This is a genomic window from Sphingobacterium sp. JUb56 (genome assembly GCF_014191365.1).
GTDB lineage: Bacteria > Bacteroidota > Bacteroidia > Sphingobacteriales > Sphingobacteriaceae > Sphingobacterium > Sphingobacterium anhuiense.
This window is the reverse complement of record NZ_JACHWL010000004.1, coordinates 1-57,671: the sequence shown is the minus strand read 5'-3', so window position 1 is coordinate 57,671 and position 57,671 is coordinate 1. Positions and strand designations below refer to the sequence as shown.

General features: G+C 35.6%; 52 protein-coding genes and 1 pseudogene (1 of these 53 running past the window's edge). 33 read left to right on the top strand and 20 right to left on the bottom strand.

Annotated elements, in window-relative coordinates:
• Positions 1–49, top strand: the end of a protein-coding gene (locus FHR29_RS25580) for an efflux RND transporter permease subunit (RefSeq protein WP_183918223.1). It extends 3,029 nt beyond the left edge of the window; only the last 49 of its 3,078 coding nucleotides appear in the window; its start codon lies beyond the left edge, outside the window; it ends in the stop codon at positions 47–49.
• A 1-nt stretch (position 50) separates the two neighbouring features.
• Positions 51–1,355: a TolC family protein gene (locus FHR29_RS25575; protein WP_206368580.1), complete on the top strand. Its 1,305-nt coding sequence runs from the start codon at positions 51–53 to the stop codon at positions 1,353–1,355.
• A gap of 37 nt (positions 1,356–1,392) precedes the next feature.
• On the opposite strand, the gene FHR29_RS25570 is transcribed toward FHR29_RS25575, so the two are convergent.
• From FHR29_RS25570 to FHR29_RS25555, 4 genes are all read right to left on the bottom strand, one after another.
• Positions 1,393–1,782, bottom strand: coding sequence for an SRPBCC domain-containing protein (locus FHR29_RS25570; RefSeq protein WP_021190742.1), 390 nt, complete (start codon positions 1,780–1,782; stop codon positions 1,393–1,395).
• A 223-nt stretch (positions 1,783–2,005) separates the two neighbouring features.
• On the bottom strand, positions 2,006–3,217 hold the full coding sequence (gene coaBC / locus FHR29_RS25565) for a bifunctional phosphopantothenoylcysteine decarboxylase/phosphopantothenate--cysteine ligase CoaBC (protein ID WP_132844414.1): 1,212 nt from the start codon (positions 3,215–3,217) through the stop codon (positions 2,006–2,008).
• Positions 3,218–3,237: 20 nt separating this feature from the next.
• Complete coding sequence (locus tag FHR29_RS25560) at positions 3,238–3,567, bottom strand: DNA-directed RNA polymerase subunit omega (protein ID WP_132770029.1); 330 nt, start codon at positions 3,565–3,567, stop codon at positions 3,238–3,240.
• Positions 3,551–4,492, bottom strand: a complete 942-nt coding sequence (locus tag FHR29_RS25555; protein WP_132770027.1) for an outer membrane protein assembly factor BamD — start codon at positions 4,490–4,492, stop codon at positions 3,551–3,553. Before FHR29_RS25555 ends, FHR29_RS25560 begins: the two co-directional genes overlap by 17 nt.
• Positions 4,493–4,721: 229 nt before the next feature.
• Here FHR29_RS25555 and FHR29_RS25550 point away from each other — a divergent pair, with 229 nt between their 5' ends.
• Entirely contained in the window at positions 4,722–5,003 is a 282-nt protein-coding gene (locus FHR29_RS25550) for a NifU family protein (RefSeq protein WP_021190738.1), read from the top strand.
• Positions 5,004–5,065: 62 nt separating this feature from the next.
• Complete coding sequence (locus FHR29_RS25545) at positions 5,066–5,698, top strand: hypothetical protein (protein ID WP_183918221.1); 633 nt, start codon at positions 5,066–5,068, stop codon at positions 5,696–5,698.
• 7 nt (positions 5,699–5,705) lie between these two features.
• On the opposite strand, the gene FHR29_RS25540 is transcribed toward FHR29_RS25545, so the two are convergent.
• The 11 genes from FHR29_RS25540 to polA all read right to left on the bottom strand — a co-directional run bounded on the left by FHR29_RS25540 (position 5,706) and on the right by polA (position 19,107).
• The gene (locus FHR29_RS25540; RefSeq protein ID WP_183918219.1) at positions 5,706–6,935 is read right to left on the bottom strand and encodes an FtsX-like permease family protein; all 1,230 of its coding nucleotides are present in this window, start codon (positions 6,933–6,935) and stop codon (positions 5,706–5,708) included.
• Positions 6,936–6,940: 5 nt separating this feature from the next.
• On the bottom strand, positions 6,941–7,582 hold the full coding sequence (locus FHR29_RS25535; RefSeq protein WP_132844408.1) for an MBL fold metallo-hydrolase: 642 nt from the start codon (positions 7,580–7,582) through the stop codon (positions 6,941–6,943).
• Positions 7,583–7,664: 82 nt separating this feature from the next.
• Positions 7,665–8,408, bottom strand: a complete 744-nt coding sequence (locus FHR29_RS25530) for a shikimate dehydrogenase (RefSeq protein ID WP_183918217.1) — start codon at positions 8,406–8,408, stop codon at positions 7,665–7,667.
• On the bottom strand, positions 8,409–9,815 hold the full coding sequence (locus FHR29_RS25525) for a tetratricopeptide repeat protein (RefSeq protein ID WP_132844442.1): 1,407 nt from the start codon (positions 9,813–9,815) through the stop codon (positions 8,409–8,411).
• Positions 9,816–9,993: 178 nt separating this feature from the next.
• Positions 9,994–11,373 carry an OmpA family protein gene (locus FHR29_RS25520; protein WP_132844404.1) on the bottom strand — a complete coding sequence of 460 codons (1,380 nt, stop codon included), beginning with the start codon at positions 11,371–11,373 and terminating at the stop codon, positions 9,994–9,996.
• A gap of 248 nt (positions 11,374–11,621) precedes the next feature.
• Complete coding sequence (locus FHR29_RS25515) at positions 11,622–12,632, bottom strand: inorganic phosphate transporter (RefSeq protein WP_132770020.1); 1,011 nt, start codon at positions 12,630–12,632, stop codon at positions 11,622–11,624.
• Between the two features lie 32 nt (positions 12,633–12,664).
• Positions 12,665–13,312 carry a DUF47 domain-containing protein gene (locus FHR29_RS25510; RefSeq protein ID WP_021190730.1) on the bottom strand — a complete coding sequence of 216 codons (648 nt, stop codon included), beginning with the start codon at positions 13,310–13,312 and terminating at the stop codon, positions 12,665–12,667.
• An 89-nt stretch (positions 13,313–13,401) separates the two neighbouring features.
• Positions 13,402–14,436: a cell wall metabolism sensor histidine kinase WalK gene (locus tag FHR29_RS25505; protein WP_132844402.1), complete on the bottom strand. Its 1,035-nt coding sequence runs from the start codon at positions 14,434–14,436 to the stop codon at positions 13,402–13,404.
• Between the two features lie 69 nt (positions 14,437–14,505).
• Positions 14,506–15,159: a phosphatidylserine decarboxylase family protein gene (locus FHR29_RS25500; protein ID WP_132844400.1), complete on the bottom strand. Its 654-nt coding sequence runs from the start codon at positions 15,157–15,159 to the stop codon at positions 14,506–14,508.
• Between the two features lie 35 nt (positions 15,160–15,194).
• Positions 15,195–16,298: a toxin-antitoxin system YwqK family antitoxin gene (locus FHR29_RS25495; protein WP_183918215.1), complete on the bottom strand. Its 1,104-nt coding sequence runs from the start codon at positions 16,296–16,298 to the stop codon at positions 15,195–15,197.
• A 22-nt stretch (positions 16,299–16,320) separates the two neighbouring features.
• On the bottom strand, positions 16,321–19,107 hold the full coding sequence (polA, locus tag FHR29_RS25490; protein WP_183918213.1) for a DNA polymerase I: 2,787 nt from the start codon (positions 19,105–19,107) through the stop codon (positions 16,321–16,323).
• Positions 19,108–19,216: 109 nt separating this feature from the next.
• Between polA and rsgA the strand changes: the two genes are divergently transcribed.
• The gene (gene rsgA, locus FHR29_RS25485) at positions 19,217–20,137 is read left to right on the top strand and encodes a ribosome small subunit-dependent GTPase A (RefSeq protein ID WP_132844394.1); all 921 of its coding nucleotides are present in this window, start codon (positions 19,217–19,219) and stop codon (positions 20,135–20,137) included.
• 5 nt (positions 20,138–20,142) lie between these two features.
• On the opposite strand, the gene FHR29_RS25480 is transcribed toward rsgA, so the two are convergent.
• Together FHR29_RS25480 and FHR29_RS25475 are read right to left on the bottom strand one after the other, a co-directional pair.
• Positions 20,143–22,554 carry a hypothetical protein gene (locus FHR29_RS25480; RefSeq protein WP_183918211.1) on the bottom strand — a complete coding sequence of 804 codons (2,412 nt, stop codon included), beginning with the start codon at positions 22,552–22,554 and terminating at the stop codon, positions 20,143–20,145.
• Positions 22,520–23,419, bottom strand: coding sequence for a hypothetical protein (locus FHR29_RS25475; protein WP_260293047.1), 900 nt, complete (start codon positions 23,417–23,419; stop codon positions 22,520–22,522). Before FHR29_RS25475 ends, FHR29_RS25480 begins: the two co-directional genes overlap by 35 nt.
• A gap of 268 nt (positions 23,420–23,687) precedes the next feature.
• Between FHR29_RS25475 and FHR29_RS25470 the strand changes: the two genes are divergently transcribed.
• The 4 genes from FHR29_RS25470 (at position 23,688) to FHR29_RS25455 (ending at position 30,625) form a co-directional block, all read left to right on the top strand.
• Entirely contained in the window at positions 23,688–25,493 is a 1,806-nt protein-coding gene (locus FHR29_RS25470) for a hypothetical protein (protein WP_132844389.1), read from the top strand.
• A 79-nt stretch (positions 25,494–25,572) separates the two neighbouring features.
• The gene (locus FHR29_RS25465) at positions 25,573–27,360 is read left to right on the top strand and encodes a TrkH family potassium uptake protein (protein WP_221197952.1); all 1,788 of its coding nucleotides are present in this window, start codon (positions 25,573–25,575) and stop codon (positions 27,358–27,360) included.
• A 10-nt stretch (positions 27,361–27,370) separates the two neighbouring features.
• Positions 27,371–28,057, top strand: a complete 687-nt coding sequence (locus FHR29_RS25460; RefSeq protein ID WP_183918207.1) for a TrkA family potassium uptake protein — start codon at positions 27,371–27,373, stop codon at positions 28,055–28,057.
• A gap of 93 nt (positions 28,058–28,150) precedes the next feature.
• Positions 28,151–30,625, top strand: coding sequence for a YfhO family protein (locus tag FHR29_RS25455; protein WP_183918205.1), 2,475 nt, complete (start codon positions 28,151–28,153; stop codon positions 30,623–30,625).
• A 34-nt stretch (positions 30,626–30,659) separates the two neighbouring features.
• On the opposite strand, the gene FHR29_RS25450 is transcribed toward FHR29_RS25455, so the two are convergent.
• The gene (locus FHR29_RS25450; protein WP_183918203.1) at positions 30,660–31,256 is read right to left on the bottom strand and encodes a ribonuclease HII; all 597 of its coding nucleotides are present in this window, start codon (positions 31,254–31,256) and stop codon (positions 30,660–30,662) included.
• Between the two features lie 432 nt (positions 31,257–31,688).
• Between FHR29_RS25450 and FHR29_RS25445 the strand changes: the two genes are divergently transcribed.
• The 4 genes from FHR29_RS25445 to fabD all read left to right on the top strand — a co-directional run bounded on the left by FHR29_RS25445 (position 31,689) and on the right by fabD (position 37,433).
• Positions 31,689–34,493: an outer membrane beta-barrel protein gene (locus tag FHR29_RS25445; protein ID WP_260293043.1), complete on the top strand. Its 2,805-nt coding sequence runs from the start codon at positions 31,689–31,691 to the stop codon at positions 34,491–34,493.
• A gap of 161 nt (positions 34,494–34,654) precedes the next feature.
• Positions 34,655–35,107 carry a GNAT family N-acetyltransferase gene (locus FHR29_RS25440; protein ID WP_132844382.1) on the top strand — a complete coding sequence of 151 codons (453 nt, stop codon included), beginning with the start codon at positions 34,655–34,657 and terminating at the stop codon, positions 35,105–35,107.
• A gap of 21 nt (positions 35,108–35,128) precedes the next feature.
• Positions 35,129–36,358: a pitrilysin family protein gene (locus FHR29_RS25435; protein ID WP_132844380.1), complete on the top strand. Its 1,230-nt coding sequence runs from the start codon at positions 35,129–35,131 to the stop codon at positions 36,356–36,358.
• Positions 36,359–36,542: 184 nt separating this feature from the next.
• Positions 36,543–37,433: an ACP S-malonyltransferase gene (gene fabD / locus FHR29_RS25430; protein ID WP_132770002.1), complete on the top strand. Its 891-nt coding sequence runs from the start codon at positions 36,543–36,545 to the stop codon at positions 37,431–37,433.
• A gap of 45 nt (positions 37,434–37,478) precedes the next feature.
• On the opposite strand, the gene FHR29_RS25425 is transcribed toward fabD, so the two are convergent.
• Positions 37,479–38,204 (bottom strand): RDD family protein, encoded by a 726-nt coding sequence (locus FHR29_RS25425; RefSeq protein ID WP_183918199.1) that lies wholly within the window; start codon positions 38,202–38,204, stop codon positions 37,479–37,481.
• A gap of 33 nt (positions 38,205–38,237) precedes the next feature.
• Here FHR29_RS25425 and FHR29_RS25420 point away from each other — a divergent pair, with 33 nt between their 5' ends.
• From FHR29_RS25420 to FHR29_RS25395, 6 genes are read left to right on the top strand one after another with little or no spacing between them, the layout of a single operon-like run.
• On the top strand, positions 38,238–39,200 hold the full coding sequence (locus tag FHR29_RS25420) for a stage II sporulation protein M (protein WP_183918197.1): 963 nt from the start codon (positions 38,238–38,240) through the stop codon (positions 39,198–39,200).
• Positions 39,191–40,105 carry an ABC transporter permease gene (locus FHR29_RS25415; protein WP_183918195.1) on the top strand — a complete coding sequence of 305 codons (915 nt, stop codon included), beginning with the start codon at positions 39,191–39,193 and terminating at the stop codon, positions 40,103–40,105. Before FHR29_RS25420 ends, FHR29_RS25415 begins: the two co-directional genes overlap by 10 nt.
• Positions 40,095–40,889 (top strand): DUF4129 domain-containing protein, encoded by a 795-nt coding sequence (locus FHR29_RS25410; protein WP_183918193.1) that lies wholly within the window; start codon positions 40,095–40,097, stop codon positions 40,887–40,889. Before FHR29_RS25415 ends, FHR29_RS25410 begins: the two co-directional genes overlap by 11 nt.
• Positions 40,886–42,085: a DUF4350 domain-containing protein gene (locus FHR29_RS25405; protein ID WP_183918191.1), complete on the top strand. Its 1,200-nt coding sequence runs from the start codon at positions 40,886–40,888 to the stop codon at positions 42,083–42,085. Before FHR29_RS25410 ends, FHR29_RS25405 begins: the two co-directional genes overlap by 4 nt.
• Positions 42,085–43,074 carry a MoxR family ATPase gene (locus tag FHR29_RS25400; protein ID WP_183918189.1) on the top strand — a complete coding sequence of 330 codons (990 nt, stop codon included), beginning with the start codon at positions 42,085–42,087 and terminating at the stop codon, positions 43,072–43,074. The genes FHR29_RS25405 and FHR29_RS25400 overlap by 1 nt, the downstream gene beginning before the upstream one ends.
• Positions 43,074–44,402 carry a DUF58 domain-containing protein gene (locus FHR29_RS25395; RefSeq protein WP_183918187.1) on the top strand — a complete coding sequence of 443 codons (1,329 nt, stop codon included), beginning with the start codon at positions 43,074–43,076 and terminating at the stop codon, positions 44,400–44,402. The genes FHR29_RS25400 and FHR29_RS25395 overlap by 1 nt, the downstream gene beginning before the upstream one ends.
• Positions 44,403–44,502: 100 nt before the next feature.
• Here FHR29_RS25395 and metK read toward each other — a convergent pair whose 3' ends face one another.
• A complete protein-coding gene (metK, locus tag FHR29_RS25390) occupies positions 44,503–45,756 on the bottom strand; it encodes a methionine adenosyltransferase (protein WP_021190713.1) in 1,254 nt (417 codons plus the stop codon).
• A gap of 312 nt (positions 45,757–46,068) precedes the next feature.
• Here metK and FHR29_RS25385 point away from each other — a divergent pair, with 312 nt between their 5' ends.
• From FHR29_RS25385 to FHR29_RS25320, 14 genes and pseudogenes are all read left to right on the top strand, one after another.
• Complete coding sequence (locus FHR29_RS25385) at positions 46,069–46,947, top strand: diacylglycerol kinase family protein (protein WP_132769988.1); 879 nt, start codon at positions 46,069–46,071, stop codon at positions 46,945–46,947.
• Positions 46,948–46,955: 8 nt separating this feature from the next.
• Positions 46,956–47,306: a translation initiation factor gene (locus FHR29_RS25380; RefSeq protein ID WP_183918185.1), complete on the top strand. Its 351-nt coding sequence runs from the start codon at positions 46,956–46,958 to the stop codon at positions 47,304–47,306.
• Positions 47,307–47,774: 468 nt separating this feature from the next.
• Positions 47,775–48,605: a MotA/TolQ/ExbB proton channel family protein gene (locus FHR29_RS25375; RefSeq protein ID WP_132769984.1), complete on the top strand. Its 831-nt coding sequence runs from the start codon at positions 47,775–47,777 to the stop codon at positions 48,603–48,605.
• 98 nt (positions 48,606–48,703) lie between these two features.
• A complete protein-coding gene (locus FHR29_RS25370; protein WP_021190709.1) occupies positions 48,704–49,363 on the top strand; it encodes a biopolymer transporter ExbD in 660 nt (219 codons plus the stop codon).
• A 24-nt stretch (positions 49,364–49,387) separates the two neighbouring features.
• On the top strand, positions 49,388–49,942 hold the full coding sequence (locus tag FHR29_RS25365; protein WP_021190708.1) for a biopolymer transporter ExbD: 555 nt from the start codon (positions 49,388–49,390) through the stop codon (positions 49,940–49,942).
• Between the two features lie 36 nt (positions 49,943–49,978).
• The gene (locus FHR29_RS25360; RefSeq protein ID WP_021190707.1) at positions 49,979–50,866 is read left to right on the top strand and encodes an energy transducer TonB; all 888 of its coding nucleotides are present in this window, start codon (positions 49,979–49,981) and stop codon (positions 50,864–50,866) included.
• A 300-nt stretch (positions 50,867–51,166) separates the two neighbouring features.
• The gene (locus FHR29_RS25355) at positions 51,167–52,102 is read left to right on the top strand and encodes a PstS family phosphate ABC transporter substrate-binding protein (RefSeq protein WP_183917870.1); all 936 of its coding nucleotides are present in this window, start codon (positions 51,167–51,169) and stop codon (positions 52,100–52,102) included.
• Between the two features lie 26 nt (positions 52,103–52,128).
• Entirely contained in the window at positions 52,129–53,847 is a 1,719-nt protein-coding gene (locus tag FHR29_RS25350) for a tetratricopeptide repeat protein (protein WP_132769978.1), read from the top strand.
• A 103-nt stretch (positions 53,848–53,950) separates the two neighbouring features.
• Positions 53,951–54,328, top strand: coding sequence for an NADH-quinone oxidoreductase subunit A (locus tag FHR29_RS25345; protein WP_183917872.1), 378 nt, complete (start codon positions 53,951–53,953; stop codon positions 54,326–54,328).
• Between the two features lie 102 nt (positions 54,329–54,430).
• Complete coding sequence (locus FHR29_RS25340; RefSeq protein WP_132769974.1) at positions 54,431–54,982, top strand: NADH-quinone oxidoreductase subunit B; 552 nt, start codon at positions 54,431–54,433, stop codon at positions 54,980–54,982.
• On the top strand, positions 54,975–55,478 hold the full coding sequence (locus tag FHR29_RS25335; RefSeq protein ID WP_183917874.1) for an NADH-quinone oxidoreductase subunit C: 504 nt from the start codon (positions 54,975–54,977) through the stop codon (positions 55,476–55,478). Before FHR29_RS25340 ends, FHR29_RS25335 begins: the two co-directional genes overlap by 8 nt.
• 20 nt (positions 55,479–55,498) lie before the next feature.
• Positions 55,499–56,734, top strand: a complete 1,236-nt coding sequence (locus tag FHR29_RS25330) for an NADH-quinone oxidoreductase subunit D (RefSeq protein ID WP_021190702.1) — start codon at positions 55,499–55,501, stop codon at positions 56,732–56,734.
• On the top strand, positions 56,727–57,245 hold the full coding sequence (nuoE, locus tag FHR29_RS25325; RefSeq protein WP_132844363.1) for an NAD(P)H-dependent oxidoreductase subunit E: 519 nt from the start codon (positions 56,727–56,729) through the stop codon (positions 57,243–57,245). The genes FHR29_RS25330 and nuoE overlap by 8 nt, the downstream gene beginning before the upstream one ends.
• A gap of 1 nt (position 57,246) precedes the next feature.
• Positions 57,247–57,671: pseudogene (locus tag FHR29_RS25320) on the top strand (NADH-quinone oxidoreductase subunit F); the annotation flags it as partial.

Here is a 57,671-nt window from a genome sequence, read left to right as displayed (position 1 = left end):
GTCTAGAATAAAGAAACACAATCCTGAACTGACGAATATTGAAGATTAATATGAATAAGATTTTTTATCTACTAGCCTTGCTTTTTATTCCTGTAGGCAGTGCTTTCTCACAAAATGTGCTTACTGCTCACGATGCAGTTGCTATAGCTATGGAAAATAACTTTGATGTATTGCTGACAAAGAAGGATGTGATCATCGCTAAGGAAAATGCAACATATGGGAATGCTGGAATCTTACCAAATCTTACTGCAAATTTTAGCCAGAGCAACAGTAATCAGAATTCCAAGCAAACACAAAGTACAGGTGAGGTGAGAGAGTTGGAAAACGCAAAAAATAACAGCATGAATTATGGTGTTAGTTTAGGCTGGACCATTTTTGATGGCTTTGGTATGTTTGCGCGGTACGAGAAATTGAATCAACTGAAAGCAAGGGGTGACCTCGAGTTGAAATCGATCATTTTAACAACTGTTGGCGATGTGCTGAATATGTATTATACAATTGTTCTGGAAGAGAATCTTTTGCACACCATAGATTCTTCAATAGTTATTTCCACTGATCGTTTAAAAACGGCAGAAAATCGTTTTCAAATTGGAAAAGCTTCTAAATTGGAAGTTCTCAATGTACAGGTGAACTTAAATGCGGACCAATCCTTGCGATTAAAAAAATTGGAAACTATTGCCAATTTGAAAACGGAGTTAAATAGATTGATGGCTCGGGATTTAACGATAGATTTTGAGGTTCAATATGAGTTTCAATTCAATGAGAATTTGGAAATTAATGCTTTATTAGAACAGGCTACTAATCAAAACATCGAGCTTCAATTAATCAAATTGGATAAACGTTTGGCCGAGCTGGAGCAAAAGGATGTCCGCTCGAAACGCTTACCTGTTGTTCGACTTAATTCTGGCTATAACTTTTCGTCATCAGAATCTAGTTTGGGATTTGTTTCTCAATCTAATGCAAGAGGTTTGACTTATGGTGTAACGGCATCGATGAATATTTTTGACGGTTTTAATCAACGGAGGAGTGAGCGAGTGGCTAAACAAATGGTGGAAAAAGCCTCGATTCAAATTGAGAGATCCAAAGAACTCATTAATGCCACTATTTTGAAAGCATATCAAAGCTATGTGACAAATATCAGCTTAGCTAAACTGGAAGAGCGAAATGAAAAAATCGCAAAGCAAAATTTAAATATAACTTTAGACAAGTATAAGATAGGTACGATAAGTGCAGTTGAATTTAGAGATGCTCAAGAAAACTATGTAAATGCTATGAGCAGGCTTAAAGAGGCTAGCTATCAGGCTAAGCTGTCTGAGATAGGTTTAAAAGAATTAGTCGGTAACTTGGACCTCTAACTCTTTTATAAATAAGCTAAGAGCCTTAAAAGGGCTCTTAACGTCCATCTTCTGTATAGAAGTCTAATAAAGAGCTCATGTATGGATCATCCCATCCATCAACAATATCATCATAAGCTTCATCAGGTATATTGACGTGGTTTATCTCGACTGAAGTTCCTTTTTTGTGTTCATGTAGTTTGATGGTAACAATGGAATCAGCCTCTTCTTCTCCAAAATACCATTGCTGAACAATCGTTTTATTGGGAACCAAATCGATAAATTTTCCTGTGATAGCACCATCCCACATCGAGAACTCACCACCGATAACAGGATCGATTTCTACTAAATCACCTGTCCAAAGACGTATGGTAATGTCCGTCGTCAGTGCTAGGTATATTTCTTCTGGCTCTGCAGGTATTATATAATATTTTTTGAAATCTTTCATAGCACAAAAATACGTTAATTATGAAAGAGTGCCTTCATCTATTTTAATCTTTTCTTGAATGAAAAAGGCTCTTGGAAAATATTTAGAAAACTGTTATTTGTTTTATGATGGGGTGATCTAACAGGGAACAGCTTGGTAAGAGATCGTGCAATATCTGATCAGTTTTAATTATGATGGAATAGTATCTTGTTCAGCTTTTGAGGAGAAGCTATAGTTAATAGTACTATTTTTGAGTTAAAATAGGGTGTTGTACGATCAGTTGACAAATATCTTTTGCAACATCTTCTTTTGATTTTAATGTAAATTCTTGAATATGCTGAAAACGGTCAATTACAGTTACTTTATTGGTATCTGTTGCAAAACCTGCTCCTTTATCCTGCATTGAATTTAAGACAATGAAATCCAGGTTTTTACGCATTAATTTATCTTTTGCATGCTCAACTTCGTTATTTGTTTCTAAAGCAAAGCCGATTAAGAGCTGTTTTTCTGTTTTCTTAGTTCCGATAGATGCTAGAATATCTGTCGTTTTCTTGAGTGCAATGGAGAATTGATCTTCTTTCTTTTTTATTTTCTGCGAAGCAACTTCGATCGGAGTATAATCCGCAACAGCAGCACTCATAACAATAATGTCTGATTGTGAAAAATGTTGTACGACAGCTTCAAGCATTTCATGTGCAGAAGTAACTTGAATACGATCTACGTTTTGCGGGGCATCTAAAGCGGTAGGTCCACTGATTAAGGTTACCTTAGCACCAAGAGCTACAAGCTGTTTTGCTAAAGCATAGCCCATTTTTCCACTAGAATGATTCCCAATAAATCGTACAGGGTCTATCGCTTCATATGTAGGTCCAGCAGTGACTAATGCATTCCTTCCGCTTAAAGGGAGTTGAGGAGAAAAGCTTTGCGTAATAAAATCTAAAATTTCTTCAGGTTCTGCAAGTCTTCCTTCTCCAATTAAGCCGCTAGCTAGTTCTCCATTACCGGGATGAATTATTCTGTTTCCATAGGATTGGACTAAGCGGATATTGTTTTGAGTCGAGGGATGTTTCCACATGTCTAGATCCATCGCAGGAGCTATAAACACAGGACATTTTGCAGATAGGTAGACCGCAGTTAACAAGCTATCACAGATTCCATTTGCGAGTTTTCCAATAGTATTGGCAGTTGCTGGTGCAACCAGTATCAGATCAGCTTGTAATCCGATATGGACATGATTATTCCATTCCCCTGTTTTAGGATCGAAATAATCGATTAAAACGGGGTTATTTGAAAGGGTTGACAACGTGAGTGGCGTAATAAATTCAGCCGCTTCTTTTGTCATAATGATCTGAACATTCGCTTTTTCTTTAACTAGCAGTCTAGTCAAATGTGCAATTTTGTATGCGGCAATACTACCGCATACAGCAATCACAATATTTTTTTTAGCTAAGCTCATATCAACTGAGATAAAGCAAATTATTCTTGCTCTTTAGCGGGATTTCTGAAATAAACCTTATCGTGTAAGAATTCATCAATCGCAATAAGTGTAGCTTTTGGCATACGCTCATAGTGTTTTGAGATTTCAATTTGCTCACGGTTTTCGAATACCTCTTCTAAGTTATCATTGTTAGTAGCAAATTCTGCAAGTTTGCTATTCAACTCCTCTTTGATGTCAACAGAAATTTGATTAGCACGTTTGCTGATCACTACGATTGACTCATAAATATTGTCGGTAACGGTGTCTAATTGTCTTAAATCACGAGTTACAGTTGAAGTTGCTACAGTGCTGTTATTTTTTTGACTCATTTTTTTGGGTATTATCTTTATTATCTTTATTTTCTTTAGCGGCTATTGCTGCTTTTCTTTCTTTTTCTTGTTCGGCTATGGCTTTATTAACAGTTGCCATGTAGGTCGCCGCAGTTTTCATTTTTTTCTCGGCGCTATCACGAAGAGATTCAACTTCCTTCATATATTTGCTATTCGGGAATGACATTGCAAATGAGCGATAATAGTCAATAACTTCAGAAAAGCGATCTGCTTGCTTGACAGGACTACTCTGAGTTGCAAGTTTATACTGAGACTTTACCGTAAGGTACTCAATTTCTTCTGCATACTTGGTATCAGGATAGGCTTTCAATACATTTTGCAATGCAATCACAGCAGCTCTATAGTCATCGTTTAAACCCATGTCATAGAGCAACCTAGCATTTGAAAATGCTTTAAGCTCTAATTTATCACGCAGCTTTTGAATTAATTCACCAGCTTCTTTTGCCCTTTCAGATTCAGGATACAAATTGACAAATAACTGTAGTGCATCGATTGCTTTCCTTGTATTCTCTTGGTCAAGACTTGACTTTGGAGAATCTAGATAATAACAATATGCAGACATAAAACGACATTCTTCGGCTCTAGGACTATTGGGATAAACATCTGCGAAATCTTTAAAATGATAACGTGCAGAGGTGTAATCCTTTAGTCTGTAGCTTGCAAAAGCTGTGAAATAATATAAATTTTCTGCTTCGGCCTGTCCTCTAAATTTAGTTCTTAAATCTTCGAACAATATTAAAGCCTTGCTATATTTTTTGTTTTCGTATAGTTTTACCGCTTCTTCGTACTTCTGAGCGATATTATTGCTTGCTCGCAACTTCTCAAACTTACTCTTACAGCTACTGAACGATACCAATAACAAAATTCCGGCACATAAAGCCGCTATACGCCTATTTAAAAACATTTTACAAAGATAAGTGAATTTGTAATACTAATCAATTAAATTTTTATGTTGCAATATAGTGCAATATTGGAAGCTATACAATGAATTTAATCATATTAACTTTTTTTAACCATAAATTCTAGAATGTTTATACTATTGTCATTTGCTTGTTTAAAAACAGTATCAATCGGATAGTCTTCTTATCATTTTAGTAAATTTTGATTATATTTACATTCAAATTGTTTTTAGTATGACATTAAAAGAAAGAGTTGAACAAGCATTGGATACAATTAGACCGTATTTGGAAACTGATGGTGGTGATGTTAGTGTGGAAGAAATCACTGCAGATAATGTTGTTCGTTTGAAATTATTAGGAGCATGTGCTTCATGCTCTATGAGTATTATGACTTTTAAGGCTGGTCTTGAACAAGCTATTAGAAAGGCTGTACCTGAAATTACTGCTGTGGAAGCGATTAATATTACGGACATGAATGACCCTAATGCTAGTTTGCCGACACCTAAGGCATTATAATTGACCGCTTTAATTAACACAATTTAACAGCAGTGTAACTGTTAATGTCTTAGATTTGTGCTATGAAATTCAACTACCACTTTATTTTTGTTCTATTTTTCATTCTCTCGGGGTATGCTTCATATTCCCAAGAGCGCAAAATCTTGCAGTTTAGTGGTATTGTAGAAACGATTAGCTCTGGTCTTCCTGTGGGCTATACAACTATAACGAATGAAAGCTTTCGCAATGAAGCCTATATGGCCAATAACGAGGGCTTTTTCTCTTTTGTAGCGCATGTCGGAGACACGCTCCGTTTTACATCTGTCGGTTATGAAACCTTAAGGTATGTTATTCCAAATATTGAGGGTGATCGTTTGTCCACTGCGATCGTTATGAAAAATCTGATTACGGAGTTACCGATGGTGACACCTTATCCTTGGGCAAGTATTGAGGAATTTAACATTGCATTTATGAATCTGGAGGTTGATTCAGACAATATTATTCGTGCGAAGCGAAATTTGTCGAAGGAATCTTTAGATGCTTTGGCAGCTAGAGTACCTCGAACTGCCGATGAGATGCATAATTATAATGTAAATGATAATCATCGCAGTATGAATAATAAAGTTATTAATCAGCGGTATGCGAATCCTCTATTAAACCCTTTTGCTTGGGGCAGCTTAATTCAACAAATTTCCAAAGGGAAAAAAGGGAAGTAACTATCCTTTATTCTGTCGCTTCTGCTTTATTTAATTCCAGTACACTTATTTTCGAAGTAAAATAGGCAATTAATCCGGCTATACTTGTTATGGTAAAGAAGACGATGACAAAGTCTGTCCAACGGATTGCAATGGGGTAGCTGTCAATTAACATATTAGCTCCCTCTTCCACTTTTATGATACCATAGTTTATTTGTAAATAACAAAAGATGTAACCAATTAGCAAGCCCGTTACACAACCCACTAAGGATATCATTAGTCCTTCATAGAAAAATATTCTTTGTATTAAGGAGCTGTTAGCACCGAGATTCTTTAAGATGTTCATATCTTCTTTTTTATCTAGTACGAGCATGGTTAAGGATCCTACAATATTGAAAAGGGCAATTATACTGATCAATGTCAAAATAAAAAATACGGCCCATCTTTCAACGCGAACATTTTTATAAAGAGTCGGATTTTGTTCTTCTCTGTTTTTTACAATATATTTTTCTCCAAGATCCGTCTGTAGTTTCTTTTTGAAATGTTGAAGATTTGCTTTGTCTTTTACATAAAATTCAATTGCTGAAACGCGATCATATTCTCCAAGCACTTCTTGTGCAAATGAAATTGGGGTGATAATTAAATTGTCAAAATCTTGTTGACTTTTTAATATTCCTTTTGGCTGTATAGATCTGATATTAAATTCATCGGCAGGATTTGCTGCATTTTTAGCGCCCTTTCTAGGTGAATATACATCAATATTACGGAGGCCACTGTGAATAGATACGCCCAAGTTTGCTTGAACACCTGCTCCAATAACCGCAGATGGAATACTGTCAGTTTGCAAGGTATAACTTCCACTTATTAATAAACTATCTTTGCTTTTATGGTCTATTGAATTTGCCTGAATACCTTTAATAGTACCAATATACTGGCGGTTATCATATTCCAATAGTACCTTTTCCTGCAGTACTTCGGTGTAATCGATTATATTGGAATCTTTCTTTAACGCAAGGATAGGAGGTTGATTAGCATCAAACAGCTTTCCTTGGGCAGGTTCTATCTTTATTTCTGGCACAAACTGGCTGTACATGGAAATTATCAGGTTTTCCATACCATTAAAAGAAGAAAGTAAGATAATGAGTGCTGCACTGCTTACCATAACGCCAACGATGCTAATACCTGAAATAATGTTGATCGCATTAACAGATTTTTTTGAAAATAAGTATCTTTTAGCAAAAAGGTATGGTAAGTTCATTGTGATTAGCCTCTAATAAATGGATTGGTCGCTTTTTCAAAACCGATAGTCGTAGTAGGTCCATGCCCAGGATAAATAGTAACTTCATCGGGAAGTATATATATTTTTTCCTTGATATTCTTTAATAACAAATCATGGTTACCTCCTGGAAGATCTGTTCTACCAATGCTGTTTTTAAATAAAACATCGCCGCCAATCAGAAATTTTTGCGGCTCACTATAAAAGCATAAATGAGCAGGGGAATGACCAGGAGCAAATATAATTTTCAATTCATGATCACCAATCTTTATCACATTTTCTTCAGTAAGAAATGTTTCTCCAATCGGGGAGATATCATACCTGAAACCCATTTGTGGAGCATAGTTCTGTACCTCGATCAATACCGGAAGTTCTCCCTCATGAAACTGGGGATAAAGACCATAAGTGTCAAATATAAATCTATTACCTAGCACATGGTCAATGTGACAATGTGTATTTAATAAGATCTTTGGATTTAAACTATTTTGCTCAATGAAGTCTGTCAACGTTCTTTCATCAGCAGGTCCATACATGCCGGGATCAATGATGACACAGTTTTTTTGTTCATCATAAATGACGTACGTATTTTCTTGGTAAGGGTTAAAGGTAAAAGTCTTGATCTGCAACATAATTTGTAAAAATAAAGTTTTATTTCGAATGTAAGGTATTCAACTGATCTTCTATAAGGCCACTGTGAATGAATAATTGTAATTACAATTCATTCCAAATTTCCCAATTTTTTTCTGCCTGAAGCTCAAGCATTTCCAGTCCATTCTTAATTTTTGCACCATTGTTTTTCCCTTTTTTAAGAAATGCGGTTTCTGCTGGATTATAAACAAGATCGTATAATAAATGTTTATTGCCAATATATTCATAGGGAATATTGGGTGCATCTTCAATATTAGGGAAAGTTCCAACAGGCGAACAGTTAATAATAATATAATGTTCATTGAGGATGTCGGCATCAAGTTCGCTGTAGATCAGATTATTTTCACTTTTATTCCGGCTAACAAATTTATAAGTAATTCCAAGTTCATTTAATGCATACTCCACAGCTTTCGCCGCACCCCCATTGCCTAGAATCAATGCTTTTGTATGTTGCTCTTCCAGCAGTGGTTTCAGCGATTCTTTAAAGCCGTAAACATCCGTATTGAAGCCTTTTAAGTAAGGTCCTGACGGCATATGTTTAATCTGAATACAGTTGACCGCTTGAATAGCTTGGGCCTCAGGAGATAGCTCCTGAAGATAAGGTAGCACATTGATCTTATGTGGTATTGTTACATTAACACCATAAAAGTTTTGATCGTTAAAAATCCGTTCAAATTCCCGAATGTCTTCTATACTATATAAATCATAGTTAATATCTGTAATAATTTCTTTATCAAATTTATCCAGATAGTATTTTTTAGAAAATGAATGTCCTAATGGAAAACCGATGAGTCCTAATTTCTTCATTTATTTAGGAGTATATTTTTTTATGATTTCTGAAATAATATGATTTCCTTGCAATTGCGGAAGGTAATCAAAAAGAATATAATGTTTTTCAGGGTCGGTTGCCAATCCTAATTCAAGAAACACAATAGCATCATTATACTTGCCATTAGCAAATAAATAGGCTACCATTCTAAAATATAATTCGGCAGCTTCTGGATTATTCGTAATAGCCTCCGATACAATTTCTATTGCTTCATCTACTTTATCTTGTTCAAAGAAGATAGAAGAATAATCTAACCAGGCATCAACATCTAGTGGATTTAATGTGACAACCTTAGCATATGCTTCTTGTGCAAGATCAATCTGTTTTAATTTATAGCGCGCATCCGCGATTGCAAACCAGTAATCTGGATTAGCATCGTCAAGTTCAAGTGCTTTTTTATAAAAATGGAGTGATTCAAAGTGTCTTTCTTCAAAGTCTAGTGTAACGCCTATCCCAAACCAGGCATCTGCTAAATCACCGTCCATTTTAACTGCTTTTTTATAGAAGACTCGAGCTTCTTCCATTTGCTCTAATTTTTCTAGGCATTCCCCTATAGCACAATAGGTGTCGGCGCTAGGTTTTTCATATTCAAAAGTTTGTTTATAAACCTCTAGAGCCTCCTGGTAGCGATCAAGGTTTACTAAAGCATTTCCTTTATTGAAGTATGCTGAAGAAAAATTTTCTTTAATTAAAATAGCATAATCGTAAGCATCAATAGCTTCCGGATATTGCGTAAGCTTGTGATAAGCGTTACCTAAATTATACCAGGCATAATAAGAGTAAGGCTCAGAATCGATGTATTTTTTATAAAACTCTACGCTCTCCTCTTGTTTGTCCAATATGTCATAGCAGTAAGCAAGTTCATAAAGTGCTTCTTGATTTTCCATATTGAGTTCTAGCGTTTTCTTTAAATAGTAAATCGCTTTTTCAAAATCACCTTCACCCTGATAAACTACGCTAATGTGGAAATAGATTTCATCTTTATTGTCAGAAAGGCTCAATGCTTGGAATAATTGTTCCTTGGCTTCGTTAAATTGCCCTCTAGAGCCATAGACTCCGCCTCTGATAAAAAAAATATCACCTTCAGAGGGTTCTAACAATTCCGCTTTTGCCAGTGCATGCAATGCTTTATCAAATTGCTGTGTTGAAGAATAGAGTTGTGCCTGTTTGAGTAAAAATGTAATATCAAAAGGATGCTGATTAATTGCATAATCGGCAACCTGCAATGCTTTTATAGGATCATTTTTTTCAATATAATAGTCTATAATCCCTTCAAATGCTTTGGAATCAAAGAAATATTGGTCTTCGTTCCTAATCATTTCTTCGTACCGATCCACCGAGATTTTTCTTTCCTCAGGGGATTCAAAATCAAATTCCTCTTCCATCATCCTTGTTTAATCTATCAATAAACCCAACTTAGTTGAAAATAGTGATTTTTAATAACTATGTCTAATTAATTTACTAACAAAATTAATTTCACTTTACAAAGATACGGATTAAAGTATGCAAAATAAAAAAGCCGATTCTTGCGAATCGGCTTTCTAAATTATATGTTAGCTATAATTATTTTTTGATCTCAACACGACGGTTTTGAACACGACCTTCTTCAGTTGCATTAGATGCTACTGGATTAGCCTCACCGTAACCGTTAGCTGTGATTTTAGAAGAAGCAACACCAGCGTTAACTAAGTATTGTTTTACTGCGTTAGCACGGTCTTTAGATAAAGAAACGTTGTAAGCTTCAGAACCTTCAGCAGATGCGTAACCATCTAAAGTAACAGATGAGTTGTTATCACGTACTTCTTTAGCAACTTTGTCTAATGTAGCGTAAGATTGAGTTTTCAATACAGAGCTATCAAATTCAAATTGAATAGGAGCAACGTAACCGTTTGATGAAGTGAATTCATTTGCAACTGGCTCAGGGAATTTGATTTGACGACCAGATCCATCAACTACTGCACCTGCAGGAGAGTTAGGCTCTTTATCGAATTTATCAGAAACACCGTCACCGTCAGAATCAGTATTTAAAGCATTAACTGTACCTTCTAAAGTAGATACGCGTTGTTTTAAAGCTTCAACTTCGTTACGTAATGAAGGATCTTTCAACTCATCATACATTGTAGCAACTGGGTTAGCAAAAGTCAAGTTTTGTTTGTCTCTTGAACCTAAAGTGAATTCTAAACCACCGTATACGTTAGAGAAACGTTGTTTGCTAGTTCCTTGTCTGCTTGGTCCGTATAATAAAGCCTCATCAGTGAAGTTCATTGTGTAACCTAAGTTTAAAGCAACAACTTCAGATAATTTGAATTTAGCACCAACTCCAACTGGAACGTACATACCTAAACGGTAATCTCTATCACCTTTGTATTCTCTATCGCCAAATACAGCCTCACCAACTTTACCTTTGTTGTCATAAACAACAGTTCCAGTGAAGTCATTGTTAGCATATTGAACAGGGTTATAAGCCATAACACCTAAACCAACTTTAGCGTAAAAGTTTACTGAATTTTCTCTTCTCAAGAAATCGATAGTACCTAATTGGAATACACCATTTAAGCTAGCAGCCCAGTTAACTTCAGTTTCAGCAGATTTAGCACCACCTTTGTTCTCTACAGCAGGTCCTGACTCAGCATGGTTAAAAGTTTTGATTTTACCACGGTTACCTTCAACTTCTAAACCAAATAAGTGAGAAAATTGTTTACGAACTGTTAATCCGTAGTACTCACCTACTTTATTTTGGAAGTAACCAACTTTCTGACCGAAAGCATTGTTACCACCGATCAAAGCGTTAGGTGTAGTGATACCACCTTGAACACCGATTGACCAAGTTCTGTATTGTGATCTTCCACCAAATACAGTTTGAGCTTGTGCTACATCAGCGAAGCCTAAAGCGGCAACTAAGGAAGCAGCAACAGCTGTTTTTTTAATTGTAGAATAGTTCATACTCTTGTTTTAAGGTTATTATTAAATTTTAATTGTTCTTGTTTTGTATGCAATTGTTTAAAGTGCAATCACGGTTTGAAATAATCAAACACCGTGCCGAAATTAAAAAAGGATCAATTGTTTTAATTCTTACTATAATAAAAACTCATTTTTCCCGCTTTTATTGCAAAGCAGTAAAACAAAAATCCGGACGAATGTACCAAATTTTTGTTTTACTTTATATTTTTTTGAGAAAATACTTTAAATTATTACAATATGTAGTGTATAATAAACAATGTGATCGCGCCAAGCAATGCAGAGACAGGAATAGTTAATACCCAGGCCCATAATAAACTAATGGTAACCCCCCATCTTACTGCCGAAACTCTTTTAACAATACCTACCCCGATAATTGAACCGGTGATGGTATGCGTAGTAGAAGCTGGAATACCGAAGTGTTCAGTAAGTCCTAAAGTCAAGGCACCTGCAGTTTCTGCTGCTACACCTTCCAGAGGAGTCACTTTCGTAATTTTAGTACCCATTGTTTTTACAATTTTCCAACCACCACTCATTGTTCCCAATGAAATTGCTAGATAACATGTTAATGGAATCCACTCAGGCATATGCTCTGTGTTTGGTAAATAACCTCCTGCAACCATAGCTACTAAGATAATACCCATTACTTTTTGTGCATCATTACCACCATGAGCAAAACTTAATGCTGCAGAAGAAACAAGTTGTAATACTTTAAACCATTTCTCTGCCACTGCAGGTCGTGAGTTTTTGGCAATGTTAATAATGACAAGGGTGATGATAATGGATATGATCATCCCAATAATGGGGGCGAGGACAATAAATGCAATGATTTTTAATGTTGCATCAATATTAATCGCATGGATTGGATCTCCACCTACAATGAAAGCATAAGCCATACCTGAACCTGCAAATCCACCAATAAGTGTGTGAGAAGAGCTAGATGGTACACCATAGTACCAAGTGAAAAGGTTCCAACCTATTGCGGCTAGTAAACCAGCAAAAATAACTTCTAATGTAATATATTCTTCTAATACAGTTTTTGCAACCGTATTGGCCACTTTATGGTCGGTAAAGTAAAAGTAAGCTGCGAAGTTGAAAATCGCGGCCCACAATACTGCCATAAAGGGGGTTAGTACTTTTGTTGAAACAACTGTAGCAATTGAGTTGGCCGCATCATGAAAACCATTAATGTAGTCAAAAGCAATCGCTAGTATAATTACAACAATTAATAATGTTGACATCATAATATGAATGTGTTAATATGCTAAATTCGCAATTATGCGTTTTTAACCAAGATGCTTTCTAATACGTTTGCTACGTCTTCACATTTGTCTGTAGCGTCTTCCATTGCAGATAATACTTCTTTGTGTTTAATTAAAGTAATCGCATCTTTTTCGAATTCGAATAAGTCAGCTACCGCTTTGTCAAATATATAATCAGCTTTATTTTCAACACTGTTGATACGAACACAAGAATCTGTGATGTTACGAATATTTTTTAAATCTTTTAATTCAAAAATTGCTTTTGCAACATGGTCAGTAGCCTCAACGATCAGATCCGCCATTTCTATCATGGGCTCAGTTGCTTTTTGAACCTTGTATAGATCCATTTTATTAGAAGCACCATTAATGAAATCAGCAACGTCGTCTAGTGAGCTTGCTAATGCGTGGATATCCTCACGGTCAAAAGGAGTGATAAAATTTTTACCTAATTCTAAGTGTATTTGGTGTGTGATGTTGTCACCTTTATGTTCTAAATCTTCGATTTTGCGAACGATTTCTTTACGTTTTTCCGCGTCACTAGCGTTAACGGCTTCTTTAAGTAGCTTAGACATTTCTATCAAATTACTACCTGCTTGTTCAAATAAAGGGAAAAACTTTTTATCCTTAGGAACGAAATACTGAAAAATGCTATTTAAAGACATATCATTATTAATTATTTTTTGCGAAATTACTAAGTTAATGTTAAGTTAATGTTAAGTTTTGAGGAATGTTAAGTTGCGTTTTGTTAACATTAGATCTGCGAAACTTTTTCTAAAGTAAACCCAAATGTTGTACCTATACCTTCTGTACTTCTTACATTTACATTTTGCTGATGGGCTTCAATAATGTGTTTAACAATGGATAAACCAAGGCCAGAGCCACCTATTCCCCTAGATCTACTTTTATCGATTCTATAAAATCGTTCGAAAACACGGCTTAGATTTTTCTCTTCAATTCCATAGCCATCATCTGTTATCTCCACCAAAACTTGTTCAAATAGCGGGAATATCCTGATTTGGCTTTTGCCCCCGTTCTTACCATATTTAATGGAATTCTCAATTAAATTGACAAGTACTTGACTAATCTTATGCTTGTCGGCTTTCACCCAGTAGGGAGTACCAGGTTTAGTTTTTAGTTGAATCTCTATATTATGTGCTTTTGCTTTGTCATCCAGAGATTCTTTTGTCTCTTTAATAAGTTCTACGATATCAAATTTTTCGATATTTAAAACCATTTTACCAGATTCAAGTTTTGAGATTTCGTCTAAATCTTGAATGAGGTAATTCAAACGATCTACATTTTTAGATGCTTTGTTTAGAAATGTCTTAGCCATCTCGATATCCTCTTCCATCAGCCCATCCTGTAATGTTTCTATATATCCTTGTATGGAGAATAAGGGAGTTTTAAACTCGTGTGACACATTTGACAAAAATTCTCTTCGAAACTTCTCCTGTGATCTAAGTTGTTCTATTTCTATTTTCTTTGCTTTTGCCCATGCCTTGACCTCATTTTCAGCATCTCCTATAGGATCTGCTGTAACATGTTCACCCAATGCGTCCTTTAGATCCTTACCTAATTTTAGGTTATGAATCAGTTTGTACATGGTATTGATCCTTTTATAAATATAGCGTTCAAATACAAAGTTGAACATGAGAAAACTGATCAGCGTAGAAACGGCGAAAATAATGAGGAATGATTTCCAGTCCGAGTGATAGTAAAAACTAACAGCAGAAATAGCTAATCCTACGGCTAATGAACAATTTAAAACAAGCTGTCTAAAATTCATGTATGTAATAAAAAAGGCTTTAGTAAAAATACCAAAGCCTAAGTTAGTGATTCCTTTATTAATAAATTGTTATAATTTTCCTATGATTGTTTTACCTCCCACTACTTTATCGCCAATATTGACATCGATCTGTGTTCCCAAAGGAAGGAATAAATCTACGCGAGATCCGAATTTAATAAAGCCAAATTCCGAACCTTGCGTTACATGATCATTTTCTTTTACATACCAAACAATACGACGGGCAAGTGCTCCTGCGATTTGTCTAAAAAGAACTTCTACGCCATTAGCGTTTTTAACAACTACAGTTGTTCTTTCATTGTCTGTTGAAGATTTTGGATGCCAAGCGACTAAAAACTTTCCTGGATGGTATTTGAAATAGCTGACCATGCCAGAAATCGGGTTACGATTCACGTGTACATTTATAGGTGACATGAAGATGGAAACCTGTAATCTTCTGTCATGAAAATATTCGTTCTCTTCTGTTTCCTCAATCACAACAACTTTCCCATCTGCAGGACATAAGATCGTTCCTTCCTGTACAACGATTTGTTTTGTTGGACTACGGAAAAATTGAACAATCGTAATAAAAAGAAATGCTGAAAGGATGTAAATAATCCATTTAATAACTTCAGGAGCATCATAATAGTCCGCGATTGCGTTAGCAATAAATATCACTAAAACAGTAATTGCCAGACTTGTATATCCTTCTTTGTGAAATTTCATGTCTATAAGTTTTTTGCAAATATAATCAAATAGTCCTATTGTCCTTTTTCTCGATGAATTATTATCGGCAGGACTGCAATTTTTCCTTCCGAATTTTTATACATTTTACCTGTCACTGTAAGTATATCTTCAATTGGTTTACCATTTTCTAATGAAGGATAATAGAAGCTGATATCTGAAATTAACTGTTCTAGTATGATATTAAGATTTTTAAAGGATGCCATTTTTATAAAATCTACTTTTAAAGGGTTCCCTTCTTTATCTAATTTAATTTTGTATTCAAAATTATCTTCAGTAAAGTTTTCTGCATTGATTCGGATCAATGAATTTGTTAGTGCTTTACTAATGAACATATTGAAATTGGAGAAATCGTCAAAGTTACATGCTTTGAATGTAAGAAGTTCTCCTCTAGCAAAGACATCATAAGGAATAATTCCAAATTTACTGTGTCGATATGAATTATCTAAAAAGTAATCATTTCCGACCAGTAGATTGCCGTTTTGATATTTTTCCAATGCAATTAATGTCTGCTTACCTCCTTTGTCATGACCTAAAATTTGCCAATTTCCTTCTTGTTTACCATCTTTAATTTTTCCTTTTCCAAGATAATATTCGAAACCATATTGATTGTAGCCTTCAAATGGTATTGAAAAGGAGTAGTTTCCTTCCCCATTTTTTACTTTCTGTGTTCCATCTGGAAGCCAAAAATCCTGAATCAAGATAACGCTATCTGTATACAAAAGTTTCAGCGCCACTTTATCACTTGGGTAACGATGTATAACGTCACCCATCGGTATATCATTCTTAAATGTCGCCTCCCATTTCAATATCCCATTTGGATGATATGCTTTAAAAATACCTTCTTTACTTCCGTTAATATAGGATCCCTCTAGAATTAAACGACCATTGTTATTAAAGTCTTTAAATGCACCGTCAAATTTTTGCGTCTTCGGATTTAATGTAGCAACACGTTCTATGGATTTAAACTCACAAGATTTGTCAGCTAAATAATAATTCTTATCAAAATAGAATCGGAACATATTGCTATCTAATTTTTCGTAATAGATAGCTTTATCTTGTCCAAAGGCAAAATTTAGCAACAAAATCAAGGATGATAATATGAACAGAAATTTTTTCATAATTCTTGTTTACAAAATGTTATTAATGCGCTTCCAGCCAGTTTTTACCTTGTCCAATCTCTACTACCAGTGGAATTTCTGTCTTAATCGCGGTCGTCATTTTTGTTTGAATGATTTCTTTGAAAATTTCTACCTCATTTTCTGGGACATCAAATACAAGCTCATCATGTACCTGCATAATCATCTTACCGGATAATCCCTGCTCGGCAATCTCTTTCTGGATTCCAAGCATGGCTATTTTAATTAAATCTGCTGCCGATCCCTGAATAGGAGCATTAATGGCATTTCGTTCAGCAAAGCCCCTAACAGTCATATTGGCAGAGTTGATATCTCTTAAATAACGTCTTCTTTTGAGGATTGTTTCGACATATCCATTTTCTTTTGCAAAGTCTAAAACTTCGCTCATGTATTTTTTTATACCGGCATATTGACTAAAGTACTGATCAATAATTTCTGCCGCTTCTTTACGGGGAATAGCAAGACTTTGGGATAGTCCAAATGCAGATTGACCATAGATAATACCAAAATTTACTGCTTTTGCATTTCTACGTTGATCTGATGTTACCTCCTCTAGATCTAAACCATAAACTCTGGCTGCTGTGGCGCGGTGAATGTCATGACCGGAAGTAAATGCTTCCATCATATTTGGATCTTTACTCAACTCTGCAATGAGACGCAGTTCAATTTGAGAATAATCGGCAGAAAGTATAACATTATTTTCATGACGCGAAATAAATGCTTTTCTAACCTCACGGCCTCTTTCTGTGCGAATCGGTATATTTTGCAAGTTGGGGTTCGTTGAACTTAAACGGCCGGTCGCAGCGACAGCTTGATTGTATGAAGTATGAATTAAACCGGTGTCGGGGTTGATCAAACCAGGGAGTGCATCTACATAGGTCGATTTTAGTTTTTGTAACTGCCTGAAACTTAATATATCTTGTACGATATCTGATTTATAAGCTAAAGCCAATAAAACGTCTTCGCCTGTTTTATATTGACCTGTTTTGGTCTTTTTCGCTTTTGGATCTAATTTTAATTTATCAAAAAGTACTTCTCCAAGTTGTTTTGGTGAAGCGATATTGAAATTCACACCTGCTTTTTCATAGATAGTCTCCTCCAATTGTCGAATATCTATTTCAAGATTTTGTGAGAACTGTTGTAATGCATCGGTATCGATCCGAACACCGTTACGTTCTATTTCTGATAAAACATATACTAATGGAAATTCGACCTCATTTGCTAAATTTAGCGTATTTGTTTCCTCCAGTAGTGGTTTGAAAATTTCTTTGAGCTGTAAGGTGATATCCGCATCTTCAGCAGCGTATTCCTTGATGATCTCAAGCTCAACATCGCGCATATTGCCTTGTTTTTTTCCTTTACTTCCAATTAGTTCGGTAATAGAAAGGGGCTTGTAATTAAGATAATTTTCGGCAAGTACATCCATACCGTGTCTGGTGTCCGGATCGATTAAATAGTGAGCAAGCATCGTATCGAAAATAGGACCTTTTACTCCTACCTGATATCTCGCTAGTAGCAAGATGTCGTATTTGATGTTTTGACCTATTTTCTCTATTTGTTCATTTTCTAAAACAGGTTTAAAAATATTGATCACATCCTGCGCTTGGTCACGATCTGCAGGGGTTGGCACATAATATGCCTTTCCTTTTTCAAAAGCAAAAGAAAGACCTACAATAGCAGCTAAATTAGCATCTAAACCTGTTGATTCAGTATCAAAACAGAAGCTAGAAAGTGTTGCGAGTTGTTCTGCTAGTGCTTCTTGCTCCTCTTTGGTATTCACTAAAATATAATCATGTGGAGTGTTCTCAAGGCTATTGACTGGCCCTGAGTACGGTACTTCTTCTTCTATATCGGCCTGTTGTGGTAATGAAAATAAATCCATTTGACCATTTGTATTTTTTGAACTGTCGGTAACACTATTATTCTCTCCAAAAACACGTTTACCAATTGTTCTAAACTCTAGTTCGTTGAATAAGGGTTCTAGTATTTCCTTATTAGGTTCTTCTATTAATAAATTTTCTTCTTCAAGTTCCACCGGAACATCCAGTAGGATAGTGGCTAATTTTTTTGAAATCAAACCTTGTTCAGCATAGTTTTCAACGTTTTCACGTTGTTTGCCTTTCAATTTATCTGCATTTGCAATGATATTTTCCATTGAGCCAAATTCTTGGATCAATTTTTTAGCAGTTTTTTCACCGATACCAGGTATTCCTGGTATATTGTCAACAGCATCACCCCAAAGACCTAATATATCGATCACCTGATTGACGTCAGCTATTTCCCATTTTTCAAGAATTTCTTTTACCCCCTGTATTTCAGCACCATTACCCATACGGGCAGGTTTGTAAATAAAGATATTTTCAGACACAAGCTGTCCAAAATCTTTATCTGGCGTCATACAGTAAACTGTGAAGCCTTTTTTTTCTGCTTTTTTTGCAAGTGTTCCGATGATATCATCGGCCTCGTAACCGTCCTTCGTAATAATAGGAATATTAAAACCGGTGATTAATTTGAAGATATAGGGGATTGATGCTGAAAGATCTTCTGGCATCTTTTCGCGGTGTGCCTTGTACGATTCAAATTCGATATGACGTGCTGTGGGTGCCTCAGTATCAAAGACTACTGCTAAATGAGATGGTTTCTGATTTTTTAATATTTCTAACAAAGTGTTAGTAAATCCCATTATCGCACCGGTATTTAAACCATTAGAGGTAATACGAGGTGTTTTGTTTAATGCAAAATAGGCTCTGTAAATCAGGGCCATTCCATCTAGAAGAAATAGTTTTTTCACGAATGCTAATTTTAAGGTAACTCTTACAAAGATAATAAAAACGATAAACCTTAAGTTTAATAAATTTTTACGATTTTTGTAAGATGATATATGCACAAAAGGAACTTATATGAGAGGATTAGTAACCAAATCTACGGGTAGTTGGTATCAGGTGCTGGGTGAGGATGGACAACGTTATGACTGTCGTATAAAAGGGAAATTTCGTACCAAAGGTATTAAAAGTACTAACCCTGTTGCTGTTGGAGATTGGGTGCATTTTGAAGTGGAACCGGATCTTGAAAGTGCTGTTATCAATGAATTGGAACCAAGACGTAACTATATTATCCGTAAATCTGTCAACCTTTCGAAGCAAACACAGATTATTGGTGCGAATCTGGATCAAGCCTTTTTAGTTGTAACATTGGCTTCTCCTCCTACTTCTCTTGGTTTTATCGATCGTTTCTTAGTTACTACAGAAGCATATGGTATTCCTGCTGTTTTGATTTTCAATAAGTTGGATTTGTTCAGTGATGAGGGACTAGCTATTTTACAGGACTATAAGAGTATCTATGAGCGTATCGGTTATCCATGCTACGAAGTTTCAGCGCTGAACGGCGTGAATATAGATCAATTAAAGGAATTGCTTAAAGATAAAACCACTTTAATTTCTGGACATTCGGGAGTAGGAAAATCTACATTACTGAATTCAATTGTTCCAGAGTACGCCGTTAAGACAGGTGATATTTCAGACTGGTCTGATAAAGGAAAGCATACCACAACTTTTGCAGAGATGTATGACCTTCCTTTTGGTGGAAAATTAATCGATACTCCTGGGATACGTGAGTTAGGAATTGTCGATATCGAAAAGCAGGAATTATCACATTTCTTTCCAGAAATGCGAGCGCTAATGAACCAATGTCGATTTGACAATTGTAGACATGTGAATGAACCTGGTTGTGTTGTTATAGAAGCTGTAGAAGAGGGAGAAATCGAATCCTCTCGTTATGATAGTTATTTAAGTATCTACCATAACGAGAACAATCGGATGTAAATGTATTATTTACTGGCTATAAAGTCTCTTAAATAAGTACATTCATGGACCGCAGTTTGGTAAAATGCAGTCTTACTGTATTGTGATTTTAATTGATGAAAGTATTTATTATGTAATGAGAACTGGTAAAATGGGGTTTCACTACTATTTTCATAGTATGTCCATCTCATGTCGTCTTTTAATTCGAAGTCTTTCTGTTCGCACTTTGCTAGCATAAAGGTACACTTGGCTTTAAAGTCCAGGCTTGTAGCCAAATCTCGAGCTTTTAGGTACCACTCTTTTGCAGTTTTTGCCTGTTTGTAGTTTCTTTCCCAATACCTGTCTGGTTTGGCATTGTTGTCATATGATGACCAGCTGTACGATACTAAGGACCAGGCATTACCATAGGTGCTTGTTTGATATATGCCATTAGCCATATGAAAATAGTAATCGGCTTTTTTACCATTGTTTTTTTCATCCTTTATTAATGTTTGGTACTTGAGCATACGAGCTGCATATTCAAGCTTTGTCATACTTGATTGTCCAATCTTTTTAGGATAATCATTGATCGTAACGATGAATGGATTTGGAGCAATTGTTTCTTCCGCATACCAATTGCTGTATTCTTTTGATTTATAGGTTCCTGGTAATTTCTTGAACGTTTTTACGGCATTTGTAAAGTCTAATTCTCTTAAATATGCTGTCCCGATCAATTCAGTTAAATAATTACTGTTTACTTTTTTGATATCTTCAAGTAGAAACTGGACCATTTTCGGCTGTTTTTCAGGAGACTGTATGTACCTTTGAACTTGTACTAAGGTCTTAGGAGTTAAATCTTCTTGCCAAAATCGAATGGTACTGTATTGCATGTTATTTTCAAGTGTGTCATTAACGTATCCGTGGTTATAAAAAATATCTCCCTTTACTGCAGCTAAACTTGCCAGTGCGGTATCTCCTTTAATAAGGTATTGGTTAACAACGATATTTTGTATGATGTTTTTTGAAATAAGACTGTAAGAACCATTCTCAAAAGAACTCCATGAATTATTGCTTTCCATGTTTTTTTCCTTCTTTGCTTTTTCCTGCAACCACTTCAGTGTTGCAATCAGCTGGTTTTCATCTAAGGATTTTTCTTTTTCCCAATCTGTCAATAAGGTTAACATTTCTGTAATACATAACTGATCTTTCAGATTTTCATTTAAAGATTTGGGCTCTACCATCTTCAAGTATTTTTTTGCGAGATCATTTTCGGCATTGAGCCAACTCAAGTAGGCCGCTGTAACTAAGCCTAATTGTGGTTGAATATATTTTTTATCCTTATACATGGTTAGCGCAAACTCTCGAATGTTTTGGAGGTGCTTTTGAATTTCTCCTTTGTTTTCATCTTGATACCACTGCGATATATTATAACCTAATGTATGGTCTTTAATGAAGAAATTTTCTATTTTGTTAACCTCCCGTGTGAGGAGTACGGCATTTATAGTATTAGCAGGATCCAGCTTATAACAGTTTTCGAGATATTCAATAGTACTATTTGGGTTATTGAAACCAATGATTGCATTGATATTGAATTTGTCTGCTTTAGTTTTGGTATAGGCAAAAATTTCAGCATCAGTTGCTTGTATATAATGAAAATTGTTGTACGCGAGTACTCTTCTTTCGGGCGATATCGTAAATACGCTAGAAAATAAAAAGGCAGCTTTTGCAGGTTCACCATTTTTCCTTACAGCACCTGCATAATTGGATAATGCCCAACCTAATACGGGAGATTTCAGTTTTGACCGAGCGATGTATTTATCATAAACGGTGATGCTTTTTTCATATTCTTTAGCAAAAAGAAATAATCTTGCCGCTTGATATGCGTAACGTAACCACAAGAAACTATTGTTCTTATGAGCCGAAATTTTACTTTCTGCCTCAAGCGCAAATTGCTTTATTTCATCAAAATTACGCTCATCAGGACTCCAAGGGTCTTGCGCAATATTGGTGACAGGTTCTTGCTCTTTTGTAAAGTAAAAGTAAGCGAGTTCCTTTTTATTTTTAGGAAGAAATAGACTTTGAATAAATGTGTTATTTCGAAGTGAATCTGGAAGATTATCCAGGGTTGCTGTATTCTTTAAAACCTGTATTGTTTCCGGGTTTGATTGGTACATGACTGCGTATAGATCATTTGGCTTCACATTTTTTCCTAAATGATTTACCCAGTCTGTAACATTTACAGACGCTTCCAGTACAGGTTCCTGTTCTGTATATAGAAATTGATAGGGAATAAACTGAAAAGCGGAATAGCTATTATCTTCCAGGTTTGGTAGGAAATAGGTCTGTTGATTGTCATAAGGGTCTATTTCGGGACCACATGCGATATTAATCGCAATTTCACTGAAATAGAGCATAAATGTAGCGCTAAAAAGCAGCAATAACTTCTTGTAAATCTGCATAATTATAGTTCGATAAAACTTCTGGAGCCAAATGGTAGAAGATGATTCTTTTCTCTTTTCCTTGAAGTTCTTTATTTAAAAATTTGGCGGTTGCTATTAACTGTTCCTTCGTTATAAATTCATGACGGATCACATCTCCCTTTTTTAGATTCGCTTTCTGTAAGTCCTGGTTCAGAATAAATAATTCCGTCTTTGGATTTCTTGTAAAGAGTGATTTATCATCCAAATCGCTCTTGTCGATATACTTAGAAATACCAATATATTGATGATCGCGAAAGGCTACATACCAATCGAATAGGGGTAAAGCAATATCTAATTCTAAAGGATAGTCTTTAAGAGTTCCACTCAGGTAAGTTGTTAAATCTTGCTGATTTAAAATAGAATTATGATCTCCAAATTGTCTTAAATTTCCCATATTATAGCACATCAGTGTTGCTCTTTTTACAGGAGGTATACCACTGGACTGAATATTTTTAACTTGATGAAGCCTTAATGTCGTGGTTATCGTCACTTCATTTAATTCAGGTATCTTTTGTAGGTATTCTAGCAGATAGAAAAATTTATCACGGGAGCTTTTGGTCCAGTCGCAATCAATCTGTAATTCTTTAAAGTCTTCTTTTCCAGATTGTTTAACCTTTTCAGATACAAAAGGTATCATTTTATGAGCAATTCCTCTAATCTGGAGACTATCTAATTCTGTAAATATTCTTTGGTTGATAAATACAACAGGCACAAGTGCTTGATTTGATGGAAGAGTTTGTTCAAAAGAAATTGGAGAAATGGGAACGGGCTCAATACCCCCATCAGTAAAATCAATATCCATTATACGAACAAATAATGTATTTGATTTTAGATCTTGTATCATCTTTTGTGATAAGGTGTCGGATTTATAGTTTGTCTTCCAATAATAAAAGCCTATGGAGGGTTCTTTTTTTTGACAGGAAATGTGTAATATTATACTAAGCGAGATACAGAAGAAAAGCTTTATTTTATATGGTGTCATGAATTTGGGACCAAGTGAAAGAATCGTTATTAATCTACTTTTATTGAAAATCAAACAAAAGTATTAATAAGTTGTTTTGTATAAGATAAAAATAACCAAATAAATTTACTAAAAGAGGAGCGCGTTTTACATGAAGGCTGTTTGGAAATGGATAATCGGTATTTTCGTAATACTGTTGATTGTGCTTGGTGGGGTTGTTTGGTACTTTAGTGTGCATTGGAAGCCAATTGTTGACCAAAAATTCAGAGAAATAGTGCTCGCATCGACCGATAGTTTGTACACGGTTGATTATGATGACTTGGATATTAATCTTGCTTTAGGAAATGTAACGATAAGCAATCTGGTTTTACGCTCGGACAGCAATGTTTATGCGCGACTAGAAGGAATAAATAAAGCTCCTGATAATCGTTTTCAAATCGAAGTCGCCAAATTAAAATTTCGTAATTTCTCTATACGGGATATGCTGCTGAATAAAGAGCTTTATCTCAAGAATGTCGTTTTGGATACTCCAAGTGTCCATATGATCAATAAGTATCATTCCTATAATGATACAGCATCTACAGAAAAGAGTAAACCCTTATACGATAAAATAAAGAATACCCTTAAAAGAATCCGCATAACCGGAATCGATTTGAATAAGGTCAATTTTAAATATTCGCAGATTCAAAAAAGCATCTACCAAGATTTTGAGATCAAGAAAGTCAATATACAGATTCAGGATGTTTTGGTCGACTCAACATCAATTTCCGATGCGACACGTTTCTATCATACTAAAATGGTTGATATAGAGGTTCCTGCATTTACTTATAAAACTCCTGATGGATTTTATAAGGTTGATTTTGATCAACTAAAAATCAATACCAGGGATCGTAATATCATGTTGACAAAGGTGGCTTACCAGCCTATTTTGGGTAAGTCGGCCTATTATAAGGCAAAGGGTAAAGGAGGTAGCTATGTTGTCATGAAATTCGACACGGTCCGTTTTGAATCTTTTGATTTTAATAGTTTGTTGCGTAATAAGAAGATCTATGCAGCAAAAGCGCAACTGAAAAATGGACTTCTGGATATTTATTCGGACAAGCATTATAAATCAACACCTGTAAATAAAGTTGGAAGATCTCCGCATCAAGCATTAATGCATATGAAAACGCAATTAGCAATAGATACGGTATTGGTGCAAAATGCTGATATAAGCTATTCGGAGTTAAGCGATAAATACAACCAGGTCGGGAAGATTACCTTCGATAAGAGTTATGCGACCATTAGTAACATGACCAATGATGTTTCAAGTCTGGCCAAAAATAAGTGGATGCGTGTTGATGTTCTGACAAAAGTGATGAATAGCGGGCGTTTACATGTTTTATTCGGATTTGATATGACATCGAAAACAGGTTTTCATACGTATAAAGGAACAGTAGGAGCAATGCAGGCACCTGCCTTTAATAAAATTTTAAAACCGCTTTTAAATGTAGAATTAGCCTCTGGAAATATTAAAAAAATAGCTTTTGATATGGAAGCAACCGATCACAGAAATTGGGGAAAGTTTAATTTTGATTATGATGATCTAAAAATTACCATTTTAGAAAAGAAAGAAGATGGAACTGTTAAAAGAAAAGGTTTCATCTCTTTACTGGTGAATGAACTTTTGGTTAACGGTAGTAATCCAAACCTTTCTGGAGAATATATTATTGGAAAGGTTAATTGGCATAGGCATGCTGACCATACTTTTTTTAAGACCCTTTGGCAAAGTCTATTGGATGGAATAAAGCAATGTGTGGGGCTTAGCAAGGAGCGGGAAGCTAAACTAATGCGTACTGCTGACCGCGCACAACATACGGTAGAGAAAGCCAATACCGTTGTTGGTAAAACGAAAAGCTTCGTATCGAAGCTTTTTAAGAAGAAAAAAGGTGACGAAGAAAGCAAAGTCGCCGAATAAAAAAGAGGGTTTCACGTGAAATATGATCATCGGGTCAGGAACTTCTGTTTTTCCTAAGTTATCAGTATGTTTGTGACAGATGGGGTCAATATTGAGTTTTTTAAAATTCGTTTTTAAGTATAAGAATGGCATTGTAGATCAAATCATGTTTTATGTCAGCATGATCTGTGCTTTTGCTGTTATTTTCAATGTGGGCTATGTAAGAGATCCAAATCTTGCAAATCTACTCGATCATATCATCAATGCGATGTTCTATGTTTTGTTCATCATGACGGGACTTCGTACAGCTTCTTCTATTTTTGCGTTGAAAAGAGTTGAAGTAGAACATTATTCGGGGCTGGTTATCCTAAGCTATTTTGCTTTAATTATAATAGCGCGATTTGCAAGTGTCCCCGCGGTTGATCTTTTCGGTAAAGATCAGTGGATCTATCTGGGTATTTATCTGGTGTTTATTGCAGAGCTTTCCAAGAGTACCTTGTTTTTTGATAACTTCTATTTTAATCCTACGATTTTATTTGTTATCAGTTTTTTTGCATTGATTCTTATCGGTACTGTTTTGTTGATGTTGCCCCGAACAACTATAGAAGCGCCTTTGAGTTTTATTGATGCACTATTTATGGCGACAAGTGCTGTATGTATTACGGGACTATCGGTGACAGATATTTCAACTAACTTTTCGCTCTTTGGACAAACAATTATTCTGGTGTTGATCCAGATTGGTGGATTGGGAATTATGACTTTTACCGGTTTTTTCGGATACTTCTTTTCAGGTGGTTTTTCGTTCAAGAATCAATTGATGTTTGGCGAAATTCTTGGTGAAAATAAAGTGGGATCGGTGGTTAAAACACTTCTTACGATAATTTTTATTACATTATTATTTGAACTTCTCGGTGCTTTATTAATCTTTAGCACGCTAGATGCAGCTCTTTTTCCCTCTTTGGGAAATCAGGTGTTTTTCGCTATTTTTCATTCTGTATCTTCTTTTTGTAATGCTGGTTTTTCGATCCTAACGGATGGAATCACCAATGATGACTATAAATTTAATTACAACTTCCAATTGGCTTTGTCTGTATTATTTATACTAGGTGGATTGGGTTTCGGGATCGTATTGAATATTTATTCCTATGTAAAAGATTCTTGTATTTACTGGTATCATCGGTTGGTGACGAAGAAGAATTATAAGCATAAAGCTTGGAACTTCAGTTTTAATTCAAAATTAGTGCTCGCGTGTAATGCGGTTGTCGTTGTGTTGGCAACAATATTCTTTTTTCTGTTAGAGCGAAACAAGACTCTTTCTTTGGAACAGGGGCAGATGGGCGAATGGATCACCTCATTTTTTATGGCTAATGCTTCGCGTTCGGCTGGATTTAATAGTGTTGATCTCTCATTTGTATCCATGCCCACAGTCTTGTTAATTATCCTACTCATGTGGGTAGGAGCATCTCCTGGCTCCACAGGTGGTGGTGTTAAAGTTACGACCATTGCGGTGTCTATAATGAATATCATTGCTTTGGCAAGAGGAAAGGAGCATATTGAACTTTTTAAAAGACGGATCGCAGGCGAATCTGTACATAAAGCATTTGCTATTATTTTATTGTCGCTATTTACGATCGGTGTGAGTTTTATGTTGCTGGTTTTTTCAGATCCTGATAAGAGTTTTAAAGCATTGTTATTTGAGGCAGTATCTGCCTATACAACCTGTGGGCTGAGCTTGGGAATTACACCATCTTTGAGTGTTGCAGGTAAATTTATTGTAATGATGACGATGTTTGTCGGTCGTGTCGGTACGTTGACATTATTGGTGGCTTTTATTAAAAATATAACACGAAGAAATTACACTTTTCCAGAGGAAAAGATACTCTATTAATCGAATTTGTATGAAATATATCGTTTTAGGACTAGGGCATTTTGGACGATCACTTGCAGTTCATTTGACAGAATTGGGGCATGAGGTGATCGGGGCGGATAAAAGTCTGATTATTGTTGAGCAATTAAAAGATAAAGTAACACATACGGTCTGTTTGGATACTACAGATCGGGAGGCAGTATCATCTTTACCGCTTAAGGACTGCCATGCCGTTATTATTGCTATTGGAGAGGATGAAGGAGCTTCATTGCTAACAGTAGCTTTAATGAAACAATTAAAAGTAAAGCGAATCATAGGAAGAATTGTTTCGGACCTTCAGAAAACAGTGCTTGAAGCAATGGAAATTGCCGAATACATTATGCCAGAGGAAGAGGCTGCAGAAAGGCTAGCGATGCGTTTGGACAATATTGATATTGTAGATTCATTCAAAGTATCTGAAAAATACAGTATTATTGAGACAAAAGTTCCATCAAAATATGTTGGAATGACCCTTCGTGAAGCTAACCTAACTAATCTTTTTAAAGTGATCGTCATGACAACACTCAAGATAACCGAGGTAAAAGATAGCGTCAAAAAGAAAGAAATTAAGGAGGCTTCGGGTATAGCGACTTCGGAAACATTATTGGAAGAAGGGGATATACTGGTTCTTTTTGGTGAATTGTCCAATATTAATAAGCTTATCCAAAAAGGGGAATAGGAGAAATAAGTCTTGGGTTTGGAAAATAATATAAATTGTAAAATCAAATGTATATTTTTGATTTTCGTAAGTTTTAATAACCTAATAATATAAATGAAAAATTGGTTTAAGGAAAATTCAGCACATCTTATCGTGATAGCGATTTTTGTAGCGCTTGTATTCTTTTATTTTACTCCAGTGTGGCAAGGGCAGACTTTGGCACAAAGTGATGTTGTGCAGGCTCAAGCTGCACAGAAGGAAATGTTCGATTATAAAGCTCAAGATGGAAAAGCTCCGTTGTGGACAAATTCAATGTTTGGTGGCATGCCCACTTATCAAATCTGGTCTGCAAGTGAAAATAATATTGGAACCTATATCTTAGCGGCGGTCAAAACCGTTTTTCCACAACCCATTGATATCGTTTTATTTTATTTATTGGGGGGGTATTTCTTATTGAGTGTATTACGTGTTCGACCATGGCTAGCCGCTTTAGGTGCTATTGCTATTGCGTTTACATCTTATAATTTTATTTATATCGAAGCTGGACACGTCACAAAAGCGTATGCTATTGCTTTTATTCCTGCTGTCATAGGAGCGGTGATCATGTGCTTTAGAGGGAGCAGAGTTTGGGGGCCTGTTCTGTTGGCCTTATTTATGGCTCTTGAGATCCGTGTCAACCATTTGCAAATGACCTATTATATGCTTATCGCATTGATGGTTTATGTAATCTTTGCCTTGGTATACGCCATTCGTGATAAAAAGATCAAGGAGTTTTTTATTGCTTCGGGTTTACAGTTGGCTGCAGTAATTGTCGCTATTCTAGTGAATGCTTCGATTTTAATTCCGACTTATGAGTACAGTAAATTAAGTACACGTGGTCACGCCAATATTACTAAAGTGGATGCCTCGAAAGAAAAGGGATTAGATAAACAATATGCTTACGAATGGAGCCAAGGTGTAGGAGAAACATTGACATTTTTGATTCCGAATGCGTATGGAGGAGGAAATAGTGGTATTTTGGATGAAAAGTCTAATGTCGCAAAGTTTTTGATGTCTACCTTTGGAGCGCAAATGAGTAATGCTCAAGCCGCAGAATTTGCAAGTAGAATGCCTGTTTATTGGGGAGACAAACCTTTTACATCTGGCCCCTGGTATTTTGGAGCAGGTGTATTATTTCTTTTCATTTTAGGTCTATTTATTGTTAATAACAGACTAAAATGGTGGATTCTTACAACAACTGTCCTTATTTTATTGCTGTCGTTTGGAAAGAATTTTACATTGGTTTCAGACTTATTCTTTGACTACTTCCCGATGTACAATAAGTTCAGAGCGGTCGAGTCGATATTGGTTATCGCGGCAATCTTGATTCCATTGATGGCGGTGTTAACGTTAAACGAGTTGATCACAAAGGCCGATAAAATCGAGAAATTAGATAAAAAAGTACTGTATACTTTTATTGGATTAGGGGGTATTTGCTTGCTTATTGCTTTTGTACCGGATCTATTTTTAAGTTTTAAAAAGAAAGAGGATGTGCAATTGTTGGAGACTCTGACAAGTCAGGTAGGTGATCAGGCAGTCGCAAATCAGTGGTTAAATAATTTAATAAAAGATCGCTCAGCAGTGGCCACTGCAGATGCTTATCGTTCTTTTGCCATCGTTTTGATTACCTTTTTAGCGGTATGGTTTTTTATTAAGAAGAAGCTTTCTGCAAATGTTTTGATTATTGGATTGGCGGTTGTTTTTCTGTTTGATCTCTGGAGTGTCGATAAGCGCTTTTTAAACGACAAATCTTTTGTAGAGAAACGCATGGTAACAGGTCAGGCTTTTCAAGAGCGAGAGGTAGATCAATTGATTCGTATGGACAAGGATTTGAGTTACCGTGTCATTGATTTAACCACAAATCCATTTTCAGATGCCCGTGCGTCATATTATCATAAATCTTTAGGTGGTTACCATGCTGCGAAATTGATGCGGTTTCAGGAGATTTTGGAAAACCAATTTAATGGAGCTATAAACGAAGACGTGTTGGATATGTTTAATGTCCGTTATGTTATTACAGGAGATGAACAAAAGGGGCAACGGATACAACGTAGAAGTTCTGCTGCTGGAAATGCCTGGTTTGTTGATCAAGTAACATTTGTTAAAGACAATGCGCAAGAGATGCAGGCAATCGGTAGTTTCACTCCTTCAAAAGAGGCTTTTGTTAGTGAAGAATTTAAAGATAAATTTGACGGTAAACGTTTAGGTTTGCCCGTTAATGCATCGATAAAGCTGACTTCTTACCATCCTGATAAAATGGTTTATGAATATTCTACCCCTACAGATGCATTTGCTGTATTCTCTGAGGTGTATTATGAAAAAGGCTGGAAGGCTTTTGTTGACGGTAAAGAGGTGCCAATTATACGTGCTGACTATATTCTGAGAGCATTACAATTACCAGGTGGGAATCATAAGGTCGAGTTTATTTTCGATCCGGCATCTCATAAGCTCGGTAATATATTGACATTAATTGCGTCCATAATTTTAGGATTAGGGATTGCTGTTGCAATTTATTTTTCAATCAAAAAGAATAAAAAAGCAACAATCTAAAAAGATTGTTGCTAAAAATATTTTTTAAAAACCTTTAGAATAATTTGAGCTGTGGATCAGTTATTCTAAAGGTTTTTCTATGATGTGGTGTTATTCCTCTGGCAAGTACCGCACTTCTGTGCTTGACGGTAGGGTAACCCTTATTGTTTAACCAATCATACTCAGGATAATCTTTTGCAATATTGTCCATATAGTCATCACGGTACGTTTTAGCTAAAATGGATGCTGCCGCAATAGATAAATATTTACCGTCACCTTTAACAATGCAATTATGGGGGATTTCCTGATAGGGAATAAATTTATTACCATCGACTAAAATGTACTCGGCTTTTAATTTTAATAGATCCAGAGCTCGATGCATGGCTACATAAGAGGCATTATGAATATTTATCCGATCAATCTCTTCTGCGGAAACGCTAGCTACTGCATATGCTAAAGCCTCCTCCTCTATAATACTGCGCAACTGCATTCTTTTTTTTGCACTAAGTTGCTTAGAGTCATTTAATACTTCATGATGGTAGTCTTTGGGAAAAATTACTGCAGCAGCAAAAACTGGCCCCGCCAAACAACCTCTACCAGCCTCATCACAACCCGCCTCTATAAACTCATCTTGAAAATATGATAATAGCATTTTATTTATTTTTAAGTAGCAAAAATACAATATATTATTAATAGCAAAAGGATGTGTTTATAGTAGCTTTATATATGAATTGTGGTATTTGATTTTTTGAACAAAATGCACACGATTTTTTATACTTTGATTCATTTTTTTAAAGTTTTTATTAGCCCGCCAACTGTTGTGAAATTAGATTTTATTGTAACTATTATGTTAAAATTTAGGTTTTACGTTTATTAACACTACTATTTTCTTCTTTTGTATAAGTATCAAATGGATATAACCGTGTGCTGTATACGATCTTTGTTTACCTGTTGGCTCTATTCTTTATATTAGAAAGATTCAGTACTGCGTATCATGAGATGAATGGGAAGATTGGGTTGATCTATTTGAACTTGGTGGGATTATCCACATAGAATAAGAACCGATAATTACAAAAAGATGTATATGATGAGGATTACTTTCCTTTTATTTTGCAGTATGTTATTGAGCTGGGTTGCTCAAGGACAGACGAAATCCGTTCAAGGGATGTTGAAAGATGACAAGATTCGTGTTGTCGCTGGAGCTTCAGTAAAATTGATTTCAGATCAAGATTCCCTAGTAACCAGTTCTTCGATTGCCGGTATATTTATTTTTAATAATGTAAAGGCGAGTAAGTTTAAAATTTCTGTTTCAAACTTAGGTTTTGAAAGATTTGAGCAAGAGTTTACCTATCCGGAAGGAGAAAGTAAATATATTATTCCAAGCTTTACTTTAAAGCCGGCTTCAGAATTATTGGAAGAAGTGGTTATTGATGGCGTACCTACTATTGTTGTTAAAGGTGATACATTGGAATATACCATGAAGGATCTAAAACTACGAGATGGCTCTGTGGCCGAAGATGCGTTGAAGAAATTACAGGGAGTTGAGGTGGATAAAGACGGTAATGTAACTGCTCAAGGTGAATCCGTGAAACGTGTACGTATAAACGGTAAAGATTTCTTTGGTGGTGATGTCAAAACTGCAACACAGAATCTTCCTGCCAATATCATTGAGAAAATGCAAATTGTCGATGACTATGGGGATATGGCCAATATAACAGGTAACAAAAATGGTGATTCGGAGAAAGTTTTGAATATCCAGATTGATCCCAAATATAATAAAGGGCAAATGGCAACTTTACGTGCTGGTTACGGGACAGAAGACCGTTATCAAGCTACCGGTATGTGGACAGGCATGAAAGAAGGCGCCATGTTATCCATATTAGGAAATATGAATAATATTAATGCTCCTTTGTTTGATTTCAGTGCAACCGGAGGAGGAGCTCGCCGTCAGCAAGGCGGTGGTGGACGAAGGGGTAGTTTTGGAGGTAATACTACTGGATTAACCAATACAGGTTCTATAGGAGCCAATTTCCGACGTGACTTTAATGATAAGCTTACCGTATATGGAAGTTATAGTTTTGGACGCGATGACAATAACACGACTTCGCAAACGGTTAATGAATATATTCTAAAAAGTGGAAATCAAATTGATAAAATTAATTCAAATTCAAATACCGTAACAGGTAGTCATCGATTTGAATCTAATATCGAATGGAAACCCTCAGTAAATGATTTTATTAAGATAACGCCTCAAATCGGTTATGATAAAAGAGATGTTATTAGTTCCTCCCAATCATCAACTTATTTTGGAGATGTTTTTAATTATTCTGAAGATGAGCGAATTAATTCAACATCTACAGCCCCTAGATTTGGTATTAGTGGATTATACAATCGTAAACTGAATGAAAAAGGCAGAAATATTTTCTTCAATATGAACTTAAATAGCTCTGCTACGAAAAAAGATCAAGAAAATATTTTGGAACGTTTAACGGCTAATGAAACAGACCCAACAGCATCTATGGATTCATTATACCAACAAGCAATACAGGAAGCTAACAATAAAAGTTGGAATGGTGGAGCATCCATTAATTATACTGAACCTGTAAGTGAGTATGGTAAAATCGAATTAACGTATGATTTTAATAGAAATACGTATGATAATAAGAATAGCCAGTCAGCTTTTGATGAATTTGGAGAACTAATATTAAATAAACCGAAATTAAATTTTGACTACGATTACGATTATTCTTTTACTACTCATCGTGTGGGAGCTAATTACTCTTTTAATAATGATAAAGTAAAATATTCGATTGGAGCAGCTGTGCAACCTTCTCAATTAAGGGGCGATGCTTACAGTTCTGCTATACATGAGCCAATACATCGTAATGCGTTTAATATTATGCCTATTGCTCGATTTGAATATAAATTTTCGCGTCAAAGTAATCTGAGCATAAATTATTCAGGTTCTAGTACAGAGCCTACGGTTTCCCAAATTTTGCCTTTTGACATTAGTACATATGAGACAAGTTCAATCATTGGTAATGCGGATCTAGTACCACAATTTACACATCAAATGAACATGCGATTTAGAAATGGAGACTTTCAGAAAGGGAAATCTTTTTTTGCAATGCTAAATGCAAATCTAACAAATGATAAAATTGTAACTTTTAGAAAGCGATTCCTAAGACAAGGAATCGGTATGATTCAAGAAACATATTATTTAAATGCAACAGAAGATCCGACATATGGATTTAATTCCTTTTACCATTATGGTAAATCCCTAAAGGAAAAAACTTATAATTTGATGTTAATGGGCGGGATTAGCTATAATAAGAATATTAGTTATATTTCGGAAGATTCGTTAGCACTATTTGGAGATAAAAATGTGTCGAGTAATTGGGTTTTTAATCAAGGGTTGATGTTTCGCTACAATCCTTCTGAAAAGCTTGAAATAAATCCAGGTATAAGATATAGATATGATTATACACATAACTCCTTAACAAATATTAAAACAAGTGTAAGTTCATGGACGCCGACATTAATTGGTTCTGTAAATATTACTCCTTCTTTAATATATGGCGTTGATATCTCTAAAACCTTTAATAATGGTTTTGCAGTAAATTCAAATCCATTTATTATCAATACTTATGTTGAGCAAAAATTCCTAAAGGATAACCGGGCTACTCTGCGTTTACAGGCATTTGATTTATTAAATCAGCAGACAAATATCACAAGAACTTTAAATGAGTCTCTTATTGCGGATAGCCGTACTAATCGTTTAGCTCGTTATTTTATGCTGACTTTGACATATAAATTTGAAAAATTTGCATTAGGCTCTCCGACAGGAGATGGTGGCGGTCATGGAGGCATGCGCCCGCCTCGCATGTAAGCTTACCACCTACCTATCGAAAAACAAGTGGATAAAATGGTTCTGATCGTAAGATCAGGACCATTTTTTGTTTGGTGATCTATCCCATCCACGTCATTTTTCGGCTGTTATAGAATTCGACTGTTTTTATTTAGTTATTTTTGCCACTAAACGAATGCATTATGATCACATTTGAAAAATTAACGTCTGAAAATATTGATATCATTGTTGCTATGATGCAAGATTTTTATGCAATTGATGGATATGATATCGATCCTATTGTAAGCCGAGAAAATTTTAAAATTTTTCTTGACGATGAAAAGTTAGGGCAGTCTTGGCTAATTAAAGAAAATGATTTAGTCCTTGGGTATATTATTGTTGTTTATTTCTTTAGCTTTGAATTTAAGGGAACGGTAGCTTTGCTGGACGAATTATACTTAAATGCTGATGCAAGAGGCAAAGGTTTAGGTAAAAAGGCTGTTGAGTTTGTCAAAGAATATGTTCAGGACAAGGGGTGTAAATTGGTTCTGCTAGAGGTTGAACCGCATAACTTACCGGCACAAAAATTATATGAAAGTCAAGGTTTTGGTTTTCATCCTAGAAATATAATGCGATATGGCATTAAAAATAATTAAATAGAATCTCCAAATTAATATATGGAATACGAAATAATACGCTTATCCAATGGTATCCGTGTGGTTTTTCAACCGCAAAACCTACCGATTACACATGCTTGTATGTTAATCAATGCAGGATCAAGAGATGAAAAAGAAGGTAAATTTGGCGTTGCACATTTTATTGAGCACCTACTTTTTAAAAGAACTGAACGTAGAAGTACGAATCAGATTTTAAACCATTTGGAAGCTGTTGGTGGAGATCTTAATGCCTATACGACAAAAGAATATACGTGTGTTCATGCATCATTTTTGACTCCCTATTTGGATAAAGCTTTAGATCTATTTGAGGACATCTTTTTTCATTCGACTTTTCCTGAGGAGGAATTAGATAAAGAGAAATCAGTTATTGTCGATGAAATGGCTTCTTATCTGGACAGTCCTGAAGAATCTATTGTAGATGATTTTGAAGATCTATTATTCAAAGGAGCTGGTTTGGGGCATAATATACTCGGTCTTGAGGATCAATTGTTGGCACTTACAAAAAGCGATATTCATGATTTTATTCAGTCAAATTACGATACAAATGAAATCGTGATTTCGATTACAGGAAATTATACGGTTAAACAGGTCGAAAGACTTGCCAATAAAATTTTCGCATCCGTTGCTGAAAATAAAATTCAGCGGGAGAGGAATGATGTTGTTGCGGTTCCCGTATCGCATGTCGAGATTCCTAAACCAATTAATCAGGTCCATTATATGGTCGGTGCTCATGCATATAGTTTTAGAGACGACCGAAAAACAGGTTTATTGTTATTAAACAATATGCTGGGAGGAATGGGGATGAGTTCGATATTGAACCTTTCTATTCGTGAAAAATATGGAATAGCGTATACCATCGAATCAAATTATACCATGTTTTCAGATTCGGGCTTATTTAGTATTTATTTGGGAACAGATGAAGAAAAGATAGAGAAAGCAAAAAAACTTGTTTTTAGGGAGCTTAATAAATTTTGTGAAAAGGAGATGAGTGCTGTACAGCTTCAGAAAGCAAAACGCAAATTTATCGGTCAAATTGCACTTTCAGAGGAAAATAGAATGAGCATGATCATTGCTGCGGCAAAGAATGTGATGGACTACAACCAGATCATTGAACTTGATGTTATTATTGATAAAATAAAAGCGATTTCAACGACAGAATTATTGGAAACATCACGGGAGATTTTAGATCCCGCTCGCATGACATCGTTGAGTTTTGTTCCTGAATCTTAGTGTTTAATTTTTTTTTATTCCATACAGGAATTTAAAAGATGCATAGACGGATTGACTGTAGACGATTTCATGAATTAAATATTAAAGTAGAGGTAAAGCGTACAGCTTCTGATATTGACTTTATGATATTGTATATAAAAGACAATTTATCTAAGTTTGTGCATTAGAACAGATAATTTTAAATATGAAAACAGCATATGTATTTCCTGGTCAAGGCGCTCAATTCGTAGGAATGGGGCAGGACCTGTATAATCTGAATGAAGAAACAAAAGCTTTATTTGAAAAAGCAAACGATATATTAGGGTTTCGTATAACCGATATTATGTTTGCAGGAACTGATGAGCAGCTGAAACAGACCAATGTTACTCAACCAGCGATTTTCTTACATTCAGTGATTTTAGCGAAAGCTTTGGGAGATCAATTTCAACCCGATATGGTTGCAGGTCATTCTTTAGGTGAGTTTTCTGCTTTAGTATCAGCGGGAGCTTTGTCTTTTGAGGATGGATTGAAATTAGTGTCACAACGTGCTAACGCGATGCAAAAAGCTTGTGAATTGGAGCCTTCCACTATGGCTGCGATTTTAGGTCTTGAAGATGCTGTTGTGGAGGATATTTGTGCAAAAGTAGATGATGTAGTGGTTGCCGCTAATTATAATTGTCCAGGTCAATTAGTAATTTCTGGCTCTATCGCCGGAGTGGATAAAGCTTGTGCGCTTTTGACAGAGGCTGGAGCTAAACGTGCTTTGAAATTAAATGTTGGCGGTGCTTTTCACTCGCCATTGATGGAGCCGGCTAAAGTTGAGCTACAGGCAGCAATCGAAGCGGTTGAAATTAACACGCCGATTTGTCCTGTTTATCAAAATGTGGATGCAAAGCCATATACAGATGCAGCAACGATAAAAGAGAATTTGATCGCACAGTTAACTGGCGCCGTACGTTGGACTCAAACAGTTCAAAATATGTTAGCGGACGGAGCAGAAGCATTTGTCGAAGTAGGTCCGGGCAATGTGTTACAAGGTTTGGTGAAAAAGGTAAACCGTCAGGTACAGACTTCTGCAGCAAGTATTGCGGAGTAATTACTTGGATAATAAATAGAAAAAGTCGCCCATAGGCGACTTTTTCTATTTATTACGGAATAAGATATAATGATCTTTCATGACTTGATTAACAAAATCATTAGGATGCATAGTGGATTTAACATCCAGAATGTTTTCTAGTTTCTGAGTAAGGGCTAAAAGAATATTGTAGTCTTTCCTTCTGACAGCGCCATCGTAAATCTCCTTTACCTTATTTGCATCTTGATCGCTCAACTTAATTACTTGCGGAAAGATAATGTCTTTTTCTGATGGGACATCCTCAAAGATTGTCTGTTGTAGGTTTAATTTTGCTTTTAAACTGATGACAGATGTCTCAGCGGATAAATCGCCAATACGTTGTCCATATTTGGATAGGGCAATTGAAGTAATTGCAATCCCGCCCATACACATCCAGATATCAACCAGAGAAAATGTCCAACGGGCAAAATATTGATAAAAGTTGGCACGGGTTCCGTCGATCTTAACCACTTTAATTTTCATGATTTTCTTTCCTATGCTTTGTCCTGACATTGCGGTTTCCATAACAAGAGGATAGAAGAGAGCGGGAAGTGACAATAATGATAGAATACCAAAGAATAACCAGGAATCCTTCATATTAATATGGAAAGAGTCAAGAATGACAATTATTAAGATATAATAAACAAGAATAATAAAGTAATCAATAGCAAAAGCAATAATTCTAGAACCTAATGAAGCTAAATTGTATTCTATTTTTACGTTCTGTGGAGTATTTATTAATAGTTTATTCATATATTTGAAATAGCCGGTTTAAAATTTATATTCATGAGAGAAGCATCATTCATCGAGCGAAATAAGGAAAAATGGTTGTCAATTGAAAATAATTTATCCATTCATGTTGATGTTAATCCCGATGAACTGGCGTCAAATTATATTGAACTCACAAATGACTTAGCCTATGCACAAACTTTCTATCCAGAAAGTAGGACAAAAGATTATTTAAATGAGTTGGCCATTTTAGCACATCAAAAAATATATAAAGATCAGAAAGCTTCTGAAAATAAACTTAAGCATTTTTTTTCATATGAAATACCTTATGCTGTTTGGCAAATGCGGCGGCCGTTGTTGTTTTCTTTTTTGATTTTTCTTTTGGCGAGCATTATTGGGTTTTTGTCTGCTCACTATGATGAAAATTTTGTGAGGTTAATTTTAGGAGATGCCTATGTCGATCAGTCCATTGATAATATCCGAAAAGGTGATCCTGCAGGCATTTATGCATCAGGGAATAATTTTGGATCTGCGCTAGCGATCACCATTAATAATGTACGGGTAGCTTTTTTAGCTTTTACGTTTGGTGTTTTTTTTAGTGTGGGAACGGGTTATATTCTTTTCTCTAACGGTATCATGTTAGGTGCATTTCATTATATGTTTTATGAATACGGTGTTTTACAAAAGGCGATGTCGGCCATATGGATACACGGAACTATAGAGATTTCTGTTATTATCATAGCAGGAGGTTGTGGTTTGATGCTAGGTAATAGTTTCTTGTTCCCAAAATCATATAGTAGAATGGAATCTTTTATTCGAGCGGCAAAATTATCAATGAAGGTTTTAGCGAGTACAATTCCATTTTTTATACTTGCAGGTACATTAGAGGGGTTTGTTACCCGTTACTATCATATTTCTATGACCATGTGCTTGCTGATCATAATAATTACATTGGTGATGATTTTATATTATTATATTCTACGTCCTTTTCAATTAGCTAAAATCAATCAATGGAAATAAATTTCGAATTTCAGAAGGAACGTAAAATTGGCGATTTTTTACAGAGTTTTATCGATTTGTTAAAAATTGTTTTGGGTCATTTTGTCGGAACAGTTTTTAGTGTTTCTATTATACCCTTGAGTATCACGACAATTCTCTATTATTTTCTGTCTACAAAGATTACGTTTTCATCCGAAAGTGATTCGTTTGAAGATCTTAACGTGTATTTATGGGTAAGCCTTTTGTGTGTTACTATCCTATTATTAGGATTATACATTTACGGTATCTGCATCGAATATTTTATTTTATTGAAGAATCAAAAAAATACGGACTTTACAGGTAAAGATTTATGGAACGCATTTCGAAACCACATCGGTATTTACGTGAAGTTTTTCTTCGCTTCTTTGTTGGTCGTCGTAATAATTGGCATTCCCGCAGGGATAGCCATGATTATTCTGATGTTTATTCCTTTGTTTGGCAGCTTTGCTATTGGAATCTTATTTTCAATAATTGGATTATGGTTTTTCTGCTCGTTCTTATTTTATCGGGAAGGATATTTTTCTTTGACGACGACTTTTTTAGAGACATTTAATGTTATTCGAAAGAATATGATTCAATATGGTATTGCCACTTATATTGTTAGTTTCATTTTTCAAGTAGTAATGATGATGTTGACTTTCATTCCAGGTTTAATCATCGGGCTAATTTCCTATAATTTCTTGGAATTTGATAGCTCTTTTTTCGATGGATCTTTGGGAAAAATGTTAATGACGTTAGGAGCGCTCCTTGTAACTCTTCTGACAATTTTTTTATATATGGGAGGTGTTCTGGCAAATGGGATCATCTACGAAACGGCGAAGGATTTTAAATATGGAGATCGTATCTATGCGATGATTGCAAATTTGGGAGGGAAAAATGATGAATAGATATTTTTTTGTTATTCTTTTATTTTTCACGACAGCTAGCTATGCAAATAAAGACTCTACGCGTATGGCTATGCCCAGTATAGATACATTAAAACAAAGTCGCGTCGATATCTGGAACAAGAATTTGTTTCAAGAAATTCAGAAAGATAAACGCCCTGCTACAGTAACGATTACAGATTATAAAAGTGTCTTGGATCGCTATCAATCCGAAGAGTTTATCTATTCTGAGAATATTAAAGATAAAATTGGTTTTTTTGATCGCTTAATGACCCGTTTCAATCGTTGGCTAAGCAGTTTGATACCAAATTCTTCTTTTAATTATAATGAAGAGTTTTTCTACTTCTTAGGAATATTAGGTTTAGCGGTATTGATTTATATCTTTTATAAATTAATTTATTCAAGAGACAGCTTCTTTAGAAAAGACAATAAAGAGCCTGAAACAGAAGGTCGTCAAAATTTGGGATATATAGAACAGAATTTGATGAATACCGATTTAAAGCCCTATCTCGTTGATTCGATTAAGGACAGAAATTATACACTCGCTATTCGTTACATGCAATTGTTAAATATTCAAAAACTTGCACATGCTCATGTGATCAAGTGGAAGTATAGTAAAACAAATAATGATTTTGCAAATGAAATTTCAGACTCAGTTTTAAAAAATGAGTTTATTAAATGCACTCGAGTGTTTGAATATGTTTGGTTTGGTGATTTTAATTTAACTGCCGCCGATTTTGAGCGTTATCATCAAGATTTTAAAAATTTTCAATCTAAAATCTCATGAAAGGCTCGTTAAAATTTAGCATATTTATTTTTATAATTGTATTCGTTGCAATCGGTATCATTGATCTAACGAGTAAGAAACCTATTATTTGGGATAGAACATTTGATCAAAAAGATAAAAATCCCTTCGGACTTTATGTGACCCATGCAGAGCTTCCGCATATGCTTGACAAACAGGCGAAGGTTATCGATATTAAAGAAGATCTTTTTACATACTTTGAATCGGACAATAGACTGAATGCTCCAAAAGAACAATTGCTATTTATTTCAGAAGCGTTTGACCTTGGTGATGCTGTTAATAATCGCATATTAAAATTCGCGACAAATGGCGGCAAAGTTTTTATTGCTGCCGAGCAGATCAATCAAAAATTGTTAGATACGTTACAGGTTGATTATGAATACTTCTATGATAATCAGGATGATATTGAGGAAGAAATAAAAGTAGAGCTTACCCAAGATGGGATACCTATTTCTTTTAATAAAAGTACTTTGGATTATTCGTTCACCAAACTACCAAAGTCTGCAACGATTTTAGGTGGTTTGCGCTATAAGGAACATTTGTTGCCGAACTTTATTTCTTTGAAAATAGGTAAAGGGAGTATCATGCTACATATCACACCCGAGTTATTTGGTAATTATTATTTGTTAAACAATCAAAAGCAATATCAATATGTCGCCAGAGCTTTTAGCTATTTGGATGGAGAGACTATTGGGTGGTATGATTTTAAGAGTAAATATAATGAATCGAAAACACCGCTTCGTGTTCTGTTAAATCATGCAGGATTGAGGCAAGCTTGGTATTTACTGCTCGTCAGTTTACTATTGTTTTTAATTTTTAAGAGCAGAAGAGAGCAACGCGCTGTTAAAACAGTTCTTCCAGAACCTAATTTGTCCAAGGAGTTCTGTGAAACCATTGCAACATTATACTATGAAAATGGTTCTCCAGGAAATATGGTGCACAAAAAAGTTGATTATTTTTTACATGATATTCGCAAAAAATTTCATGTTGATACATTGCTTATTCATGAAGAAGAATTTTTAGAGAACTTGTCTCAACGCTCTGGTGTCTCAAAAGAAATAACAGCAGAAATGATTCAATTGATAACAGAATGCCAAAAAGGAAGTCATTTTACAGAGCAAGATTTAAGAAATGTCAATACTAAAATAGAAGAATTTAAAGTTAAAGCAGAAATGTAATGAGTGAATTTGAAAAATATATGCCCTTTGAGAATCGTTTAGATTTGACGGTTCTATATGATAAAATGGCGGCTGTAAAAGCTGAGGTAAAGAAGGTGATTGTCGGTCAGGATCAACTTTTGGATATGTTATTGATTTCGATCCTAGCATCAGGTCATTCCTTGATTGAAGGCTTGCCAGGCGTGGCAAAGACATTATCTGCTAAATTGGTTTCAAAAACAATTGCTAGTGATTTCAAACGAATCCAGTTTACACCCGATTTAATGCCTTCAGATGTCACAGGTTCTTCTATTTTGGATTTAAAGACGAATGAATTTATTTTTAAGAGAGGGCCTATTTTTGCGAATATCATCTTAATTGATGAAATAAATCGTGCTCCTGCCAAAACTCAGGCGTCTTTATTTGAATCTATGGCCGAACGCCAGGTAACAGTTGATGGAGAAACTTATTTTTTACCAACCCCGTTTATTGTATTTGCAACACAAAATCCAATTGAGCACGAAGGAACTTACCGGCTCCCAGAGGCGCAATTAGATCGTTTTCTTTTTAAAATAGATGTTCATTACCCTGATCAAGATCAGGAGTTGCTGATTTTAAAGGAGCATCACTTACAAAAGGCGCAAGATAAAGAAGCGTTGGTTCAACAGGTCGTGTCTTCGCAAGAAATTGCTGATTTTCAGCGTTTGATCAAATCCATATATGTACATGATGAAATCTTGATTTATATCGCGCATTTAATTTCTAAGACCAGAAATAATCCTAATTTGACATTAGGTGCATCACCCAGAGCTTCAATTGCTATTTTGGAATCTGCTAAAGCTTCAGCGGCACTAAATGGTCGTGATTTTGTCACCCCTGAAGATATTAAAAAAGTTGCTTTTGCCGTTTTAGGACACCGTGTTATGCTGACTCCTGAGAAGGAAATGGAAGGTTTCACAACAGATTACATTATTGATCAAATCATCGCTAGTATAGAAATTCCGAGATAATGAAGAAACTCAAACAACTGTATTTCACAAATCGATTTTTTTATGGTCTGCTGACCATTGCAACATTTTTTGTTATTTCATTTTTTGTGAAAGTGTTGTTTATTCCTGTAGCTATTCTTTTTTGGATCTTAACTGCCGTGATGATCTGGGATTTGATATTCTTATTTTCTGGTAAAGGGAATGTTTCTGTGATACGGAATTATCCAGAAAAATTTTCTAATGGTGACGAAAACCCACTTATTATCAGAGCCGAAAGTCGGTATCCCCGTCGGATATTCGTTCGTATATTAGAAGAATTTCCAGTGGAATTACAGGTTCGAGATAAAGATTTTGAAATTACATTATCCCCTTTCTTAGAAAAGGAAATTCATTATAGTCTGAAATTGACACGTCGGGGTATTTATTCTTTTGGTAAATGTTGTGCTATGGCTCGTTTTTTTGGTTTTTTTGAAAGAAGGTTTGTAACAAATGATACCATAAGCATTCCATGTTATCCTTCTTTTATTCAATTACGTAAATATCAGCTTTTAGCCACGACCAACAGATTAAATGAAATGGGCGTTAAGCGTATTCGAAGAATTGGTGCAGCCATGGAATTTGATCATGTCCGTGATTATGTGCAAGGAGACGATTACAGAAGGATGAATTGGAAGGCTTCAGCTAAAGTTAAGAAATTGATGATAAATCAATTTGAAGAAGAAAAATCACAACCCATTTATAGTTTCATTGATACTGGACGAGCGATGCGTATGCCGTTTAAAGAGATGACATTATTGGATTATTCCATTAATGCTACTTTAGTTTTATCAAATGCGGCTATTCTGAAACATGATCGTGCAGGGATGCTTACTTTTTCAAAAGAGATCGGTAATCAGGTTGTTGCAGAGAAACGTAATAATCAAATGATGCGGATTTCAGAGGCACTCTATCATATTCAAACCGAATTTCAGGAGTCTGAATTTGGCAATTTATATACTTACGCGAATAAGCATATTAATAAACGTTCTCTTATCTTTATTTACACAAATTTCGAGACTTTGGACGCTCTTAATAGGCAGTTAGCTTATTTAAGACTGCTCAATCGTTCCCATATCTTAGTGGTTATCGTATTTCAAAATACTGAATTGGATGAACTCGCGAAAAGTTCTCCTCACAGGACGATTGAAATATATAACCAAATTATTGCGGAGAAATTCATTTATGAGAAAAATCTCATTATTCAAGAATTGCATAGAAACGGAATTCAAACAATTTATACAGCACCAGAAAATCTAACCATTAATTCCATTAACAAATACTTAGAGATTAAAGCAAGAGGTCTTATCTAATCTGTGTGTGGAGATATTAAACTAACGTATCATAAAAAGACAACAGGCCCATCAAAGATGGGCCTGTTGTCTTTTTATGAGTGTAGCCAAATTTAAATGACTATAAACCAAAAGCTGTCTTTACTTTATCAATAAAGTCCAGTTTTTCCCAAGTAAATAGCTCAACTTCAACTGTTTTTTTATCACCGTTAGAATTTTCAAATTCTTTCGTTACAGTTTTTGGGGTTCTGCCCATATGTCCATATGCTGCAGTTTCCGAATAAATTGGGTTTCTCAGGCCTAACCTGGTTTCAATACCGTAAGGAGTCATGTCAAAAATTTCAGTGATTTTATCGGCAATTTGACTGTCGTTTAATTCCACTTTGCTTGTTCCATAGGTATTGACATAAATTCCCATGGGATCTTTTACACCAATCGCATAAGAAATCTGAACTAAAATTTCATCTGCAATACCTGCGGCAACTAAGTTTTTAGCAATGTGACGTGTTGCATAAGCAGCAGAACGGTCTACTTTTGACGGATCTTTTCCTGAAAAAGCTCCACCGCCATGTGCACCTTTACCACCGTATGTATCAACAATAATTTTGCGACCTGTCAGACCGGTATCACCGTGTGGTCCACCAATAACAAATTTTCCTGTTGGGTTAATATGAAACTTGATATCGCCATTAAATAATTCTTGCAGTTCAGGTTTTAGTTGTGCTTTTACCCTTGGGATTAAGATATTTTTAATATCAGCTGTAATTTTTTCTCGCATCTCTTCTTCTGATGAAAAATCATCGTGTTGTGTAGAGATCACGATGGTGTCGATACGTGCTGGTTTATGATCTTCAGTATATTCTAAAGTTACTTGTGATTTAGCATCAGGACGTAAATAAGTAATTTCCTTATTTTCGCGACGTAACGCTGCTAATTCATACAGTAAGCGATGCGATAAATCTAAGGCCAGTGGCATATAGTTATCCGTTTCATTGCTTGCATATCCAAACATGATTCCTTGATCGCCGGCACCTTGATCTTGCTTTGCCTTACGGTCTACACCCTGATTAATATCTGCCGATTGTTCATGGATAGCAGATAATACACCACATGAATTTGCTTCAAACATATATTCAGACTTGGTATAACCAATGCGCTCTATTACTGCACGTGTTATTTTTTGAACATCTAAATATATTTTTGATTTCACTTCACCTGCAAGTACAACCTGTCCCGTTGTTACCAAAGTTTCGATTGCAACGCGTGCATCTTCGTCCCAAGCTAAAAAATTGTCAATCAGTGCATCTGAGATTTGATCAGCAATTTTGTCTGGATGTCCTTCTGAAACAGATTCGGACGTAAATAAGTAAGCCATATTACCTTTTTTAATATTATATTATAAGGATTTGCGAGGAGAGGTTGTTTCAATAGAAAAGTACTAAATAGCCTTGCTATATGATGGTTTTAGCACTTTTTTACTGTGGTTGCAATCTCCTGTTATATTCTCATTAAGAATATACTACGCAAATCAGTCCACATTTTTTATTGTCGACACAAAACTACAATACTTTCTGTTAAGTTTAAAGATTTCTTGTAGAATAGTTTAAAATAGCTGGATCAATCTTAATGGTATTTAAGAATTTTGACATTGTTTCAAGAAATTAGTGAATAAGCGTATATTTGATTTATGGGAGAACGTAAACAAATACTGTTTGTTATCAATCCGATTTCGGGAGGGAAGCGCAAAACATCTTTTAAGAAGCAGGTGTTGGATGTGCTTGATTTACAAAAGTTTGATCCTACTTTTCAGGAGACATCCTATGCCAATCATGCGTACGAAATTGGTTTGCGAGCTGTTGAAGAAAAGTATGACGCAGTGATAGCAGTAGGAGGCGATGGAACAATAAATGAGTTAGGATCTGCGTTAGCAGAGAGCGGGATACCCCTAGGTATTGTTCCTGAAGGTTCAGGGAATGGGCTTGCCTTATATCTTGGTATTCCCTTAAATGAGACTGCTGCAATTCGTCGCATAAATCGATTTGAATTTGTAGAGGTTGATTGTGGCACGATAAATAATCGCAAGTTTTTTAATATTGCTGGATTAGGTTTTGATGCATCCGTTAGCGAGAATTTTGCTAATGAAAATATTCGTGGGCCTTTAGGATATTTGAAATCGGCAATAAACGTACTTAGTAAATATAAACCGTGCGACTATAAACTATGGATTGATGGTAAAGAGTACGAGCGTAAAGCTTTTATGATTTCTGTCGCCAATTCACCACAATATGGTAATAACGCTTACATCGCGCCGCAGGCATCTGTTAACGACGGGATATTAGATGTATGTATTGTTCATCAATTTCCAATGTATATTTTACCAAAAATGTTGTTTCATTTGTTTAATAAGTCAGCGGATCAGTCCGATTACGTCGAAATAATTCCGGGAAGAAATATTAAGATTGAAGCGATCGTAAAATCGGTAGTTCACATTGATGGTGAGCCAGTTGACTTGGGCTCAAGTCTTGATATTGGCATTATTCCTAAGGCATTGAAAGTTATTTGTTAAAAAAAGTTATGAGTAAAAATAAGAAACAGCAGTATGAGGGCGTTGTATATTCAACAGATAACAGTTTTGAATATCAATTTTCAGAATTATTAGAGGACCTAGAAACACTTCCTAATCAACAGCAACAGCTCAAAGTTCAATTGGATCGTAAGATGCGAAAAGGGAAAGTTGTCACACTCGTTACCGGATTTAAAGGTAAACAGGAAGACCTGGAAGCGTTATGTAAATTTTTAAAACAGAAATGCGGTGTTGGAGGAAGTGCTAAGGATGCTGAAATAGTTATACAAGGAGACTTTAAGCAGAAAGTTGCTGATCTGTTACTTTCTGAAGGATACAAAGTAAAATTGGTGGGAGGTTAGTATTCCATTATTTTAGCCCCAAACAGGTCATATTGAACAGGGGTAAGCGTTGTAAATGGTTGAAAATTAATAAGTAATATCCGTTTAAACATAGATTGAAAGTTTTTTGATAGATGTGGATAGGTGAGTGAGCGGTTACTTGAATTTGCAATTAAATCGTTTGTTTTCTTGCATATCAAAAAAAAAATGGTTTTCATTGTAAAAAATTTATTGCTTTCTCCTGATAAAAGGGATTAGTAGCATTAGATTGAAAGTCGGAACCGCTGAGGTGATAACTTAATATTAAGGAATTGTAAAGGGAATTTAAAGTCTCTTTTATATTTCTAATATATTTCGCTTTAAGATTTTAAATATGGCATAAAAGACTATATTTGCTTGACAAATTTTAAAACGAATACATACAACAAGCATATAATTAAAAAAAACATATTATATTTAACAACAGTAAAAAACTAAAAAATTAGAAAAATGGCAAACGCACCTAAAACAAGTCCTGCTGCAAAACAAGAGAGCAATAATTCAGGTTCTTTCTTTGCACAAGCTGCAATTATCATTTGTTTCATTCTCGGTTACCTTTTATGGAAATTTGTGATGGGTAGTCCTTCAAACTTTCTTGATAATAATCCAGAGAACCAACCTTTACCAGGTAACTATTTAGGAATGGTTTATCACGCAGGTGCTGTAGTACCGGTTTTATTAGGTTTATTCTTCATGGTATGGGTATTCTCTATTGAGCGTTTCATTGTAATTGGAAAAGCTTCTGGAACAGGAAATGTTGGTAATTTCGTAAGAAAAGTACAAGTATTAATTAATGGCGGTAATTTAGATTCAGCTATTGCTGAGTGTGACAAACAAAAAGGTTCTGTTGCAAACGTAATCAAAGCTGGTTTAGTAAAATACAAATCAGTTTCTGCTGATACTGCTGTAGATACAGAAAAAGCTACAATTGCGATTCAAAAAGAGATCGAAGAAACAACAGCATTAGAAATGCCGATGTTAGAGAAAAACTTAAACGTAATCGCTACATTAGTTTCTATCGGTACATTAACAGGTTTATTAGGTACAGTAACAGGTATGATCAAGGCCTTCAGTGCGTTAGCAACAGGTGGTACTCCTGATTCAGCTAAATTAGCAAATGGTATTTCTGAGGCCCTAATCAATACAGCGACAGGTATCGGTACTTCTACAATTGCGATTGTAATGTACAATATCTTAACAGCTAAAATTGATAAATTAACTTATTCAATCGACGAAGCTGGATTCTCAATCGTACAAACATACGCTGCGAACCACAAATAGTAATTATATGATGTTTTTGAAAATTATTTTATGGAATAATTGTTTCATTAGCATCATATAGAAAGAGATTGAATAATTAATTTATAAAGAAGTTTAAAATGGGTAAAGCAAAAATAAAAAGAGCCAGTACATCCATTGATATGACCGCGATGTGTGACGTATCATTCTTGCTTCTTTCATTCTTCGTAATGACATCTACAGCGAAACAACCGGAAGCATTCGAGGTTGATACGCCGGCGTCTACCACGAAAGATAAATTACCAGATTCAAACGTAGGTATTATTACGGTTGGAGATAAAGGTAAAATATTTTTTGGTGCGACAGACCGCGATGTTAGGGTTAAAACTTTAGAGAAAATGTCATCAAGATATGGCGTTAACTTTTCTCAACAAGATTACGACCAGTTTGCGTTGATGGAAAATGTCGGTACTCCTATGAAAGCGATCAAGCAAGTGTTGGCAATGGAGCCAAGCAAACGTCTTGAGCCTGGTGTTCAGAATGGTATTCCTGTCGATAGTACAGAAACATTATCTAATGAATTATACCAATGGATACAAACAGCACGTTTAGCTGCAGAAGAGGTAAATAAGGCAAAAGAAGGGGAAAAGGATTTTGTTTATCCAGGACCATTGAAAATTGCTATCAGAGCTGACGCAACGGAAAAGTATCCTTCAATTAATGCGGTAATCGAAACATTACGTAATCAAAAGCAAAATAAATTCAGTTTCATTACTGGTTTACGTGCTGAAGATAAATAATGTTGATTTAATAAAAAGACATAAATGGCAGAATTAAATCAAGACAGTGGTAAGGGTGGCAAAGGCGGAAAAGTAAGATCTAAGAAAAACGGTGGTAAAGTCGATTTGACAGCCATGGTAGATTTAGCATTCTTATTAATTACCTTCTTCATGTTAACTACGTCTTTAAATAAACCACAAGCAATGGACGTTGCGATGCCTGATAAAAATAAAATTAAGGATGAACAATCTGAAGTACTAACAGCAGATAACCGTTCCGTAACGATTTTATTAGGATCTGACAACAAAGTTTCTTGGTATTATGGACAGGTAAAAGCACCTATTGAAGGTCCAACGGTTACAGGTTTCGGAGCAGATGGAATACGCAAGGTTTTAATTGAGAAAAAAGCTTACGTTCCTCGTGTTTCTGGCGGAAAAGATGTAATCGTGATTATCAGACCTAGTGATATGTCTACACAAAAAGATCTTGTTGATATTCTTGATGAGATGAAGATTGTAGATATTAAGCGTTATATGATTGCGAAGATTAGTCCTGAAGAAATAGATGTTTTAAAACGTGATAATATTTATAATGACTAAGTTAGTTATTATAGAAATCACGAAAACTATAGAAATATGATTGGGTCAAAATTAGATATTTTTAAAAAGGAATGGCTTGATGTAGTATTTCAAGGCAGAAACAAGGAGTATGGTGCTTACGAGCTTCGTAAGCTTGCTCCTAAAGCTACAAACGTAGGTTTGTTGGCTGTAGTTGTTGCTGTGGTACTATTGAGTCTTCTTAGATTATTTGGAGGTAGCTTATTTCCTGATAAACCTGTTGAAGCCCCTCCAGTTGTTACTGAAGTGACTTTAGAGGATTTGGAGGAAATTAAACCACCTGAACCAGAAGAAGAAGAACCACTTCCGATTGAGGAGGAGAAGCCTCAGCAAGTGGCTATGGACATACCAAAAGAAGATTTGGTACGTTTTCCAGAACCAAAAGTAGCTCCGGCTGCACAAGTGAAAGAAGAAGTTGCTGCTCAAGAAGAGTTTAAGGATGATAAAAAAACTCCTGCTCGTTTAACTTTAAAAGGTAGCGCAACAGGTTCTTCAGTAGCTCGTGGTGAGTTCGGTACTAAAAAACAGGATGGTGCTATTACAGGTGTTAAGAAAGGTGATCCAAATGGTGATCCAGATGGATTAATTTCCTTCAATGCAGTAGAGGTTCAACCATTGCCTCCTGGAGGTATGGCTGCTTTTATGAAGTGGGTAGGAGAAACTTATGAATATCCTTCTGGAGCTTTAGAAAATGGTATCATGGGTGTAGTTGAAGTATCTTTCGTTGTTGAAAAAGATGGTAGTTTAACAGATATTTCTGTAAAACGCGATCTTAAATACGGAACTGGTGATGCTGCAGTTAGAATGTTGAAAAAAGCTAAGAAATGGAAACCAGGTATTCAAAATGGTCGTCCTGTTCGTGTAGCTTATACATTACCTATTCGCTTAAACACACAAAATCAGTAATTAGTGGCGAACTTTAATTCGAATAATACAAATTACAGACAGAAATCGCCTATAAAGCGATTTCTGTCTATTTTAGGACTATTTATGTTTGGCCTATATTTTGGGCTGGGCTTACTGGTTATTTTTTGGAAAGATTTACCCTTGGACATCAATCCAACGTATAGAACATTGTTTGGAGTTGTTCTGATTGTTTATTCTTTCCTTCGTTTCGTCAGATTGTGGCAAAGTAATTTTAACTAGTCTCATTACGAAATTAGAATTGCCTTAATTTTTGCAACCTATTTATTAAATGATTGCCCTATGAAAAACAGCTTAAAAATAATTTTATTTTCAATTTTTGGAGTTTTAATGTTAGTGAGTTGTAATCGTAATGGGAAGCAAGCTCCAACAGCTCCCAGCGAGGATATCTTGCGTGGTAAGGTAAATGTGCTTGTTGATGAGACCTTGTATCCAATCATTAAAGAACAGGTTGATGTATTTCAAAGTTCATACTCAGATGCTACTATTCAATTGTTGGCCAAACCTGAAATTAAAGCCATAAATGCTTTGTTGGCGGATACTTCAAATGTGATTATTTTAACACGTAAGTTGACAGCCGCTGAGGGGAAAAACTTTAAGGACCGAAAAATTGTTCCAAAGGAATATCAAATTGGGAGTGATGCAATCGCTTTGATAAATAATGTTGGTGATGCAGATACTATCATCACACTTTCTGACGTTAAATCATTGTTAAACGGCACACTTAAAGGTAAGTACAAAGTAGTTTTTGATAATGCAAACTCAAGTACTTTACGATTTTTAAAGGAATATTTATCTATCGATAAAATTGATCCAACAGCGATTTCTGCATTAGAGAATAATATTGATGTGATCAAATATGTGAGTGAGAATAAAGGAAGTATCGGAATTGTAGGTTTCAATTGGATATTGGATATGACTCAAAAAAAATCTGAATTATTGAATAAAATTCGTACATTGAGCGTAGAAAATGCTTTAGGAGCTAAGAAAGACGGTTTGTTCTACAAACCTTCGCAATCCAATATATCTTTAGGTGTGTATCCTTTTACACGGCCTATATATGTATTGAATTATCAACCGAACATGGGCTTAGGCCTAGGCTTCAGTGCCTTTTTGACAGGAGATAGAGGTCAGCGTATTTTTTTAAAAGCTGGACTTTTGCCTGCAACAATGCCGGGACGTGATATTATTATTAGAGAAGAAAACAGTTTAAATTAGAGTATAAAATAGTACAACAATAGATTATGACAAACAGTAAATTATTATTTAGTCTGTTATTAGCAGGTTCTGTTGGCACAGCAAGTGCACAAAGTTTAAAGGATGCTAGAGCGGCTATTGAAACAGAAAACTACGGTAAAGCAAAAACAATTTTGCAACAATTAGTAAGTAAACAAGCTAAGGTTGGTGATAATTACTTCTATTTAGGTCAGATTTATTTAGTCAATGATAAGCCTGATTCTGCGGCAATTTTCTTCAATCAAGGTTTGACTGCTGATCCAAAATCACAGATTAATAACGTTGGTTTAGGCTACATTGATTTGTTGAAAAAAGATAAAGCTTCCGCTGAAGCTAAATTTTCGGCAGCTAGTGCAAACTTAAAGAAAAAAGATTACGAAGAATTGTTGGAAATTGGTCGTGCTTATATTAAGGCGCCAGAGCCAGACTATGCGAAAGCGTTGGATTATTTAACACAAGCCAAAGCAAAGAATGCTAAAGATGCCGCTATTCCGTTGGCATTGGGAGATGCTTATAGAGGATTGAAGGAAGCAAGTAGCGCTTACTCAAGTTATAGTGAAGCAACTGATTTGGATCCGAATTCAACTCGCGCTAAAATTGGACTTGCAGTAATTGTTCGTGGTGCACAAGCTTTTGATGAGGCAGTTGCTCAATTGACTGAGATTACTACAGCGTCACCTACTTATGCTCCGACATACCGTGAACTGGCGGAGACTTACAATATGTGGTCAAAAGCACCCGGCACATCTGACGAGAAGTATGTGGAATTAAATAAAAAAGGTGTTGAGCAATATAAAAAGTATTTAGAAGTCAATGGCGATAACTCTTTGGAAGCAAAGATCCGTTATGCCGATTTCTTGGTTTATGCTAGACAATATGATGAGTTAGGAGCAGTTTCTGAAGAATTAGCGAAAAATCCAGATGTAGATCCTAAGATCTATCGTTATTTAGCATACAATGCTTTTAGAAATAAAGACTACGCTAAAGCATCTGAGAATATCCAAAAGATGTTTGCAAAAATGGATCCTCTACGTGTAATTCCTTTGGATAATATGTATGCAGGTTTATCTGATGTCGCTAATAATAAAGTGGAATCGGGTATTGTATTTATTCAAAAAGCAATTGATCAAGATAAAGAATTGTTAGCAGAGGTTGCTGAAACAGCATTTGCAAAATATCAAGATCAAGAGACTGCAACTGCAGTAGCATTATTTGAGATTATTGCTAAATATCCTGATACTGATTATTACTTCGATTCTAATTATTATGCTGGAGAAGGTAATTACCAAATTGGCTTTAAAAAGGATCAGGAAAGTAAGGATGAGGAAGGTAATGTAACTGATCAAGCTCTAAAAGATCAAGCTGTTGCCGCTTTTGTAAAATCGCAAGCACAGTTAACTGTTATCGAAAATGCGAATAAACCTGAGGTATTAGAGAAATACTTGGTTCCAGCGCTATACTACAAAGCTTTTTCTGCTTTAGGTACGGATAATTTGGAAACTCCAAAGGGTGATTTTGTGGCTCCTTTCGAAAAATTAATTAAGGTTATCAACGAAAGAGGAACACAAGAGAAAAATAAAGCATATTTAATCGATGCTTACACTTATATTGGTTTCTTCCAATACAGTAAAAATGAAATGGCTAAAGCAAAAGCTAGTTTCCAAGAAGTATTGAAATTAGACCCTGAAAATGAGAATGCTAAATCTTATTTAGAAGGGATAAAATAAGCGTATTATTTTTAAGAAAGAGGGGAGGACATTTGTTCTCCCCTTTTTTGTTTTTAGCTATATTTTTCTTAAATTTAGGTTTTACCAATATAAACATTTTGATATGGAGCAAGTTAGTGCGAGTGCACCTATTGACTATCTGCCAATTTTATTTCAGCTCATTGTTGCTGCTGGATTTGGTATTGGAACGATCATCATCACACATCTCATTGGCCCAAAAGTAAGAACTGCAAATAAGCTTAGTTCATTTGAGTCGGGTATTGAAGTTGTTGGAAATGCAAGACAGCCTTTCTCGATTAAGTATTTTCTTGTTGCTATTTTGTTTGTCATTTTTGATGTCGAAGTTATCTTTATGTATCCGTGGGCAGTTAATTTTCGAGAATTTGGATTTGAAGGTTTGATCCAGATGTTTATTTTTATGGCTATGTTGCTTTTAGGCTTCATTTATGTCATTAAAAAGAAAGCCTTAAGCTGGGATTAGAATAGTTCTAAATTGCGCTAACGGCTTGATTTTTATCTAGAAAATGTTAGTTTTGATATGTGCGATAGCACACAACTGTAAACCACTTTAAATTATATTTCCATGAGCGATATTAAGTTGGCCAAAGCACCTCCGGGAGTTGAGGGCGCTGGTTTTTTTGCCACGAGTTTAGATAAAGCGATTGGTTTGGCACGTTCAAATTCTTTATGGCCTTTGCCTTTTGCTACTTCTTGTTGTGGGATCGAATTTATGGCTACAATGGGTTCAACATATGATCTTGCTCGTTTTGGCGCAGAAAGACCAAGTTTTTCTCCTCGCCAAGCTGATATGTTATTGGTGATGGGGACCATTGCTAAAAAGATGGCTCCTGTTTTAAAACAGGTATATATGCAAATGGCTGAACCTCGTTGGGTGATTGCGGTTGGTGCATGCGCCTCAAGCGGAGGGATTTTTGATACGTATTCTGTCTTACAGGGAATCGATGAAATTATTCCTGTTGATGTATATGTGCCCGGATGTCCGCCGAGGCCAGAAGCAATATTAGACGGCGTTTTACGCTTGCAGGATATTGTTAAAAATGAATCATTGAATAGGAGAAATACACCTGAATACCGCGCTTTATTAGAAAAATACGGAATTGAAACTTATGAATAAGCTAGATAATACCTATTTGTGGGAGAAGTTGGGTTCTACATTCGGTTCTGATGTGTCACAACTGGTTGATGACTATGATCTATTAACGGTGAATGTACATATTGATGCTATTCATGCTGTGTTGACTTTTTTGAAACATGATGCGGAATTGCAGTTTATTCACTTAACAGATATTACGGCAGTTCATTATCCTCAGCAGAAACAGTCATTTGAAGTGGTATATCATCTCAATAGCCTCGTGCATAATATTCGGATTCGGATTAAAGTGGCGATAGACGGACAAAATCCGGAAATTCCTACGGCAACTACCATTTGGAAAGGTGCAAATTGGATGGAGCGAGAAACGTATGATTTTTATGGTATACAGTTTTTAGGTCATCCAGATTTAAGGAGGATATTAAATGTAGATGAGATGGAGGTTTATCCTATGCGGAAGGAATACCCTTTAGAAGACCCCAACCGTGTAGACAAGAAAGATCTCTATTTTGGACGTTAACGTTAGAAAGGAAACCAGTTATGAACGATTATATTACCAAGATATCCCCAAATAAACCTGTTTACGATGATAATGATCCCCAGGATGAGTTAATAACCTTAAATATTGGTCCTACACATCCTGCAACTCATGGTGTATTTCAAAATGTAGTTCAAATTGATGGTGAACGTATTGTTAGTGGTGTTTCAACAATCGGTTATATCCATCGGGCATTTGAAAAAATTGCTGAACATCGACCATTTTATCAGATTACGCCTCTCACCGATAGATTGAATTATTGTTCTGCCCCCATTAATAATATGGGCTGGCATATGACCGTTGAGAAGTTATTAAAAATTGAGATTCCAAAGCGAGTCCAGTATATGCGGGTTATCGTAATGGAATTGGCTCGTATTGCTGACCATATTATCTGTAATGGTATTCTCGGTGTTGATACCGGGGCATTTTCAGGCTTTTTGTATGTTATGCAGGAGCGGGAGTTTATATATGAAATTTTTGAAGAAATATGTGGTGCCCGTTTAACGACTAACATTGGTCGTATCGGTGGTTTTGAAAGAGACTTTAATGCCATTGCATTTGCAAAGATTGAAGAGTTTTTAAAAAGATTTCCTCCGGTTCTGACAGAATTTATGGAGCTATTTGACCGAAACCGAATTTTTATAGAGCGAACATCTGGAATTGCGGCCGTTACGCCGGAAGAAGCTTTAGATTATAGCTGGTCTGGCCCTATTTTACGTGCTACAGGTGTGGATTATGATATTCGGGTTCAAAACCCCTATTGTTCCTATGATGAATTCGATTTTGATATCCCTGTAGGTACAAAAGGAGATGTTTATGATCGCTACATGGTGCGTAATGAAGAAATGTGGCAATCTTTACGCATTATTGAACAGGCTTTAGCTAAAATAGAGAAAGAACCTAAGGGAGTTTTTCATGCTGATGTACCGGAGTTTTATTTACCTCCAAAAGAACAGGTGTACACCAATATGGAAGCATTAATCTATCATTTTAAAATTGTGATGGGAGAAGTTGATACCCCTAAGGCTGAAGTTTACCATGCTGTCGAAGGTGCCAATGGAGAATTGGGATTTTATCTGGTACACGATGGTGGTCGTACCCCTTATCGTTTACATTTCAGAAGGCCTTCCTTTGTCAATTACCAAATGTTTGCTCCGATGAGTGCAGGAATGTTGCTTTCGGATGCGATTCTTAATATGAGTAGTCTTAACGTTATTGCAGGAGAATTAGATGCTTAGTATAAAAAATAATGAATATGTTGAGTTTTCTTCAACATTGCTAAATCAATTTGCTGAAGTAGTGGGACGTTTTCCGGAAGGGAGACAAAAATCGGCATTGCTTCCTATACTGCATTTAGTACAAGCGGAGTTTGGGTGGTTAAGTCCTGATGCTATGGATAAGATCGCTCATTATTTAAGTATAGAGCCTATCGAAGTTTATGAAGTTGCTTCTTTTTATACGATGTATCTATTGCAACCACAAGGGAAGTATGTTTTGGAAATATGCAGAACTGGTCCCTGTTGCCTGGTCGGAGCGGAACGTATTATGAGCCATCTTGAACATAAATTGGGTGTTAAAGAAGGAGAAGTGACGGCCGATGGATTGTTTTCATGGAGAGGAGTCGAGTGTTTAGCAGCCTGTGGCTATGGACCTGTCTTACAGATCGGACCTGAATACACTTTCTACGAAAACTTAACTGAAGATCGTGTTGATCAATTAATAGATGATTTAAGCTCAAAAACTAAATAATATGGCGCGTAAACTTTTGTTAACACATATTGATGTTCCAGGGATTCAAACTTTTGATGTTTATCGTCAACATGGCGGATATCGGGCGGTTGAAAAAGCACTCAAAACGATGTCCCCTGATGATGTTGTTGAAGAAGTTAAGAAATCAGGCCTTCGTGGAAGAGGTGGAGCTGGTTTTCCTACTGGGATGAAGTGGAGTTTCTTAGCAAAACCGGAAGGTGTTCCTCGTTATTTAGTGTGTAATGGAGATGAATCTGAGCCAGGTACTTTCAAGGACCGTTATTTGATGACACATATTCCTCACGCTTTGTTGGAGGGAATGATTGTCTCTAGCTATGCTTTAGGAGCTAAGACTTCTTATATCTATGTTCGAGGTGAAATGATGCCTCAGATCCGTATTCTTGAACGTGCCATTGAGGAGGCGAA

Coding starts and splice junctions, on each gene's coding strand:
- FHR29_RS25435 (WP_132844380.1), top strand. CDS start 35,129: ATGGAATACGAAATAATACGCTTATCCAATGGTATCCGTGTGGTTTTT.
- FHR29_RS25560 (WP_132770029.1), bottom strand. CDS start 3,567: ATGAGTCAAAAAAATAACAGCACTGTAGCAACTTCAACTGTAACTCGT.
- FHR29_RS25330 (WP_021190702.1), top strand. CDS start 55,499: ATGAACGATTATATTACCAAGATATCCCCAAATAAACCTGTTTACGAT.
- FHR29_RS25555 (WP_132770027.1), bottom strand. CDS start 4,492: ATGTTTTTAAATAGGCGTATAGCGGCTTTATGTGCCGGAATTTTGTTA.
- metK (WP_021190713.1), bottom strand. CDS start 45,756: ATGGCTTACTTATTTACGTCCGAATCTGTTTCAGAAGGACATCCAGAC.
- FHR29_RS25505 (WP_132844402.1), bottom strand. CDS start 14,436: ATGAATTTTAGACAGCTTGTTTTAAATTGTTCATTAGCCGTAGGATTA.
- FHR29_RS25500 (WP_132844400.1), bottom strand. CDS start 15,159: ATGAAATTTCACAAAGAAGGATATACAAGTCTGGCAATTACTGTTTTA.
- FHR29_RS25405 (WP_183918191.1), top strand. CDS start 40,886: ATGAAAGGCTCGTTAAAATTTAGCATATTTATTTTTATAATTGTATTC.
- FHR29_RS25570 (WP_021190742.1), bottom strand. CDS start 1,782: ATGAAAGATTTCAAAAAATATTATATAATACCTGCAGAGCCAGAAGAA.
- FHR29_RS25335 (WP_183917874.1), top strand. CDS start 54,975: ATGAATAAGCTAGATAATACCTATTTGTGGGAGAAGTTGGGTTCTACA.
- FHR29_RS25450 (WP_183918203.1), bottom strand. CDS start 31,256: ATGCTATTATCATATTTTCAAGATGAGTTTATAGAGGCGGGTTGTGAT.
- FHR29_RS25535 (WP_132844408.1), bottom strand. CDS start 7,582: ATGTTGCAGATCAAGACTTTTACCTTTAACCCTTACCAAGAAAATACG.
- FHR29_RS25375 (WP_132769984.1), top strand. CDS start 47,775: ATGGCAAACGCACCTAAAACAAGTCCTGCTGCAAAACAAGAGAGCAAT.
- FHR29_RS25400 (WP_183918189.1), top strand. CDS start 42,085: ATGAGTGAATTTGAAAAATATATGCCCTTTGAGAATCGTTTAGATTTG.
- FHR29_RS25540 (WP_183918219.1), bottom strand. CDS start 6,935: ATGAACTTACCATACCTTTTTGCTAAAAGATACTTATTTTCAAAAAAA.
- FHR29_RS25455 (WP_183918205.1), top strand. CDS start 28,151: ATGAAAAATTGGTTTAAGGAAAATTCAGCACATCTTATCGTGATAGCG.
- FHR29_RS25545 (WP_183918221.1), top strand. CDS start 5,066: ATGAAATTCAACTACCACTTTATTTTTGTTCTATTTTTCATTCTCTCG.
- FHR29_RS25475 (WP_260293047.1), bottom strand. CDS start 23,419: ATGATACAAGATCTAAAATCAAATACATTATTTGTTCGTATAATGGAT.
- FHR29_RS25395 (WP_183918187.1), top strand. CDS start 43,074: ATGAAGAAACTCAAACAACTGTATTTCACAAATCGATTTTTTTATGGT.
- FHR29_RS25425 (WP_183918199.1), bottom strand. CDS start 38,204: ATGAATAAACTATTAATAAATACTCCACAGAACGTAAAAATAGAATAC.
- FHR29_RS25385 (WP_132769988.1), top strand. CDS start 46,069: ATGGGAGAACGTAAACAAATACTGTTTGTTATCAATCCGATTTCGGGA.
- FHR29_RS25460 (WP_183918207.1), top strand. CDS start 27,371: ATGAAATATATCGTTTTAGGACTAGGGCATTTTGGACGATCACTTGCA.
- FHR29_RS25465 (WP_221197952.1), top strand. CDS start 25,573: ATGGGGTCAATATTGAGTTTTTTAAAATTCGTTTTTAAGTATAAGAAT.
- FHR29_RS25340 (WP_132769974.1), top strand. CDS start 54,431: ATGAGCGATATTAAGTTGGCCAAAGCACCTCCGGGAGTTGAGGGCGCT.
- FHR29_RS25370 (WP_021190709.1), top strand. CDS start 48,704: ATGGGTAAAGCAAAAATAAAAAGAGCCAGTACATCCATTGATATGACC.
- fabD (WP_132770002.1), top strand. CDS start 36,543: ATGAAAACAGCATATGTATTTCCTGGTCAAGGCGCTCAATTCGTAGGA.
- FHR29_RS25495 (WP_183918215.1), bottom strand. CDS start 16,298: ATGAAAAAATTTCTGTTCATATTATCATCCTTGATTTTGTTGCTAAAT.
- nuoE (WP_132844363.1), top strand. CDS start 56,727: ATGCTTAGTATAAAAAATAATGAATATGTTGAGTTTTCTTCAACATTG.
- FHR29_RS25440 (WP_132844382.1), top strand. CDS start 34,655: ATGATCACATTTGAAAAATTAACGTCTGAAAATATTGATATCATTGTT.
- FHR29_RS25525 (WP_132844442.1), bottom strand. CDS start 9,815: ATGGAAGAGGAATTTGATTTTGAATCCCCTGAGGAAAGAAAAATCTCG.
- FHR29_RS25380 (WP_183918185.1), top strand. CDS start 46,956: ATGAGTAAAAATAAGAAACAGCAGTATGAGGGCGTTGTATATTCAACA.
- FHR29_RS25355 (WP_183917870.1), top strand. CDS start 51,167: ATGAAAAACAGCTTAAAAATAATTTTATTTTCAATTTTTGGAGTTTTA.
- FHR29_RS25350 (WP_132769978.1), top strand. CDS start 52,129: ATGACAAACAGTAAATTATTATTTAGTCTGTTATTAGCAGGTTCTGTT.
- FHR29_RS25445 (WP_260293043.1), top strand. CDS start 31,689: ATGATGAGGATTACTTTCCTTTTATTTTGCAGTATGTTATTGAGCTGG.
- FHR29_RS25345 (WP_183917872.1), top strand. CDS start 53,951: ATGGAGCAAGTTAGTGCGAGTGCACCTATTGACTATCTGCCAATTTTA.
- FHR29_RS25420 (WP_183918197.1), top strand. CDS start 38,238: ATGAGAGAAGCATCATTCATCGAGCGAAATAAGGAAAAATGGTTGTCA.
- FHR29_RS25550 (WP_021190738.1), top strand. CDS start 4,722: ATGACATTAAAAGAAAGAGTTGAACAAGCATTGGATACAATTAGACCG.
- FHR29_RS25480 (WP_183918211.1), bottom strand. CDS start 22,554: ATGCAGATTTACAAGAAGTTATTGCTGCTTTTTAGCGCTACATTTATG.
- coaBC (WP_132844414.1), bottom strand. CDS start 3,217: ATGAGCTTAGCTAAAAAAAATATTGTGATTGCTGTATGCGGTAGTATT.
- FHR29_RS25510 (WP_021190730.1), bottom strand. CDS start 13,312: ATGTCTTTAAATAGCATTTTTCAGTATTTCGTTCCTAAGGATAAAAAG.
- rsgA (WP_132844394.1), top strand. CDS start 19,217: ATGAGAGGATTAGTAACCAAATCTACGGGTAGTTGGTATCAGGTGCTG.
- FHR29_RS25575 (WP_206368580.1), top strand. CDS start 51: ATGAATAAGATTTTTTATCTACTAGCCTTGCTTTTTATTCCTGTAGGC.
- FHR29_RS25520 (WP_132844404.1), bottom strand. CDS start 11,373: ATGAACTATTCTACAATTAAAAAAACAGCTGTTGCTGCTTCCTTAGTT.
- FHR29_RS25530 (WP_183918217.1), bottom strand. CDS start 8,408: ATGAAGAAATTAGGACTCATCGGTTTTCCATTAGGACATTCATTTTCT.
- FHR29_RS25360 (WP_021190707.1), top strand. CDS start 49,979: ATGATTGGGTCAAAATTAGATATTTTTAAAAAGGAATGGCTTGATGTA.
- FHR29_RS25410 (WP_183918193.1), top strand. CDS start 40,095: ATGATGAATAGATATTTTTTTGTTATTCTTTTATTTTTCACGACAGCT.
- FHR29_RS25470 (WP_132844389.1), top strand. CDS start 23,688: ATGAAGGCTGTTTGGAAATGGATAATCGGTATTTTCGTAATACTGTTG.
- FHR29_RS25365 (WP_021190708.1), top strand. CDS start 49,388: ATGGCAGAATTAAATCAAGACAGTGGTAAGGGTGGCAAAGGCGGAAAA.
- FHR29_RS25515 (WP_132770020.1), bottom strand. CDS start 12,632: ATGATGTCAACATTATTAATTGTTGTAATTATACTAGCGATTGCTTTT.
- FHR29_RS25415 (WP_183918195.1), top strand. CDS start 39,191: ATGGAAATAAATTTCGAATTTCAGAAGGAACGTAAAATTGGCGATTTT.